The 57671-nt window shown below is 56.1% G+C and carries 53 protein-coding genes and 1 pseudogene (1 of these 54 running past the window's edge); 19 read left to right on the top strand and 35 right to left on the bottom strand.

The genetic code is table 11. The features are described from left to right. From ACIQ5B_RS00270 to ACIQ5B_RS00260, 3 genes are all read right to left on the bottom strand, one after another. Positions 1-358, bottom strand: partial view of an efflux RND transporter permease subunit gene (locus ACIQ5B_RS00270; RefSeq protein ID WP_397597251.1) — the start only. The gene continues 2705 nt to the left of window position 1, outside the view; the window shows 358 of its 3063 coding nt (coding positions 1-358); its start codon is at positions 356-358; the stop codon falls past the left edge of the window. A gap of 3 nt (positions 359-361) precedes the next feature. Then, positions 362-1444 carry an efflux RND transporter periplasmic adaptor subunit gene (locus ACIQ5B_RS00265; protein ID WP_397597258.1) on the bottom strand — a complete coding sequence of 361 codons (1083 nt, stop codon included), beginning with the start codon at positions 1442-1444 and terminating at the stop codon, positions 362-364. A gap of 97 nt (positions 1445-1541) precedes the next feature. Next, complete coding sequence (locus ACIQ5B_RS00260) at positions 1542-2501, bottom strand: L-threonylcarbamoyladenylate synthase (RefSeq protein WP_397597250.1); 960 nt, start codon at positions 2499-2501, stop codon at positions 1542-1544. A 51-nt stretch (positions 2502-2552) separates the two neighbouring features. Between ACIQ5B_RS00260 and ACIQ5B_RS00255 the strand changes: the two genes are divergently transcribed. Both ACIQ5B_RS00255 and ACIQ5B_RS00250 read left to right on the top strand, forming a co-directional pair. Beyond that, positions 2553-4289 carry an acyl-CoA dehydrogenase gene (locus ACIQ5B_RS00255; protein ID WP_397597249.1) on the top strand — a complete coding sequence of 579 codons (1737 nt, stop codon included), beginning with the start codon at positions 2553-2555 and terminating at the stop codon, positions 4287-4289. Then, the gene (locus tag ACIQ5B_RS00250; protein ID WP_397597248.1) at positions 4286-5098 is read left to right on the top strand and encodes an ATP-binding protein; all 813 of its coding nucleotides are present in this window, start codon (positions 4286-4288) and stop codon (positions 5096-5098) included. Before ACIQ5B_RS00255 ends, ACIQ5B_RS00250 begins: the two co-directional genes overlap by 4 nt. 9 nt (positions 5099-5107) lie before the next feature. On the opposite strand, the gene ACIQ5B_RS00245 is transcribed toward ACIQ5B_RS00250, so the two are convergent. Then, complete coding sequence (locus tag ACIQ5B_RS00245; RefSeq protein WP_397597247.1) at positions 5108-6430, bottom strand: PQQ-dependent sugar dehydrogenase; 1323 nt, start codon at positions 6428-6430, stop codon at positions 5108-5110. A gap of 11 nt (positions 6431-6441) precedes the next feature. Then, a complete protein-coding gene (locus ACIQ5B_RS00240) occupies positions 6442-6627 on the bottom strand; it encodes a hypothetical protein (RefSeq protein ID WP_333568775.1) in 186 nt (61 codons plus the stop codon). Positions 6628-6804: 177 nt separating this feature from the next. On the opposite strand from ACIQ5B_RS00240, the gene ACIQ5B_RS00235 reads away from it, so the two are divergent. Continuing rightward, positions 6805-7014: a hypothetical protein gene (locus tag ACIQ5B_RS00235; protein ID WP_397597246.1), complete on the top strand. Its 210-nt coding sequence runs from the start codon at positions 6805-6807 to the stop codon at positions 7012-7014. A gap of 9 nt (positions 7015-7023) precedes the next feature. On the opposite strand, the gene ACIQ5B_RS00230 is transcribed toward ACIQ5B_RS00235, so the two are convergent. The 3 genes and pseudogenes from ACIQ5B_RS00230 to rpmB all read right to left on the bottom strand — a co-directional run bounded on the left by ACIQ5B_RS00230 (position 7024) and on the right by rpmB (position 11181). Then, complete coding sequence (locus tag ACIQ5B_RS00230) at positions 7024-9993, bottom strand: L-glutamate gamma-semialdehyde dehydrogenase (protein ID WP_397597245.1); 2970 nt, start codon at positions 9991-9993, stop codon at positions 7024-7026. Between the two features lie 167 nt (positions 9994-10160). Further along, positions 10161-10571: pseudogene (locus ACIQ5B_RS00225) on the bottom strand (glycine zipper 2TM domain-containing protein). A gap of 319 nt (positions 10572-10890) precedes the next feature. Further along, positions 10891-11181, bottom strand: coding sequence for a 50S ribosomal protein L28 (gene rpmB, locus ACIQ5B_RS00220; RefSeq protein WP_125230549.1), 291 nt, complete (start codon positions 11179-11181; stop codon positions 10891-10893). 155 nt (positions 11182-11336) lie between these two features. Between rpmB and tadA the strand changes: the two genes are divergently transcribed. Then, a complete protein-coding gene (gene tadA, locus ACIQ5B_RS00215; protein ID WP_397597244.1) occupies positions 11337-11768 on the top strand; it encodes a tRNA adenosine(34) deaminase TadA in 432 nt (143 codons plus the stop codon). On the opposite strand, the gene yghX is transcribed toward tadA, so the two are convergent. Genes yghX through ACIQ5B_RS00200 form a run of 3 tightly spaced genes read right to left on the bottom strand, consistent with a single transcriptional unit; the run spans position 11765 to position 14615 of the window. Next, entirely contained in the window at positions 11765-12670 is a 906-nt protein-coding gene (yghX, locus tag ACIQ5B_RS00210) for a YghX family hydrolase (RefSeq protein ID WP_397597243.1), read from the bottom strand. The genes tadA and yghX overlap by 4 nt on opposite strands. Positions 12671-12681: 11 nt before the next feature. After that, the gene (locus ACIQ5B_RS00205; RefSeq protein ID WP_306062240.1) at positions 12682-13482 is read right to left on the bottom strand and encodes a LytTR family DNA-binding domain-containing protein; all 801 of its coding nucleotides are present in this window, start codon (positions 13480-13482) and stop codon (positions 12682-12684) included. Beyond that, entirely contained in the window at positions 13479-14615 is a 1137-nt protein-coding gene (locus tag ACIQ5B_RS00200) for a sensor histidine kinase (RefSeq protein ID WP_397597242.1), read from the bottom strand. Before ACIQ5B_RS00200 ends, ACIQ5B_RS00205 begins: the two co-directional genes overlap by 4 nt. An 88-nt stretch (positions 14616-14703) precedes the next feature. Here ACIQ5B_RS00200 and ACIQ5B_RS00195 point away from each other — a divergent pair, with 88 nt between their 5' ends. Together ACIQ5B_RS00195 and ACIQ5B_RS00190 are read left to right on the top strand one after the other, a co-directional pair. After that, complete coding sequence (locus ACIQ5B_RS00195) at positions 14704-15297, top strand: HD domain-containing protein (RefSeq protein WP_397597241.1); 594 nt, start codon at positions 14704-14706, stop codon at positions 15295-15297. A gap of 128 nt (positions 15298-15425) precedes the next feature. Then, the gene (locus ACIQ5B_RS00190; protein ID WP_281370176.1) at positions 15426-15554 is read left to right on the top strand and encodes a hypothetical protein; all 129 of its coding nucleotides are present in this window, start codon (positions 15426-15428) and stop codon (positions 15552-15554) included. A gap of 4 nt (positions 15555-15558) precedes the next feature. Here the strand turns inward: ACIQ5B_RS00190 and ACIQ5B_RS00185 are convergent, their stop codons facing one another. Continuing rightward, entirely contained in the window at positions 15559-20208 is a 4650-nt protein-coding gene (locus ACIQ5B_RS00185; RefSeq protein ID WP_397597257.1) for an NAD-glutamate dehydrogenase, read from the bottom strand. Positions 20209-20393: 185 nt separating this feature from the next. Between ACIQ5B_RS00185 and ACIQ5B_RS00180 the strand changes: the two genes are divergently transcribed. Continuing rightward, entirely contained in the window at positions 20394-21737 is a 1344-nt protein-coding gene (locus ACIQ5B_RS00180) for a dicarboxylate/amino acid:cation symporter (protein WP_397597240.1), read from the top strand. Here ACIQ5B_RS00180 and ACIQ5B_RS00175 read toward each other — a convergent pair. Continuing rightward, the gene (locus ACIQ5B_RS00175) at positions 21734-22471 is read right to left on the bottom strand and encodes a class I SAM-dependent methyltransferase (RefSeq protein WP_397597239.1); all 738 of its coding nucleotides are present in this window, start codon (positions 22469-22471) and stop codon (positions 21734-21736) included. The two genes, ACIQ5B_RS00180 and ACIQ5B_RS00175, sit on opposite strands and share 4 nt — an antisense overlap. A gap of 174 nt (positions 22472-22645) precedes the next feature. On the opposite strand from ACIQ5B_RS00175, the gene ACIQ5B_RS00170 reads away from it, so the two are divergent. Further along, positions 22646-23950 (top strand): spinster family MFS transporter, encoded by a 1305-nt coding sequence (locus ACIQ5B_RS00170; RefSeq protein WP_397597238.1) that lies wholly within the window; start codon positions 22646-22648, stop codon positions 23948-23950. Here the strand turns inward: ACIQ5B_RS00170 and ACIQ5B_RS00165 are convergent. The 6 genes from ACIQ5B_RS00165 to ACIQ5B_RS00140 form a co-directional block, all read right to left on the bottom strand. Next, positions 23947-25236, bottom strand: coding sequence for an adenylosuccinate synthase (locus tag ACIQ5B_RS00165; protein WP_324478157.1), 1290 nt, complete (start codon positions 25234-25236; stop codon positions 23947-23949). The genes ACIQ5B_RS00170 and ACIQ5B_RS00165 overlap by 4 nt on opposite strands. A 138-nt stretch (positions 25237-25374) precedes the next feature. Continuing rightward, positions 25375-26487 carry an ATP phosphoribosyltransferase regulatory subunit gene (locus ACIQ5B_RS00160; protein ID WP_397597237.1) on the bottom strand — a complete coding sequence of 371 codons (1113 nt, stop codon included), beginning with the start codon at positions 26485-26487 and terminating at the stop codon, positions 25375-25377. Positions 26488-26528: 41 nt separating this feature from the next. Then, positions 26529-28112 carry a phosphoglycerate dehydrogenase gene (gene serA, locus ACIQ5B_RS00155; RefSeq protein WP_333568764.1) on the bottom strand — a complete coding sequence of 528 codons (1584 nt, stop codon included), beginning with the start codon at positions 28110-28112 and terminating at the stop codon, positions 26529-26531. Between the two features lie 128 nt (positions 28113-28240). Beyond that, entirely contained in the window at positions 28241-29365 is a 1125-nt protein-coding gene (locus tag ACIQ5B_RS00150; RefSeq protein ID WP_397597236.1) for a phosphoserine transaminase, read from the bottom strand. Positions 29366-29468: 103 nt separating this feature from the next. Further along, positions 29469-29783, bottom strand: coding sequence for a PepSY domain-containing protein (locus ACIQ5B_RS00145; protein ID WP_395629023.1), 315 nt, complete (start codon positions 29781-29783; stop codon positions 29469-29471). A gap of 2 nt (positions 29784-29785) precedes the next feature. Then, positions 29786-30373 carry a ferric reductase-like transmembrane domain-containing protein gene (locus ACIQ5B_RS00140; protein WP_397597235.1) on the bottom strand — a complete coding sequence of 196 codons (588 nt, stop codon included), beginning with the start codon at positions 30371-30373 and terminating at the stop codon, positions 29786-29788. Between the two features lie 134 nt (positions 30374-30507). Here ACIQ5B_RS00140 and ACIQ5B_RS00135 point away from each other — a divergent pair, with 134 nt between their 5' ends. Next, positions 30508-31167, top strand: a complete 660-nt coding sequence (locus ACIQ5B_RS00135; RefSeq protein WP_397597234.1) for an extensin family protein — start codon at positions 30508-30510, stop codon at positions 31165-31167. Between the two features lie 57 nt (positions 31168-31224). Further along, positions 31225-32091 (top strand): LOG family protein, encoded by an 867-nt coding sequence (locus tag ACIQ5B_RS00130; protein WP_395635418.1) that lies wholly within the window; start codon positions 31225-31227, stop codon positions 32089-32091. Positions 32092-32101: 10 nt separating this feature from the next. Here the strand turns inward: ACIQ5B_RS00130 and ACIQ5B_RS00125 are convergent, their stop codons facing one another. Further along, positions 32102-32737, bottom strand: a complete 636-nt coding sequence (locus tag ACIQ5B_RS00125) for a c-type cytochrome (RefSeq protein WP_395628116.1) — start codon at positions 32735-32737, stop codon at positions 32102-32104. A 146-nt stretch (positions 32738-32883) separates the two neighbouring features. Between ACIQ5B_RS00125 and ACIQ5B_RS00120 the strand changes: the two genes are divergently transcribed. Then, positions 32884-33777, top strand: coding sequence for a prephenate dehydratase (locus ACIQ5B_RS00120; protein WP_395628115.1), 894 nt, complete (start codon positions 32884-32886; stop codon positions 33775-33777). Positions 33778-33807: 30 nt separating this feature from the next. Here the strand turns inward: ACIQ5B_RS00120 and polA are convergent, their stop codons facing one another. After that, a complete protein-coding gene (gene polA / locus ACIQ5B_RS00115; RefSeq protein WP_397597233.1) occupies positions 33808-36624 on the bottom strand; it encodes a DNA polymerase I in 2817 nt (938 codons plus the stop codon). Between the two features lie 90 nt (positions 36625-36714). Further along, on the bottom strand, positions 36715-37596 hold the full coding sequence (locus ACIQ5B_RS00110) for a DMT family transporter (protein ID WP_397597232.1): 882 nt from the start codon (positions 37594-37596) through the stop codon (positions 36715-36717). 165 nt (positions 37597-37761) lie between these two features. Between ACIQ5B_RS00110 and ACIQ5B_RS00105 the strand changes: the two genes are divergently transcribed. After that, positions 37762-39294, top strand: a complete 1533-nt coding sequence (locus ACIQ5B_RS00105; protein ID WP_397597231.1) for a CpaF family protein — start codon at positions 37762-37764, stop codon at positions 39292-39294. 9 nt (positions 39295-39303) lie between these two features. Here ACIQ5B_RS00105 and ACIQ5B_RS00100 read toward each other — a convergent pair whose 3' ends face one another. Beyond that, the gene (locus ACIQ5B_RS00100; RefSeq protein ID WP_397597230.1) at positions 39304-39519 is read right to left on the bottom strand and encodes a hypothetical protein; all 216 of its coding nucleotides are present in this window, start codon (positions 39517-39519) and stop codon (positions 39304-39306) included. A gap of 21 nt (positions 39520-39540) precedes the next feature. Next, positions 39541-40356 carry a carbon-nitrogen hydrolase family protein gene (locus tag ACIQ5B_RS00095; protein WP_397597229.1) on the bottom strand — a complete coding sequence of 272 codons (816 nt, stop codon included), beginning with the start codon at positions 40354-40356 and terminating at the stop codon, positions 39541-39543. A 183-nt stretch (positions 40357-40539) separates the two neighbouring features. Here ACIQ5B_RS00095 and galE point away from each other — a divergent pair, with 183 nt between their 5' ends. From galE to hslU, 3 genes are read left to right on the top strand one after another with little or no spacing between them, the layout of a single operon-like run. Further along, positions 40540-41544, top strand: coding sequence for a UDP-glucose 4-epimerase GalE (gene galE, locus ACIQ5B_RS00090; protein ID WP_397597256.1), 1005 nt, complete (start codon positions 40540-40542; stop codon positions 41542-41544). 43 nt (positions 41545-41587) lie between these two features. Further along, the gene (gene hslV, locus ACIQ5B_RS00085; protein WP_397597228.1) at positions 41588-42154 is read left to right on the top strand and encodes an ATP-dependent protease subunit HslV; all 567 of its coding nucleotides are present in this window, start codon (positions 41588-41590) and stop codon (positions 42152-42154) included. Positions 42155-42201: 47 nt separating this feature from the next. Further along, complete coding sequence (gene hslU / locus ACIQ5B_RS00080) at positions 42202-43503, top strand: ATP-dependent protease ATPase subunit HslU (RefSeq protein WP_397597227.1); 1302 nt, start codon at positions 42202-42204, stop codon at positions 43501-43503. 39 nt (positions 43504-43542) lie between these two features. Here hslU and ACIQ5B_RS00075 read toward each other — a convergent pair whose 3' ends face one another. Together ACIQ5B_RS00075 and ACIQ5B_RS00070 are read right to left on the bottom strand one after the other, a co-directional pair. Then, on the bottom strand, positions 43543-46419 hold the full coding sequence (locus ACIQ5B_RS00075; RefSeq protein ID WP_397597226.1) for a M16 family metallopeptidase: 2877 nt from the start codon (positions 46417-46419) through the stop codon (positions 43543-43545). Positions 46420-46479: 60 nt separating this feature from the next. After that, a complete protein-coding gene (locus ACIQ5B_RS00070; RefSeq protein WP_397597225.1) occupies positions 46480-47238 on the bottom strand; it encodes a competence/damage-inducible protein A in 759 nt (252 codons plus the stop codon). 62 nt (positions 47239-47300) lie between these two features. Between ACIQ5B_RS00070 and map the strand changes: the two genes are divergently transcribed. Next, positions 47301-48128, top strand: a complete 828-nt coding sequence (map, locus tag ACIQ5B_RS00065; protein ID WP_397597224.1) for a type I methionyl aminopeptidase — start codon at positions 47301-47303, stop codon at positions 48126-48128. 114 nt (positions 48129-48242) lie between these two features. Here the strand turns inward: map and argC are convergent, their stop codons facing one another. Genes argC through ACIQ5B_RS00050 form a run of 3 tightly spaced genes read right to left on the bottom strand, consistent with a single transcriptional unit; the run spans position 48243 to position 51504 of the window. After that, positions 48243-49181: an N-acetyl-gamma-glutamyl-phosphate reductase gene (gene argC, locus ACIQ5B_RS00060; protein ID WP_397597223.1), complete on the bottom strand. Its 939-nt coding sequence runs from the start codon at positions 49179-49181 to the stop codon at positions 48243-48245. After that, complete coding sequence (locus ACIQ5B_RS00055) at positions 49178-50077, bottom strand: NlpC/P60 family protein (protein ID WP_397597222.1); 900 nt, start codon at positions 50075-50077, stop codon at positions 49178-49180. The genes argC and ACIQ5B_RS00055 overlap by 4 nt, the downstream gene beginning before the upstream one ends. 38 nt (positions 50078-50115) lie before the next feature. Next, positions 50116-51504, bottom strand: a complete 1389-nt coding sequence (locus ACIQ5B_RS00050) for a leucyl aminopeptidase family protein (RefSeq protein WP_395628103.1) — start codon at positions 51502-51504, stop codon at positions 50116-50118. Positions 51505-51579: 75 nt separating this feature from the next. Here ACIQ5B_RS00050 and ACIQ5B_RS00045 point away from each other — a divergent pair, with 75 nt between their 5' ends. Then, positions 51580-52143, top strand: a complete 564-nt coding sequence (locus ACIQ5B_RS00045; protein WP_397597221.1) for a hypothetical protein — start codon at positions 51580-51582, stop codon at positions 52141-52143. 22 nt (positions 52144-52165) lie between these two features. On the opposite strand, the gene ACIQ5B_RS00040 is transcribed toward ACIQ5B_RS00045, so the two are convergent. Next, a complete protein-coding gene (locus ACIQ5B_RS00040) occupies positions 52166-53683 on the bottom strand; it encodes a flavin-containing monooxygenase (protein ID WP_397597220.1) in 1518 nt (505 codons plus the stop codon). Between the two features lie 114 nt (positions 53684-53797). On the opposite strand from ACIQ5B_RS00040, the gene ACIQ5B_RS00035 reads away from it, so the two are divergent. Together ACIQ5B_RS00035 and ACIQ5B_RS00030 are read left to right on the top strand one after the other, a co-directional pair. Further along, a complete protein-coding gene (locus ACIQ5B_RS00035) occupies positions 53798-54109 on the top strand; it encodes an alkylphosphonate utilization protein (protein ID WP_397597255.1) in 312 nt (103 codons plus the stop codon). Positions 54110-54362: 253 nt separating this feature from the next. Next, on the top strand, positions 54363-54623 hold the full coding sequence (locus ACIQ5B_RS00030; protein WP_397597219.1) for a zf-TFIIB domain-containing protein: 261 nt from the start codon (positions 54363-54365) through the stop codon (positions 54621-54623). Positions 54624-54691: 68 nt separating this feature from the next. Here the strand turns inward: ACIQ5B_RS00030 and ACIQ5B_RS00025 are convergent, their stop codons facing one another. The 5 genes from ACIQ5B_RS00025 to ACIQ5B_RS00005 all read right to left on the bottom strand — a co-directional run. Further along, positions 54692-54901, bottom strand: coding sequence for a cold-shock protein (locus tag ACIQ5B_RS00025; RefSeq protein ID WP_183939847.1), 210 nt, complete (start codon positions 54899-54901; stop codon positions 54692-54694). Between the two features lie 242 nt (positions 54902-55143). Beyond that, the gene (locus ACIQ5B_RS00020) at positions 55144-55434 is read right to left on the bottom strand and encodes a hypothetical protein (protein ID WP_397597218.1); all 291 of its coding nucleotides are present in this window, start codon (positions 55432-55434) and stop codon (positions 55144-55146) included. Positions 55435-55571: 137 nt separating this feature from the next. Further along, positions 55572-56084: a hypothetical protein gene (locus tag ACIQ5B_RS00015; protein ID WP_397597217.1), complete on the bottom strand. Its 513-nt coding sequence runs from the start codon at positions 56082-56084 to the stop codon at positions 55572-55574. Positions 56085-56205: 121 nt separating this feature from the next. Beyond that, on the bottom strand, positions 56206-56721 hold the full coding sequence (locus tag ACIQ5B_RS00010; protein ID WP_397597216.1) for a GNAT family N-acetyltransferase: 516 nt from the start codon (positions 56719-56721) through the stop codon (positions 56206-56208). A gap of 446 nt (positions 56722-57167) precedes the next feature. Further along, the coding region (locus tag ACIQ5B_RS00005) for a DUF5677 domain-containing protein (RefSeq protein ID WP_397597215.1) at positions 57168-57671 on the bottom strand (504 nt) is incomplete at its 5' end.

The following is a 57671-nucleotide window of genomic DNA, read 5'->3' as shown; positions in this document are numbered from 1 at the left end:
GAAGTTGGCTGCGGATGGCCGTCACTTCGCGGACGGTGTCATTGAAATATTGGTCAGGGTCGCCCGACCAATCAAATTCCGCCCGAATGACGGCGTTGCCATCGCTGCTTGTCGAATTTACGCTTTGAACGTCTTCTAGGCCCTGAACCAATTCTTCGATTGGCTTGGTAATCGTCTGCTCAATCTCCGCTGCGTCCGCTCCCGGTTGCGCGGCAACGATCGACACGACAGGCATCGAAAAATGCGGATCAACCGCGCGCGGCACCTGTTGGAATGCGGAGAATCCAAGCGCGCACAGCAGCGTAAAAAGGACTAAGGTTAATTGCCACCGGCGGATGGCGATTTCGGCGATATGCATGTGTTAAGGCTGCGTCGCAATAATGCGCACGGGCGACCCCGTTCGCAGTTTTTCCAACCCCGACGTCACAATCTTGTCCCCCGGCTTTATGCCACCTGACACAGTAACGAATGTGTCAGAGACACGTTCAATCGCGACATTGCGCGTTTCGACGCGATTATTTTTTGCGACAACATAGACAAGGCCTTCTCCGGTGCGGACGCCGAACAATGCGGTAGCTGGAATCTGCAGCAGGTCGCCGCTTTCCAATGCAGGTAGCTTAATATTGGCCGTTCCAATTTGCCCCGAACGCAAGTTTGCGCGCGACGGCAGCCGGAATTGGACCGTGAATGCGCCCGTTGCCTCATTCGCGCGTCCATCGATTTCTGAAATCGTGGCCGAAACCGGCGCTTCGCCCGCGGACTCGATCATGATGTCCGCCGTCATGCCAACGCGCAATTTTGAGGCGTCACGGTCGACTATGGGGACGCGAAAGACAAAGCCCTCATCTGCTTCACCCAGAATAAGCGCTGGCATACCCGCGGCGATGACTTGTCCCGGTTGGACATTGCGTTGCAAAACGACGCCGCTTGATGGGGCATAAAGCTGCGCTGTGCTGCGCGCAAAGCCAGCCTGCCGAACGCGGGCGTCAGCGGCTTTGACAGCAGCCTCTGCCGCTTCGAAACGCGCTTTGGTTATCCAACCATCGGCATATAATGAACGCACGCGATCAAACTCGGCGCGCGCACGGTCTCGTTCAGCGACGGACACGCTTACGTCAGCGCCAACAATCGTGGAATCCAACGCCGACAATAATGCGCCACGCTTTACAAAATCACCTTCTTCAAAGCGAACAACGGCCACTTTTCCAGGGGTGGTGAAGCCAAGCGGCGTTTCGCGCCGATACCGCACCGTTCCCACCGCGCTAATTTCACGCTGAAGGCTTTCCTTTTCCACGGTGAACACGCGTACAACCTGTGCTGTTTCGACCGCAGCTTTTTTGCTGTCCGATGCCTCACCACAGCCGGCAAGTGCAACGATCGGCAAAAGCCCAATCAAAAATCTCTTCGATGTAAGCAATTTGCTCTCCCCTGCACTGCTATACATCACTCGATAGGCGAGAGCGCGCTGGGATGAAATAGCATTTTGATATGCAACTTATTTTTCTAGTTCGACGGGCTCAACAGGATGCCTACAGCGCATTTCACCGGATAGATGCCCGTTGCAGCCGGTCGTTAATCGCAACGCCAATCCCTTCGTGCGGTATTGGCGCGACCGATATGGATAATGCGGCGCTCGCATCGGCCCTGTGTAGCGCGTCAAATAGATTGGCGGCGGCCTGCGCTAGGTTGCCTGACGCGGACAAATTATCATTGCCCTCCATTGTCCCAAACCCGATGTGCCATTCGCCCGGCTCTGGTTGGATCGCGTTTAAGCGCACAGCCTTTGACGGTGCATAATGGCTCGCCAATTGCCCGGGCGCTTCAATATTATCGCCGGACGCCGTCAAGGGGCCAATCCCTAGAACCCGCTCAATATCGGCCGCGGTGACTGGCCCCGGTCTCAAAATCTGCCAACCGTTGTCACGCACGGCAACAATCGTGGATTCGAGCCCTGCTGAGCAAGGCCCCCCATCCAAGATCATCGGAACCGCACCGCCAAGCCCCGCAAGCACATGTTCGGCGCGGGTCGGGCTTATGCCCCCGCTTTTATTGGCGGACGGTGCCGCAATATTCAGGCCAGTTTTTTTAAGCAGGGCCTGCATGACGGGATGCGCGGGGCAGCGTAATGCAATCGTCGGCAACCCGGCCGTGACGGCGCCCGCAATGCCGGCGTCAGGCCGCAGAGGCAGCACCAGCGTAAGCGGCCCCGGCCAAAATGCCTGTGCCAGTTGATGTGCCACCGGGCTGAAATCCGCCAAGCTTTCGGCGGTTGATTGGTCGGCAACATGCACAATCAACGGATTAAAGTCCGGACGCCCCTTTGCGGCGTAAATCTTGGCAACCGCATCGGCATTGCTGGCGTCCGCGGCGAGGCCATATACCGTTTCGGTGGGAATCGCGACGATTTGACCGGAACGCAAAAGCTCCATCGCCGCCGTTATTGCAGCGTCATCAGCGGGCAGGACCCAGCCATTCCCCAAGGTATTTGAGCCAAACATCATTCGCGGCTATAGGCCTTGGTCGACACGATTTAACAGGATTTTTTATTGATCATGGCCTTTTCTGCACCCGTTACTGAACAAGCATTTGTCCTGAAGCATATCGTAGATATCGAAGCCTTGTCGCAACATGACCGCTTCGCCGATGCCACCCCCGATATGGTGCAAGCAATTGTTGAAGGCATTGGCGCCTTTGCCGAGGGCGAATTTGCGCCACTCAACCGGATCGGCGACACCGTTGGTGCGCGTTTGAAAGATGGCAAAGTCGTCATGCCCGACGGTTTTGTCGCAGCCTACAAAGCCTATGTCGCCAATGGCTGGGGATCGATAAACGCACCGTCGGCGTTCGGTGGCCAAGGCCTGCCATTTTCGATGGCGACCGTTGCGCTCGATTCCTTGGGCGCGGCGAACATGGCATTTGCCCTGTGCCCGATCTTGTCGGTTGGCGCGATCGAAGCCATCAACCACCATGGGTCAGACCGGCAAAAACAAATGTTCCTGCCCAAACTATCAACCGGCGAATGGTCAGGTACGATGAACTTGACGGAGCCACAGGCAGGTTCCGATGTCGGCGCGCTGAAATCAACCGCGACACCGCGCGGCGATGGCACCTACCAAATCAAAGGCACCAAAATATATATCAGCTTTGGTGACCATGATATGGCCGAAAACATCGTCCATCTCGTGCTGGCCCGCACGCCCGATGGCCCTGCTGGAACCAAGGGTATCTCGCTGTTTCTGGTCCCGAAATATCAGGTGGCCGAAGATGGCAGCTTTACCAAAGCGAATGATATCAAGGTCGTATCGATCGAACATAAGATGGGCATTAATGCCTCCCCAACATGCGTGCTCGCGTTTGGCGAAGAAGGTGAATGCGTTGGCGAACTGATCGGCCCTGAATTCGGCGGCATGCGTGCGATGTTCACGATGATGAATAACGCGCGGCTAAACGTAGGATTGCAAGGCGTTCAAATTGCCGAAGCCGCAACGCAGAAAGCTATCTGGTTTGCCCGTGAACGGGTTCAATCGGCCAAAGCAAGCGGACCGTCGCGCGAGTCCGTCGCGATTGTCGAGCATCCCGATGTCCGCCGCATGCTGCTGCGTATGAAAGCGGGCACGCAAGCGATACGGGCCTTGCTCTATCTGGCCTCGGGCTATGTTGACCGCGCCACGCTCGGAGAAGCAGGAGCGCAGGACATGGTCGATCTGCTGACGCCGCTTGCCAAGACCTACGGCACCGACATGGGCAGCGAGATCGCCTCGCTGGGTATTCAGGTGCATGGCGGAATGGGCTTTGTTGAGGAAACCGGCGCAGCCCAGTTTTATCGCGATATTCGTATTGCCGCGATTTATGAAGGGACCAACGGCATTCAGGCCGCCGATCTTGTGGGGCGTAAACTCGCGATGCAAGGCGGTGATGTCATTCGGAACCATCTCGCGGCCATTTCGCAAGACGCCACCGACCAGCCGGGCCTTTCGGCATTGAGCGCGGCCTGCGCGGAAGTGACCGAATATATGTTGAGCGCAAGCGTGGATGATCGTCTCGCGGGCAGTTACGCCTACACCAACATGATGTCCGTCGTGACCGCAGGTTGGTTGATGCTGAAGCAATTGCGGGCCGCACAAACAGAAATTGACGCCGGAGATACGAGCCCGTTCCTAAAGGCCAAAATCGTCGCCTGCCGTTATTATCTGGACATCATGGTTCCCGAAGCCTTCGCGTTCAAAGGCAGCGCGATGGCCGGTGCCGACTTGCTCTACGCATTGGATGCCGAGGATTTGGCGGCTTGAACGACCACACACTCAAACGCATTGCTGAGGCGCTGGAGCGGCTATCACCGCCGCCAGCGCCACCGACGGACCTATCGTCCCATCCGGCCTATCATTGGAACGGAACGTCATTGGCGCCGGTGCATGATTTTAAGCCACTGCCGCTTGACCTGATCGTTGGTATCGACCGGCAAAAAGCCGACCTGATCGAAAACAGCAGGCGGCATGCTTCGGGCGCTGCAGCGCATGATGTCCTTTTGTGGGGTGCGCGCGGCATGGGGAAATCTGCCCTCGTCAAATCGGTGGTCGCGGCGTTGCAAGAAGAAGGCTTTTTCATTGCGCTTGTCGAGGCGGCGGCGAACCAAATCACCAGCATGCCTGCATTATTCGACGAGCTCGCTGCATCAGGCCGCCGATATCTATTGTTCGTGGACGATATCTCTTTCGAGCCCAATGACCAAAGCGCACGCCTGTTGCGGTCGCTGCTGGAAGGCGGCGTTGAAGCCCGCCCGAACAATGTCCGCTTGTGCGTGACGTCCAACCACCGGAACATCGTCGAAAGAGAAAATGGCGCGGATCCGGATACGGGCGGACGCGATGCCGTGGACGATAGCCTGGCGCTGGCGGACCGGTTCGGCCTTAAGCTCGGCTTTCAATATCCCGATCAGGATGCCTATCTGAAAATGGTTGGCAGTTACGCGGCGCATTTCGACCTCGATTGGGACGAGGCCGATGCCTTAAGTTTCGCGCAAAGCCGTGGCGGCCGGTCGGGCCGCATAGCATGGCATTACACAGTGGAACTTGCCGGCCGCGCGGGCCGACGGATCTAGGTCCTGCCCCTAGCTTTTCGCCCGAACCCGCCAAACAATATTGCCGACATCGTCGCTGACCAAAAGCGAACCGTCCTTTGCGATCACAACCATCGTTGGCCGTCCCTGCGCTTTGCCGTCTTTGTCCAGGAACCCAGTCAAAATGTTGACCGGCTTTCCTACGGGCTCGCCTTTTGGAAAGGGCACGAAGATGACATCATAACCCGACACAGGCTTGCGGTTCCAAGAGCCATGACGCGCAACAAACGCGCCATCGGTCAGTCCAGCGCCCAATTTACCCTTATAGCCAAAAGCAAGGCCCAAGGGGGCCGTGTGCGCACCCAAGGCGTAGTCAGGGCGGCGTTCATATTCCCGCTTTTCCGGTTTCGGTGGTGAAACGCGGTGATCGGTAAAGCCGCCCCAATAATGCTGCGGCCAACCATAATCGGCACCAAATTCCACAAGGGCAAGATAATCGGGCACCATATCCGAACCAAGCATGTCGCGTTCGTTGACCACCGTCCACAGGCGTCCGCGGTTATCCCAATCGAGGCCAACAGGGTTACGCAAACCGATCGCATATGGAATTTTCTTGTCCTTCGCGATGTCATATTCGAACACCATCGCGCGGCCATTTTCGGATTCTATCCCATGTTCAGCAATGTTGCTGTTTGACCCGACCGAAATGTAAATCTTCTTTCCATCGGGCGATGCAGCAAGGTTGCGCGTCCAATGGTTGTTTGGCGCCTTTGCATTCAACTTTGTAAGCTCTTTGCCCTTCGCAGTAATCTTGGTGTCGCCTGTCTTGTATGGAAAGGCCATCAATCCATCGGTGTTCGCAACATACAAAGTGTCGCCGATCAGCACCATGCCAAATGGCGAGTTCAGGCCAGTCAGGAACGGTGTTTTCAACTCCGCCTTGCCATCTCCATCGGCGTCACGCAGCAATGTGATGCGGTTGGCAGACGGCACACCCGCGCCAGCCTTGTCCATAAGCCATTTCATGACGAACCCCTCAATACCGCCAACGTCTCGCGGCGGCGAATTTGCTTCAGCGACGAGAACATCACCATTGGGCAAGACATACATGTTGCGGGGATGGTCGAGACCCTCTGCAAAGCGCTCGACAACCAGACCCGGCGCAGCAATTGGTGCTTCGCCGGCTTTCCAGCGGTCAACCTCGGCAACTTTAATGGTCGGGAAAATCTGTTCGCGGCCCTCAGTGATATTGGGCTTAGGCCCAGTCACTGCATCCAACGGCAATTGCGCAACGTCAGGGCGCGTAATGTACCACACGCCAGCAAGCGCCAACGCGATGAATATCAACATAATGTTGCGAACATGCTTCCACATTTTTCTGACCCTTATGTGCTTCGTTTACGATCGAACAACCATATCACCACCGCGATCAGGCTACCGATCGCCATACCGATAACCAATCCGGCGGAGGGTTGGTCGAATGCTACGCCGAGGATAGCGCCGATCAATAAACCGAGAGCGACGAAAATGCCGCCGGCAAGGCGGGGCTGATTGTTTTGTGTTTCAGACATAATCGCTCTTTGCCACCAACAACGGCAGCCTAGCAAGCCCGATGTTCATGCTTAATTTGTGCTAACCAATTGCTTTGACGGAAACGCGACACGCAAGTTGTAATAAGGCGTTGCAGATGGGCCAATCCCCCCGGGCCTGTCTGCGACCCAAAACAACAATCGAAAGCCGCTGCCTTTATGTATCTGCCGCTCTACGTCGAACCGCGGGACGTTGCTGAAGCCACGACGTTAATGGACACATTCGGTCCCAAAGCCGGCATGGAAGCCGCCGAGCGCGCGGTAAAGAGCCGTAATGTTGGCAATCATCTGCATTATTGCCGCTGGCGCCAGATCGAACGCCTCATCATCATGCTGAGCGCGCGTACAACTTTGGGGACCATTCACTGACGGTGAAAGTCAGCTATCATCCTCAAGCGACAGCAACGATGCGTTGCCGCCCGCGCTTGTTGTATCGACAGATGTCGTCCGTTCGGCGCAAAAGCGGTACAAATAATGCGGTCCACCTGCTTTCGGACCAGTGCCAGACAAGCCTTCACCACCAAATGGCTGACTGCCCACCACCGCGCCAATCATCGACCGGTTAATGTACAGATTGCCAACGCGGGCAAGGTTTTCGACCAATGCACTGCTGCCCGCAATCCGGCTGTGCAGCCCCATCGTCAGCCCAAAGCCTTTGGCATTCACCCGCGCGACTGTCGCCTCAAGCTCGCCAGCCTTCCATGTTGCAACATGCACCAATGGGCCAAACCATTCACGGTTCAAATCGTCGAGATTGTCCAGACGGATAACCGTCGGGGGCACAAACAGGCCTTGTGCCGGAACGTCTATCTCGTGGACTATTCTATCCTTCACCTCGGCACGATAGCCCATCAGCTTGTCATAGGAATCCTGATCAATGACAGGTCCAATGTCGGTCGAGGGATCAGCCGGATCGCCAACGTTCAACATGTCCATGGCGCCGCGCAGCATCTCAAGCGTATGTTCTGCGATATCCTCCTGCAGAAGCAACAACCGCAACGCCGAACAACGCTGCCCCGCCGATTGAAAGCCAGAGATGATGATATCGCGAACGACTTGTTCGGACAAAGCCGTGGAGTCGACGATCATCGCGTTCAAGCCACCCGTTTCGGCAATCAGCGGCACCAATGGCCGCGCATCATCAGCGAGCAAGTTGCGCGCGATGGCCTTTGCGGTGGGAACGGACCCGGTAAACACCACGCCAGAAATGCGGACATCGGCGGTCAGGGCCGCGCCGACGTCGCCACCGCCGGTAACAATCTGTAGCACATCTTCGGGGACACCGGCTTCATGTGCCAGCGCCACTGCGAATTGCCCAATGGCGGGTGTTTGCGGGGCAGGCTTCACGACCACAGTGTTGCCAGTGACCAATGCTGCGGCCACTTGTCCCAAAAATATCGCGAGCGGGAAATTCCATGGCGCAATCGCAACCCAAACGCCCCTGCCTTCATGCCGCAGAACATTGCGCTCGCCCGTTGGGCCCGGCAATTCCACAGCGCACAAATCGGTACGTGCGCGCGCGGCATAATAACGGCAAAAATCAATCGCCTCGCGCACTTCGGAGAGCGCGTCGGGGATCGTTTTGCGCGCCTCTTGCACCAAAATAGCCATTAAACGGCCGCGGTTCGTCTCAAGCAGGTCGGCCAATCGCTCCAAACAGTCCGCGCGTTCGTCCAATGGGGTATTTGACCATGCCGGATAGGCGGCAAGCGCCGTGGTTACCGCACCTTCGGGGGCAACTGTTGCTTGCTTGTCCAATTGAACCGGGCGCGCGATCTCGACTGCCGTTTCTTTCAAAATCACCGCATCATCCAGATCAATGCCAAGGCTATTCGTCCGCTCTGGCTGAAACAGATCAGCGGGCGCGGCAATCGCGGGGTGCCCTGTGCCGCCAACCGCCATGATTTTCTCTACCGGATCGGCGAGCAGTTCATCCTCACTGATGGATTGATCCGCCAGTTGGTGGACGAAACTGCTGTTTGCGCCATTTTCCAGCAGTCTGCGGACCAGATAGGCGAGCAAGTCGCGATGTCCGCCTACCGGCGCGTAGGTGCGGCATTGATAGCCCTCTTCGCGCACAAGACGCTCAAACAGTCCCTCGCCCATTCCATGCAGGCGTTGAAATTCGAAATCGCGATTGTTCCCCGCCCATTGCAAAATCGTCGCGACGGTAAGCGCGTTATGCGTTGCAAATGCCGGGCGAATTTTGGCGGCTTCAAACATATCTTTGGCGCACGCAAGGTAGGACACATCGGTTGCGGGCTTGCGGGTAAACAATGGGAAGTCGGTTAGTCCGCGTTCCTGCGCATGTTTGATCTCGCTATCCCAATAGGCACCTTTGACGAGGCGCACTTGCATGATGCGTGACGTGTCATGGCCCAGCGCATTGGCCCATGCGATGACGGGACGGGCGCGTTTGGAGTAAGCTTGCACCGCCATGCCTAAGCCATCCCATCCACGTAGTTCACGATGACGTGCGACACGCTCAATGATGTCGAAGCTCATTTCCAGTCGTGCAGCTTCTTCGGCATCAATGGTAAGTTGTACGCCAAGCGAGGCAGCGGAACGCGCCAATTGCGTGATCATATCGGCCAATTCTGGAACGCATGTTGCACTCTGCGCGGTTTCGTATCGCGGGTGCAGCGCCGACAATTTTACAGAAACGCTATGACCGCGCGCCGCGTTGCGACCGACGGCTGCGATGGCCGCAGCGTAGGATTCGAAATATCGTTCTGCGTCATTTTTGGTGCGCGCAGCTTCGCCAAGCATATCGAAACTGGCGGTGAAGCCACGGTTGTCTTTTGATTCCATCCGCTTGATGGCTTCGTCAATATCGCGGCCCATTACGAAAACTTGGCCCATAAGCCGCATCGCCGCGCCAACGGCCTGACGCACAAATGGCTCGCCTGCCTTTGCAATCAGGCGCTTCAACGTGCTTGTGCTGTCACCCAGAACGGCTTTGCCGAGGACAAGCCCCCAAGTTGCGCTGTTCACCAGCAAGCTCGATGACTGCCCCTTATGATTGCCCCATTCCGCTTCGGTCAGCTTGTCGGCAATCAACAGATCAGCCGTCTGGGGATCGGGCACGCGCAAAAACGCCTCCGCAAGCGAGAGCAGCGCCGTGCCCTCCTCCGTTCCTAGACGATATTCCTGCAGAAACTGGTTCACCCAACCGTCGGCTTGCACCTGGCGCAAATCGGCCAGCAGGGTCCGCGCGGTGCGCACAACTTCGGCGCGCGCTGTGCCATCGACAGCAGCGGCGACCACCAATGGGGCAAGCACTTCTGGTTCAGACTTGCGATGAAAGGGCCGGATGGCAGTTCGTGCGGATTCGAGTGATGAAGTCATTGCGGCGCTTTGCCGGATAAAGCGCAGGCAGACAAGTTTCAGTTGAAACGAAAAAGCCAGCCCTCAGGTGAAGGCTGGCGCATTGGATTCAGGCTCATAGCTGACATTGGGTTCCGCCCGGATGTGAATGAGGTTCAGGGATCACATCCGGACGAAAGGCTGATATTCTAACGATAGCGGCGGCAATTGCTGTCCGACTTGTCGATTGCACGGCCAGCCAAGGCCCCGACGGCTGCACCAATGATGCTGCCTTCGGTTTTGTTACCACGACGGGAGACTTCGTTCCCAAGCAGACCGCCTGCAACTGCACCAATGAGGGTGCCGCCCGTACCCTTGTCGCAACGCGCATCGCCGCGGTAGGCATTGTTGCGATACTAGCGGTCACCACGACGATATTCGCGACGGTCATCGCGGTCATAACGGTCACCGCGGCTGTAATAACCATCATCACCATTATGGGCAAAAACTGGTGTAGCGGAAAATCCGGTTACGGCCGTTGCTGCAAGTACCAGTGCACCGATGCTTTTTTTCAAATTTCTCACGTTCGATACTCCGTTGTTTTCAGATTGGGCCCGCATTGGGCAATCCGGCGATTTGCTTTGCCAATAATTGCCTTATGAACATGCGTGATTGACCGAATGCTGAATGTGCCTGTTATCGTTTGTTCATATTCAGCCAGCAAATGATGAACGCGATTGGGATTTGAACTTGCAAATCATGCCAGCACAGATCGACCGATTATCGTGCCCCTGCCTAACTTAAACGGACCAGAGACCAGCTATAAAGGTCGGGACAGCGAGGGCATTGCCTCTGTCCCGGACAAGAAAAAACCGGAGGCAGTGACTGCCCCCGGCTTTGATTCGTTTTAGCTAAAGGCTGCAAAAGCAGCCGTCAGGCTTACGCCGCAGCTTTTTGCTTCTTGGCGATTTCTTTTTTCACCTTGCGCGCATTTGTCGAGAGCTTCTCGTCCGAAGTCTTCAACAACCAGTTGTCGAGACCGCCGACATGCTCAACCGAACGCAGACCGTGGGTCGAAACGCGGAACTTGTAGCCCTGCTCAAGGGCATCCGACAACAAAGTGACATTCTGCAGGTTAGGCAGGAATGTACGCTTGGTTTTGTTGTTGGCGTGGCTCACATTGTTGCCGACCAGACGGCCTTTACCGGTGAGTTCGCAGATGCGCGCCATGATGTATGTCCTGTATAAAAAAAGTGTATGCGGAATCACTGTCCCGCGAAAGTCGCTGCCCCTAACGCTCCACACCGAAAAGGTCAAGCCGATGTGTGGTCAAAAGCAGTAATCTACGCTAGCAAAATAACATGCCCTTGTCCAAAGCCCGCGAAATGATGAACGAAGCGCTCAACTTGGCGCAGGCAGCCGCCGCGCAAGGCGAAGTGCCCGTTGGCGCGATTGTCGTCAAGGATGGGGTCATTATTGGCCGTGGCGCGAACAGTCCGCTTGAGCATCATGACCCCACTGCCCACGCTGAAATCCTCGCCATTCGCGCCGCTGCGGCGCATCTTGGCAATGACCGCCTTGCGGGATGCGACCTGTGGGTGACGCTGGAGCCCTGTGCGATGTGTGCCGGCGCAATCGCCCATTCGCGCATCGCCCGCCTCTATTTTGGCGCCGAGGACCCCAAGGGCGGCGCTGTGGCGCATGGTCCACGCTTATTTGAACAGCCCACGGTGCATCATCGCCCCGAAATATATTCGGGCATATCCGCCGACGAATCGGCGGAACTGCTACAGGCGTTTTTCAAAGACCGGCGCTAACGCAGATTTTTCCCGAAAAACGCAATCGTGCGGGCCCATGACAAGTCTGCCGCTGCTTTGTCAAAGCGGGGCGTGCTGTCATTGTGAAAGCCATGCTGCGTGCCCGGATAGAAATGCACCTGAAACGCCTTCTGGTTCGCAATGAGCGCCGCCTGATAGGGGAGCCAACCTGCATTGATCCGCTCGTCGGCCTCGGCATAATGGATCAACAACGGCGCCTTAATGGCAGGAACTTCGGCCGCAGTTGGCTGGCGACCATAATATGGCACGGACGCAGCCATTTCCGGATAGGCAACGGCCAACGCATTGCAGACACCGCCCCCATAACAGAAACCCACCGCGCCAACCTTGCTTGTGCTGTCGGCATGATCGCGCAAGAATTCAAAGCTGGCGAAAAAGTCTTCCAATAATTTGCCGGGGTTCAGCTTTGCCTGAAGCTCACGGCCTTTTTCGTCATTGCCCGGATAACCGCCAAGTGACGACAGGCCATCGGGGCCAAACGCCATATAACCGGCCTTAGCGAGACGGCGCACGACATCTTCGATATAGGGGTTCAGCCCGCGATTTTCGTGAACCACCAATACCGCCGGAAGCTTACCGCTTGCTTTGGCTGGCCGCGCCAGCAACCCGCTGATGCTGCCATGCCCATCGGGGCTTTGTACCGTCACCCGCGACGTGACAATCGCCGGATCGTCGGCTTTCACTTGCTGCGCCAAAGCATAATCCGGCTGCAACTGGTTGAGTATCATGAGGCCGGTGACGCCCGCAGCCGCGAATTTGCCGGCTTCGCGGATGAATTCACGTTTGGTCAGCTTGCCGTGGACATAGCCATCGAAAATTTCCAGAATATAGGGATGGAAGTCACTGGCCTTCATGCGCGGTGAAGTATCGGCTTCTGCCATCCTCATTCTCCTTAATGGACAAACCTGGCTACGACGTCACGATAGGAACGGCTGACTTTTACCTGCGCGCCGGATTCGAGCACAAGGAAGCATTCGCCGTTCGTATGCGGCTTCACCTGCCGCACCTGATCCAAATTGACGATTGTCGAACGATGGACGCGCTGGAACGTCCTTGGATCGAGCCGTTTTTCCAGATCCTTCATCGTCTCGCGCAGAATGAGCGAGTTATCGGCGGTGTAGATGCACATATAGTCGCCCGCCGCATCGATCCGTTCGATGCTTTCTACATCGACGCGGAAAATCTGGCCGCGATCTTTGATATTGATAAGCTTCTCAAACCGCGTTGACGCCAGGTCATCGTCAATCGAACTCAGATTGTCAGCCGCATCCGGCGCGACTTCGTTAATGACGGTACGAAGCCTGTCCAGCTCATCCGATGTGCGCTTGTCGGCAAGCCTGCTGCGCACACGGTCCATAGTGTCTGCAAGACGTTCTGGTTCGACCGGCTTCATGAGATAATCGATCGCCTGCGCTTCGAACGCCTTAATCGCATGTTCCGAATAGGCCGTCACAAAGACGAACAGCGGCGGATCAATATCCATCACGCCCTGAACAACCGAAAAGCCATCAAATCCCGGCATCTGAATGTCGAGGAACACCAGATCGGGTTTCAGCGTTTTAATCTTGCGAATGGCCTCACGACCGTTGTGGCAGGTGGCGACGATTTCAATGTCGTCAAACGGCTGCAGCCTTAATTCAAGGCCTTGGATCGCCAGCTTTTCATCGTCGACCAATATTGTACGAATGCTCATGCGGATATTTGTCCTTGCTGCTTAGCCCCCGTTTGATTGTCTTCCCCTGCTATAATCCGGCTTTGATATGGTAGTTCCAACAAAACCTCAAATCCTCCGCCCGCTTTTACATAATGTTCAAAGCGTTGATCGTCGCCATAAGCTTGTGAAAGTCGCTCGCGGGTGTTCGCCATACCAACACCGGTGGAAAGGCTGTGATCTTGCTGCCCCGGCTGCAAGCCCGGTCCCGTGTCCGATACGGTAATCCGCACCCTTTGACCGACGAGTTGAGCGGTCACGGAAATGTCGGCGCCCTCTTCTTTCGGCGTCACCGCATATTTGATGGCATTTTCCACCAATGGCTGCAGCAGAAGTGACGGCACCAGAGCGTCCTCGACAGCGGGTTCAATCGTGAAATATGGCCGCAGCCGTTCTTCAAAACGCATCTTTTCGATATCGAGATACAGCTTCAACGTTTCAACCTCTTGCGTCAGCGGCACCTTGGCCGCAGCCTCGTTGATGAGGGTGAAGCGCAAAAATGACGATAGCCGCGACAACATGGCATTTGCCTGCTCGGTCTGCTTCAGCAGCACGAGCGTAGAAATGCTATTCAATGTGTTGAATAGAAAATGCGGGTTCAACTGATACCGCAACATCGTCAGCTGCGCGCTGGTGGCCTGCGCCTCAAGCCGCATCATCTGATCCGCTTGTTCTTCAGCGCGCACAAAATAATTGATCGCGTAATATAGCGCAGACCAGGCCGCCAACAGCACCGAGTTGATATAGATCGCAGCGAGCCATAACTGCGCAAACGGCGTTTCATCCACCCCGTCCCGAATGGTTTGCAGCACCCACACGTCCATATACGCGTAGCCAATGGTGGCCAAGGACACCGCGACGAACGTCAGGCTCCACGTAATAAATGGTCGCTGACCAATCAGAAACCTGTAAATAACCGATAGCAGAAGCGTGATCGAATAACCCGTGACCGCTGATATCAGGATGGGCACAAGGAAGCTGACGGGCTGCCCCTGGGCAATACCCGACGCGGCGCGCAAAATGACTGCGCCTGCCCATCCGGCTGAATGGAGATTCCAAAACGCACGATTTTTATCGGCAAAGAAGGGTTTATCTGTAAGCTCAAGTACCGCCATAAAATCGGTCTAGCCGCATTTTGCGCGCGCATGAAGCACTTGTTTCATCACACGGACATGATAGGGTTTTGGGGAGAGGATATCGACCATGGACAACCAAGAAGACCGCGCAACTTTCCACGACATGTCACAGAGCACGCAAGAAGATTGGCAAATCATCATGCGGCACAATATCCCGTTTTCGCAAAATGGCGGACAACGGATATTGGACCATCTTCGACTGCTCGATGGCGATTTTGGTGGATTCGCGGTGGACCGGTTGACCCATTCCTTGCAAACCGCAACGCGCGCCTATCGTGATGGACGCGACGAAGATTATGTCGTCATGGCGCTGCTGCACGACATTGGCGATACACTTGGCGCGGCAAACCACCCGGACATTGCTGCTGCTATATTAAAGCCGTTCGTTTCGGAAAAACTGCACTGGATTGTTCAAAACCACGGCATTTTCCAAGGTCACAACTTCTTCCACTATCTTGGGCTTGATCGGGACATGCGCGAAAAGTTCCGCGGTCATGAATGGTTTGCTGACACCGAAGAATTCATCGACAAATATGACTGCCCATCGTTCGACCCAGAATATGACACGCTGCCATTGGAGTTTTTCGAACCCATGGTGACGAAGCTGTTCCGCCATCCGCTCAACAGCATTTATAAGCGTGAAGCAGAGGCAGTCGCTTAATCACCTCATTTCGGCGGGTGCCCTTATAACGGGGGCCATTCGTGCATATAGATAAGGATCACCGGACGTTCGCGTGAACGATCCGGCGCTTTGCACGTTGTCCCCTCCACCCCCGAAAGGAAAACATCATGGCAAAGAGCCAGAAGAAATCGAACCGCGAAGTCCGCAAACCAAAGGCAGAGGGACCCAAAAAGCAAAACGCTTCGAACCCCTCAACCAAGGGCAACCCCGCCGGGTTGGCGCCATCCAAGAGCTAGGGGCTTAGCGCCCCAATAGCACCCGTGCCTGACCGGCAACCTGTGCCAGCATCGCGGGCGTGGGTATGCCGGCCATGCGGGCCCGGTCGACCATCGCCTTGAATGCACGCACGCGGACGACGTTGGTTTGCAGCCAATCCTGTGCATCCTCGAGCGGTTTCTTGGCGGCACGGCGGCTTAGGAAATCCAAACGCATCGTTTGGAAATCGCGCGCCAGACCCGCAACCAGCAATCGCTCCCACGGGTCATGCGGATCAATCTGCATAGCCGCCCCTTGCGCCCAGCTGAGGCCAAGCGCATCGCCAAGCGTCGTGAAAGCACGCGTAAGCGCAGTCACATCACCCTTTTGCGTCGACGACAGCGCCGCAAGGCCAATCGCGCCATCCAACTGCGCCAATTCAACCAGCCTGTCGGCAATTTTGCGTGGCGCGCCATTTTCCATAAGCCGGGCGCCAAAACGTTCCGTCTGAAGCCGGACATCATTGGGCAACAACCCGTCCAGCGCGGCGGACAATTTCTGCACAACGGGCGCATATACGGCGGTGGCAGCACTGACATCGCGCCCTTCATGCGCGTTGCGAATGATGTCTGCCATCTGTGCACGAATTTCAACGGCCGCTTGATTGAATAGCATCAGCCGCGTTGCTTCCGGCATCGGTGTCGTATCGATGGCCTGCCACAGCGATGGCAGATCATAGATGCGTTCGGCAATGGCGAAGGCCGCGGCGACATCACCAAGGCCGCAGCCCTCTTCCTCAGCCAATTCAAACGGGTGCAGCATGCCCAGCCGGTTGATCATGCGGTTTGCCAATTTGGTCGCGATGATTTCCTTGCGCAAACGGTGCGACAGAATCGCGCTTTTGTGCGCCTTGACCATCGCCCCTGGAAACGCCGCCAGCAGTTCGCTGTCCATTGAGGCATCTTGTGCCAAAGGCGCGTCCTCAACGCCGTCCTGCGCGGCCAGCTTTGCCGTCGACAGCAACACGGCCAATTCAGGCCGGGTCAGACCGCGCCCTTCACTTGCGCGCCGGAACAGTTCTTCATTCGGCGCAAGCCCCTCAACCGCACGGTCAAGCCTGCCAGAGCCTTCGAAGATTTCAATAAGCCGGACATAGGCCGGCAAATCCCCTGCCCCGCCGGTTTCCGCAATTGAAAGGGCGAGCGTTTGCAGGCGATTGTCCTCAAGCACCAAATGCGCAACGGCGTCGGTCATATCGGCGAGCAGCACGTTGCGCGCAGGCTCTTTCAACTTGCCGGCACGCATTTGCGCATTGAGCGCAATTTTGATGTTCACCTCATTATCCGAACAATCCACGCCGGCGCTGTTATCGATGAAGTCGGTATTAATCCGGCCACCGCGCAATGCGTAGCCAATACGCCCCGCCTGTGTGACGCCAAGGTTGGCACCTTCGCCGATGACCTTTGCCTGAACGTCCGCACCATTGACGCGGATCGCGTCATTGCCCGGGTCGCCGACATCCAAATGGCCTTCGCTTCGGTCCTTAATATAGGTTCCAATTCCGCCAAACCACATCAGCTGCACCGGCGCTTTCAATATCGCAATCATCAGTGCAGATGGTTCAATCTCTTTCGCATCAATGCCCAATAATGCCCTGATTTCAGGTGAAATTTTGATGGATTTTTCGGTTCGGGAAAAGACGCCACCACCCTTGGAAATCAGCTTGCTGTCATAATCGAGCCAGCTTGAACGCGGCAGATTGAACAAACGCTGACGTTCTTTCCAGCTGACCGCTGGATCGGGATCGGGATCAAAAAAGATATGGCGGTGGTCGAATGCGGCTACCAACTTCAATGTTTTCGAAAGCAGCATGCCGTTACCAAAAACGTCGCCGGACATGTCACCGACGCCCGCGACCGTGACAGGTTCCTTTTGCACGTCGATACCCATTTCGGCGAAATGGCGCTGGACCGAAAGCCAGCCCCCCTTGGCGGTGATGCCCATCGCCTTATGGTCATATCCAACTGAACCGCCACTGGCGAAAGCATCGCCCAACCAGAAATTGCGCTCAAGCGCGATGGCATTTGCGGTGTCGGAAAATGTTGCTGTGCCCTTGTCAGCGGCAACAACGAAATAAGGATCATCCCCGTCATGGATGACGACATTGTCTGGATGCACGATACGGTCGTTGACGATGTTGTCGGTAATCGACAGCAAGGTGCGGATGAATATCTTGTAGGCCTCTGTCCCTTCGGCGAACCAGGCATCGCGGTCGACGCGCATATCGGGCAGCCGCTTGGGGTAAAATCCGCCCTTCGCACCTGTCGGCACGATCACGGCGTTTTTCACGCGCTGCGCCTTCATGAGGCCTAAAACTTCCGTGCGGAAATCGTCACGCCGGTCTGACCAGCGCAGACCGCCACGCGCCACTGGGCCAGCGCGCAAGTGAATGCCTTCGACACGCGGCGAATACACAAACACTTCGCGCCAAGGCAGCGGTGCAGGCAGGCCGGGGACTTTCGCGCAATCGAGCTTAAACGCCAGCGCTTCTGCCGCAGCAGCGGAAAAGGCGTTGGTGCGGACGGTCGCCAAAACGATCGCCAAGAATCGGCGCAATATGCGGTCTTCGTCGATGGCTGATACTGCGGCCAAGTCCGTGTTGATCGATTTCACATATTTGGTGATCTCTTTTTCGCGGTCACCGGAATGCGCGGGGTTATGCCGAGCATCGAACAGGGCAATGATCGAACGTGTGACATTGGCGTTTTTGACCAGTGCCGACACCACAGTCGGCATGCCGTAAGTCACACCCGTTTGACGCAAATAGCGATACCATGCCCGCAGCCAGATGACCGATTGCGGATCGAGACCGCCGACCGTCACCAGCTGGTTAAAGACATCATTTTCAAAACTGCCATCCAAAACCTGGCTCAACGCGCCTTCGATAATGTGCGGACGTTTCATCACCGTTGCAACATCGCCGCCGCGCAGCGACAGACGGAAATCATGGATATAATTGCCGTCGCCCAATGCGGTTGGTGATTCTTCCAACACATCGAAACCGAAATTCTCGAGCGCCGGGACAACATCGCTGAGCGGAAGCGCGCCGCCACCGCTGTAGATTTTGAGGCGCAGCTTATCGCCGTCGACGAACAGCCGGGTGACTTTACTGTGGTCGCGCTCCATATTGAGCAGGCCGACCATATCACGCGCGGCTTCTTCGGTCGAATAGGTGCTGCGATAATTGGCGGGGAAACCGGCGCCGTAACGCACGAGCATCGCGGCCGCGCGCTTTTCATCGGTCAGCGACGCGAGAGCCGCTTCGACTGCGGGCTCCCATCCGCGCACCATGAGCTCGACTTTGCCATCAAGCACGGCCTCGTCGACCTTTTGGTCGCGATCTGGCAGGTCGAGCGTGTAGCGCAGCAAGGCGACGCCGCCGTCCTCCAGACCAATCGTCCAGCCGAGCAAGCTACCGCCTGTGGCGTCTATCAGCATATTTTGGATCTGCTTGCGAATGCCTGTCGAAACATCATCGCGTGGCAACCAGACGAAAATATAGAGATGGCGGCCAAGTGGCGACCGCAGCGCAATCAGCTTCGGCCGTGGGCGATCCGTTAACGACATTGCAGTGAGCGTAACGCGCTCCAAATCATCCAATTTTAGCGCAACCAAAAGATCGTGGGGTAGCGCCGTCAGTGCATGCGCCATCGCCTTGCCCGCATGCCCCGACGGGTCAAAGCCAAACCGGTCCATAAGCGCCGCCAGATGCGTTCTCAGCACGGGTATTGCGTCTGGGGTGGTTGCGAGTGCCGCGCTCGTCCAAAGCCCTGCAGTGACCGCTACGCCCGAAACACGACCGCCGGTTGTAACTGGAATTACGATCAGATCCAATTGGACGTTGCGGTGCACCGTCGAGACCCGGTTGGACTTGAGCACCAGCGGTGCGACGCCGCCGTCTTCAAACCATTTGATCGCAAGGCCAACGCTGTCTTCTGCAAGGACCAGTGCATCGGTCACCCGCGATAGACCAAGGCGGTCGAACCGCGTGCCATCGCGGCTGATGCGTTCGTGCGCCAGAACCGTCATATTATTTTTGGAGAACCAACGAAGGAGCGCAGCGCCCTCGCTTTCGGGCAGACTGTCCGCATCAGCCGACAACGCCGCGAGCATATCGCGCCAGTCAGTCACCGCGCCGCGCACATCGGCCAAAACGGCGGCGAGGTGCATTTCAAGCTGCCGGCGTTCCCGCGCGTCGACCCGCTCTGTCTCGAGATAGATGAATGATTCCCGGGCCTGACCGTCCACACGCTTCCGGCTGATGTCGGTGAGCGTTAGGGCATCATCGCGGGCAACACTCAACACGGGGTGAATGATGCGCTTCACCGATATACCATTTGCGGCAACGGCGGCGGAGACCGAATCCACCAAAAATGGCATATCGTCATTGTTGAGCGCAATCCGCATCATCAAACGGCCCTGCGCATCGGTAAAACTATCGAGCGCAATGGCCGCAGTGCCAGCTTTGCGATGAAGACCCGTTTCAATAGTGAACCGGGCGGCCTCTTCCGTTGCCTTGGCATCAAAGCCTTCATTTTCGCCGGGCAGCGCGGTTTCAGCAAACGCCGAAACCATTGCCTTCAGCAGGCTTTTGTCCAGTTTTCCGCTAGTTTTAGCAATTTTGGCGGCCGCCATGAAATCATCTCCTGAGCCCGCAAGCATTTGGTTAAGTGCCATGTCCAACGACAAAATACGTTGTAATTTTATTACAAAGCTTATGACGCCCTTCGAGCGCTTAAACAAGTCACGTTTGTAACTTGTTGCGACAGCCATTACTCCTGTGTAGCGTGCGCAAAAGTTAAAAATAGGAGAGGCTCCGCGTGGATAAACGGCTTACATTATGGATTTTGGTGGGGATGATCCTCGGCGTAGCCGTGGGTTACGCAGTCCATGTCAGTTTTGCGCAGGACAGTACGCAGTTCGAATATATCACCAAGACGTTCAAACTGCTTTCGGATATTTTCCTTAATCTCATCAAGCTTTTGGTCGCGCCGCTGATCCTGTCGACCATCGTCGTCGGTATTGCCCATATGGGTGATAGCAGTGCGCTGGGCAGAATTGGTTTCCGGGCAATCACGTGGTTTATCATCGCCAGCTTCATTTCGATTGGCCTTGGACTGTTGATGGTCAACCTGCTCCAGCCTGGCATTGGCGCGCCGGTAGATACCATCACCAATGCCGCAGCCACGATTGGCGAGGTCAAGAAACTCGACTTCTGGGATTTCATCCTGTCGATTTTCCCCAAAAATGCGTTCGAAGCGATGGCGACGAACAATATATTGCAGATTTTGGTGTTCGCATTGTTCGCTGGTGTCGCATTGTCCGCTGTGGGCGAAAAAGGTGCGCCGCTCGTTCGGGGTGCGGAAGCCCTTGCCGAAATGATGCTGCAAATCACACATTATGTGATGCGTTATGCACCTGTTGCGGTGTTTGGCGCGCTTGCCGCCGTGGTTTCCAAAAGCGGCCTAGCGATTTTGCTGACCTATCTTGAGCTCGTCGGTGAATTCTATTTGTCGCTCGCATTGTTGTGGACGATCCTTTTGTCGATTGGAGCGATCTTCTTGGGCCGACGCATTTGGACGCTCATTCGTTACATCCGCGAACCGATGCTCATCGCATTTTCGACCGCGTCTAGCGAAGCGGCGTTGCCGAAATTGTTTGAACAGCTTGATCGTTTCGGCGTCCCGCGCCGGATCTCGGGTTTCATGCTGCCATTGGGATACAGCTTCAACCTTGATGGTTCGATGATGTATATGAGCTTCGCGACCATCTTCATCGCGCAAGCTTATGGAATTGATTTGTCCATCGGAACGCAGATCCTGATCCTGCTGACACTGATGATTTCTTCGAAGGGCGTAGCCGCCGTGCCTCGCGCATCGTTGGTGGTGATTACCGGCACGCTGGCGATGTTTGACTTGCCTGTTGAAGGTGTCGCGCTGATCCTCGCGATCGACCAGTTCCTCGACATGGGCCGGACCGCAACCAACGTCGTTGGTAACGCCGTGGCAACGTCCGTCATCACCAAATGGGAAGGCATGCTTGAGGTGGAAGAGCCCGAGTTCGTTGAACCATTGCATGCGCCTGCGCACACTGCAGCGCACGGCAAAGCCGGTCTGGACCTTGCCAGCGACATGGTAACTGACGAGCGAAAAACGAAGCTTTAAGCAGGGTGCTTGTATCCCAGCAAGGTGCCTTTGGCGCCTTGGCTGTCGAGCTTAAAGTCCATATTATGATGCTCTTTGCGCCACCGGCGGGCAACCACACGCTCGCCGGGACGCGCGGCATCATCGAGCAGCACGCGGCCACCGGGACGCAAATGCGGAAATAGGCTCGCCGCCGCACCGCGCACATGCGGATGAAGGGCCCATGGTGGCCCGTCGACGATCAGCAGATCAATTTCAGCCGGTATATCGCTCAATTGATACCAATGGCCCGGCCAGCCAGCCGGTGGCGGCCCTAATGGCGCATGGCGGATGTCGACATCCATATTGTTGTCACGGATCCAATCCTGCGTCGTCGACACAAAATCCCCGTGCTGGTCAAAGCTGACGATTTTTCCGCCACCAAATAGTTGCAGTGCCCGCGCCGCAACAAAAGTCGATGCCCCGCAACCCAACTCAACCACCTGTTGCGGGCGCATTTCTTCGATTGCAGAAACGATGTGCCACAAAAAATGCGTATCTGCTTTCCAGCTGCCCAAATTGGGCAACGCATCCTGCGGCAAATCAAGATAAGCGAGCAGTTCCGCCTTATCCTTTTTACGGCCACCATCGAGGCTGCGCAGCAACCATGGCCATTGGATGGCGCCATAAGCCATGACCATGAACCGGTCGCTCAACGACAATGTGAGATCAATGTCGTCGAGTGGCAAAAAAGCCGTGGTTTCACGCGTGGTCATATGGTCCTCCAATGACCCTGTGCCGCCAACAGTCAATGCCGCATTTTTCAGACTGTCCGATTTTCCATACGCTTTGCGATGTTAGAACCATCAATTGTCGACATCATTATGTCGCTGATGCTTTACAATCGCGAAAATAGTTGAATAACTGCGCATTGGAGAAGGAGAAAAGGAATGCATGATCGAGCGTCTGTGCGCAGCGGTGGATTGGCTATAACCAACCCCAAGATAATGCTGTTCGCGCTTCTGCTGGTGTACATTCTGAACTTTCTGGACCGCCAGATTATCAATATTCTGGCCGAACCTATAAAGGGCGAGCTTGGGCTGAGTGATACGCAGCTCGGTTTGCTCGCCGGCCCTGCTTTCGCGGTTTTTTATGCTGTGCTGGGCATACCAATCGCTCGCTATGCGGATAATGCAAAGACCAACCGGGTTTGGCTCATCTCTGTTTGCCTCGCAGTGTGGTCCGCTATGACCGCATTATGCGGTGTTGCGCAAAACTTCGTTCAACTCGCGCTTGCGCGGATTGGCGTTGGCGTCGGTGAAGCTGGTTGCACCCCTGCTGCGCACTCGCTGATCGCAGATAGCGTACCACCCGAAAAACGGTCTTCGGCCATTGCCTTTTTCGGACTTGGTATCCCAATTGGTGGATTGCTTGGCCTCATCATTGGCGGGGTCGTCAACGACCAATATGGCTGGCGCATGGCGCTCATGCTGGTTGGTATGCCGGGGATATTGCTGGCGTTCGTGCTCCCATTGCTCATCCGCGATCCACGGCGATGCGCAGATAGCATGCATTTCAACACCGCAGACTCGCCCGTGAAGGCAAAACTGTCGATTAAAGATGCTGTGCGTGAAGTCTTTGCGTCCAAGGCCTATTTGTATGTCTTCATCGCCGCATCGTTCACCGCCTTCCTAAGCTATGGCAAGGGTCTGTGGACGATCAGCTTCTTCATCCGGTCCCACGGCCTATCAACGACCGAGGCGGGGCTTGCTATGGCGGTCGCGCTTGGCATTTCCGGCATCATCGGCACATGGCTTGGCGGGAAAATGGCCGATGTTTTTGGCAAGCGTGACAAGCGGCATATCTTGACCATGCCTGCCATCGGCATGGCGATTGCCGCTCCGATTTTATTTGCCGGTTATTGGGCCGAAGATTGGCGGATTGCCGTCGCCCTGCTCATTCTGCCGACCATATTGAATTCGGCTTATTATGGCCCTGCCTATGGATGTGTCCAAGGCCTTGTCCGGCCAGAGGCGCGCGCCATTGCGGCATCGCTTGTTGTCTTTGGACAAAATCTCATCGGGCTTGGCATGGGCCCATTGCTGTTCGGCGTGCTATCCGATTGGCTGCAACCGATGGCTGGCGATGAAAGCGTCCGCTGGGTGCTTTATGGCGCAGCCTGGCTTGGGCTCATCCCCGCCTTCTTCTTCTGGCGCGCTAGCTTGCGGCTAAACGCAGAGCTGAAAAGCGGTTAATCCGCAAACGGATCGCGGACCAAGATCGTGTCTTCACGCTGTGGAGACGTCGACACCAAGGCAACGGGCGTTTCGATTAGTTCCTGAACGCGGGTGATATATTTAATCGCCTGTGCAGGAAGGTCGGCCCAGCTGCGCGCGCCGGCAGTGGTTTCCTGCCAACCGGGCATTTCTTCGTAAATCGGTTCGACTGCGGCCTGTTCTGCTGCATGCGCGGGCAGATAATCATATACCTTGCCGTTCAGGCGGTAGCCCGTGCAGATTTTGATCGTGTCGAAACCGTCCAAGACATCCAACTTCGTCAGCGCAATTCCTGTGACACCGGACACCGCACAGCTTTGACGCACGATTACGGCATCGAACCAGCCGCAACGGCGTTTTCTGCCGGTCACGGTTCCAAATTCATGCCCACGTTCGCCCAGCCGCTGGCCCGTTTCATCTTCCAACTCGGTGGGGAAAGGCCCCGAACCAACCCGCGTGGTATATGCCTTCACAATACCAAGGACAAAACCGGCGGCACTTGGCCCAAGACCTGAGCCAGCCGCGGCAGTGCCCGAAACCGTGTTTGATGATGTCACAAATGGATAAGTGCCATGGTCGACGTCCAGCAAAACGCCCTGCGCGCCTTCAAACAATATCCGCGCGCCTGCCTTGCGTACTTGGTTCAACCGTTTCCACACAGGCTGCGCATATTCGAGAACGAACGGCGCAATTTCCTTAAGGTCAGCAATCAGGCGGGCACGGTCTACGGGCGGTTCGCCAAAACCGGCACGCAGCGCATCATGGTGCGCGCACAGACGGTCCAATTGCGCATCAAGCGCGTCCAAATGCGCAAGATCGCAAACGCGAATGGCGCGGCGGCCGACCTTATCTTCATAAGCAGGGCCAATTCCGCGGCCCGTCGTGCCAATCTTGCCCGAACCGGCGGCGGCTTCACGCAAGCCATCCAAGTCACGATGGATGGGCAAAATCAGCGCGCAATTGTCGGCGAGTGCGAAGTTTTCGGTTGTAATCGAAACGCCCTGCCCACGCAGCTTCGTCATTTCGTCGCGCAACGCCCATGGGTCCAGAACAACACCATTGCCGATGATCGACAGAGTGCCCGTCACGATACCCGACGGCAGCAGCGACAATTTATATACATTTTCGCCGACCACCAATGTGTGGCCTGCATTATGTCCGCCCTGAAACCGGACCACTGCATCGGCGCGTTCCGCCAACCAGTCGACAATCTTACCTTTTCCCTCGTCGCCCCACTGAGCGCCAATTACGGTTACATTTGCCATCAGATATTCCCTGTCAAAGCCAGATAGCTCTGGGGCCTTTTTCTGCGCAGGAGCTTTTTCCTGCGAAGGGATTCGCCATGTGCTCCGTTATGATTATGATGGCGCTGCGTCCACCCTAAAGCAACGTGATGGACGATTTCAGACGATAACCGCCTGCCCGTTGCCCCATATATGGGTGCAGCCCAGCACGGCAGCACTGTCATTCTCGTCCAACGCAGCAACGGTAACCCAACCTTCGCCACGCAATTTTGCACCGGTGGCTGCATCGGTGCCGAGCGGCAAGAAAAGGCGCTGCACATTGCTTTCTTCGGCCAAGTCAATCAACGGGTCTGGATACAAGGAGAAGCCAGTTGCGGCTTCAGACGGGCCATCCGCGCGGTCGATATAATATGTACCGCCACGACCGAGCGCGGCGCTATAGCCTTTGGCGAAGATCGTGAAGCCGAACCAGCTTTGATATTCAAAGCCATGCCGTTCGGTGGGATCAAGCGTCACATTGGCGCGCCCCGCGACCGTCGCGGCGATGCTTTCAAGTGCTTGAATTCGCGACGCAAGTGCACCGCCAGCGTCAATGGCACGCAATTTTTCAACGGCCGCATCAAATGGACCAGTCGCCGCGAGCAATGGCAGATAGGCATCCGCGCCCAACACGCTCAAGCCGCCAGCATCCTTCATGTCCAGTTCGGAACGCACGGCATCGATTTTATCGGAGGCCAAAGGTAACGCCTTTTCCGCAAGCCGTTCGACCAAGTCCGGGAGCGTAAAATCGATGGTGATGTCTTTAACGCCCGCTGCCTCCAGCGCATCGATGGCGACGCCGACAATTTCGCACGCCGCAGCAACGCTGTCATTGCCGATCAATTCGGCGCCAAGCTGCGTCAATTCACGCTCTGGTCGCAGTTGCTTTGCCTTCAGGCGCAGCACCTGACCATGATAGCACAAGCGCAGCGGCCGGGGTGATTCCTGCATCCGCGTTGTCGCAATACGCCCGACCTGAACGGTTATATCGCCACGTAATGCCAGCGTGTGTCCGGAAACAGGGTCGGTAAAACGCAAATGCTGATTACGCGCCGCGCTGCCACTGCGTTCGGCAAGTGCGCTTTCAAATTCAGCGATGGCTGGCGCTACTCTGGCATAGCCATAGCTTGTCAACACATCGATCATGGCACGCGACACCCGCGCCGCAACCTCCGCTTGGGGAGGAAGTCGGTCGCGGAAGCCTTCAGGCAGCAAGTCGGGCGGAATCTTCATGCGCGTTCTTTACGCGAAAAGTTCTCGCGGGGAAGCCCCGCTTAGAACTTAAGCGCCTTTACTGTCTTTACGCCGGGAAGCGAAGCCAACTGCTTAAGAACAGCCTCTGGAATAGCGGCATCCATCGACAACAGTAAAACCGCCTCGCCACCTGCACTGCGGCGACCCAAATGGAAGGTGCCGATATTCAAGCCAGCTTCGCCCAATGCCGTACCGACACGGCCAATGAAACCCGGTGCATCTTCGTTGACGATATACAGCATGCTGCCTTCAAGCTCAGCTTCAAGGCTGATGCCGAAAATCTCGACAAGCCGCGCTTCGCTATTGGCAAACAATGTGCCTGCAACCGAACGCGGGCCTTGGGCGGTGTTCACCGTGACACGCACCAATGTGTGATAGGCACCTGCCTTGTCATGGCGGACTTCACGGATATCAAATCCGCGCTCTTTTGCCAAAAACGGTGCGTTGACCATGTTTACCGCGTCCGAGAACCGCCGCATGAAACCGGAAAGCACAGCTGCGGTAATGGGCTTGATGTTCAATTCGGCTGCAGCGCCCTCAACCTCAATCGCGATATTATCGAGATTGTCATGCGCAAGCTGGCCAACCAACGAACCCAGCTTTTGCGCCAAGGTCATATATGGCTTTAACTTGGGTGCTTCTTCGGCTGACAGGCTAGGCATGTTAAGCGCATTGGTCACGCCGCCATTGACGAGATAATCCGCCATCTGTTCGGCAACTTGCAGTGCAACATTGACCTGCGCTTCGTTGGTTGATGCACCCAAATGCGGGGTGCAGATGAAGTTTGGCGTGCCAAATAACGGCGATTCCTTGGCTGGCTCTGTTGCGAACACGTCTAATGCAGCGCCGCCAACTTGGCCGCTGTCCAACGCTTCTTTCAACGCGGCTTCATCGACCAGGCCGCCGCGCGCGCAGTTGATGATGCGCACACCCTTTTTGGTTTTCGCCAGATTTTCTTTGGACAAGATATTGCGCGTCTGATCGGTCAACGGCGTGTGCAAGGTGATGAAATCAGCCTTGGCCAGCAGCGTGTCCAAATCCGCCTTTTCCACGCCCATTTCAATGGCGCGTTCCGCCGTCAGGAACGGGTCAAACGCAACGACCTTCATACGCAGGCCAAGCGCGCGGCTTGCGACGATGGAACCGATATTCCCTGCGCCGATCAGGCCAAGCGTCTTGCCGGTGACTTCAACGCCCATGAAGCCGTTTTTCGGCCAGAGGCCAGCTTGCGTCTGCGCGTTTGCTTCCGGCAATTGGCGTGCCAGTGCGAACATCAATGCGATCGCATGTTCGGCGGTGGTGATCGAATTGCCGAACGGCGTGTTCATAACGACAACGCCCTTTGCCGAGGCGTTCGGGATATCCACATTGTCGACGCCGATGCCTGCGCGGCCAATCACCTTCAAATTGGTGGCGGCGTCGAGGATGGCCTTCGTGACCTTGGTCGAGCTGCGAATGGCAAGGCCATCATAATCACCGATGATGGCGGCGAGCTCTTCAGGGCTTTTGTCGGTAATGACATCAACGTCACAGCCGCGTTCAGCGAAAATCTTCGCAGCATTGGGATCCATTTTGTCGGAAATAAGTACGCGTGGTTTGGTCATGTTGAAATTCCTATATGTCTTTTGTCGTCATCCCCGACTTGATCGGGGATGCATATTCTGAACTGTCGGCTTGCGCGGGAATCTGCGTTCACGAATTCCCATATGCGCGGGAATCGCCCGGGTGGGATTTAAGCTTGGGCTTTCTTATAAGCCCAATCGAGCCAAGGGCCGAGCGCTTCAATATCTGCCGTGTCGACAGTGGCGCCGCACCAAATACGAAGGCCCGCAGGGGCATCGCGATATCCGGCGATGTCATAAGCCGCATCTTCCGCCTCAAGCAGTGACGCCATTTTCTTTATCATGGCTTCGTCAGCACCCTCAACGGTGAGGCACACCGACGTCGTTGACCGAATAGCAGAGTCAGCGGCAAGAAAACCGAGATAGTCGCGTGCCTCGACGATTTTTGCGAGCGCAGCCGCATTGGCGTTGCTGCGGGCCATAAGCCCCTGCAAACCACCAACGGTTTTCGCCCACTCAAGCGCAAAGATCACATCTTCCACCGCAAGCATCGATGGCGTGTTAATCGTCTCGCCCTTGAAAATGCCTTCGGCGAGTGCGCCTTTCGACATCAAGCGGAAAACTTTTGGAAGCGGCCATGCCGGGGTGTAATTTTCAAGCCGTTCAACAGCGCGCGGTCCGAGAATGAGCACGCCATGCGCACCTTCGCCGCCCAGCACTTTTTGCCAGCTGAACGTTGTGACGTCCAGCTTGTCCCAAGGCATATCATAGGCAAACACCGCCGACGTCGCATCGTTGAAGGTCAAGCCTTCACGGTCGTCGGCAATCCAGTCACCATTTGGAACGCGCGCACCTGAAGTCGTGCCGTTCCATGTGAAAACCACGTCATTGGAAAAATCTACCGCGCTCAGATCAGGAATTTCGCCATAGGGCGCATTCATGACGGTCGCATTCAGCTTGAGCTGCTTGTTGACGTCTGTGACCCAGCCCTCGCCAAAGCTTTCCCACGCCATCATCGTGACCGGTCGTGCACCAAGCATGGTCCACATCGCCATTTCGATTGCGCCGGTATCCGAACCGGGGACAATGCCAATGCGGTGCGTGTCAGGCACCTGAAGCACTTCGCGCATCAGATCGATCGCCAGTTGAAGGCGCGATTTGCCAATTTTCGCACGATGCGAACGGCCAAGCGATTCGGTTTGAAGTTTTTCGGGGCTCCAGCCTGGCGGTTTCGCACAGGGACCGGATGAAAAATATGGACGCGCCGGTTTAACGGCGGGGGGTACTATAGTCATGTAAGCTTCTCCTTGCAGAGAGCAGCGCGGCGTTGGGGCCGCGTGGCCCGGAGCCGCGTTTAAGCGCAGCCCCGGCTTTGTCAATGACTATCGCAAAATGTGATCAGTAACCGGCCTTACGAAACAAAACTTCGCCGCGGCGACCAACATATAATTTCTCAAGCGTCACAGGGTGGAAATAGGCTTCAACACGGTCGCCTTCTGGCGTTGTGCCGTACACTTCATAACAACCACCATCGACCTTGGTTTTGCGGACGGTCCAGCCTTCTTTGGTGAGTTTATCGGTAAGTGCCTGTTGGCTTTTCCAACCCGAAACCGGTCCTGCCTTGCAGGTGATAACGCCGGTTGCCGATGCCGGTACCGATGCGAAAGCAATTGCCGTCGCTGCGGCGAGTGAAAGTGAAGTCAATAAACGCATATTCATGCTCCTTTAAATGCAAATTTACGGGGAAGAAAAAAGCGTGCCGCCACGAGCAAGGCCAATGGGGCGAAATGAACGAGCGCTGGGCCTAGATTGTTATGGATGAATATCCAGTGTACCAGAACAAGCACGGCAGCGGGATACACAAGGCGTTGCAGCCGCTTCCATCCCGCTTTCAGCGCGCGCATCGATGCATCATTACTGGTCAGCGCGAGCGGAACAAACAGCAGCATGGCCGCCCAGCCCGTCCAGATGCCCAGCGCCAGAAATTCGGCAATGATGTCGTCGATATTGCCCATATCGATGAGGTAAAAAGCCAAATGGGGCACCGCATAAGCGAACGCAGCGACACCCAGCGCACGGCGGCGCTGGATCAACCAGCTAAGCCATGGGCGTGGCCCCAGCAATGACAACAACGGACTTAAAACCATCGCGACAATCATAAAACGCGCGGACCATTCACCTGTCGGATGCAGCATATCCATCGCGATGCGGTCACCCGCATAGAAGCTGCGCATCATCAATATCGCTGGCAAAGACAGCAATATCCAAAACACCCACTTCTTATTAAGAATGATTCGCAACATGCATCCGCGATAATCGCGCCAGCCACTGTGCGCAACGCGGAAATTGTATCAATATTCACGCCTTTGCCGCGATACCGCGTTCATCGGGTCGATTTGGTGCTGCACACCGCTAAGATTTTGCTATGACATCTTACATGGCCGCCGTCACTGCTCCAAGAATTCTGCTTGTCGCGAGCGCGCTGCTATTGGCGTCCTGCAGCGCGCGTGAGGCCCCGAAAACGACACGCACGGGTGCAAACGCAACAACGGAAAATGTGCGGCAGTGCTTGGCAAGTTTGAAAGAAAAGTCAGTCCGCTTTGCCGGCTTGCCCAACAAAAGTTTTGACGGCGGGTGCCGCACGATCGACACGGTCAAGCTTATGGATTTTGGCACGCCGGCCACCAATTTGGGTGCGATGACGTGCCCGCTGGCCGCCAACTTTACCGATTGGGCACGCTATGCCGTGCGTCCCGCCGCCAAGCAGTATTTAGGCGCTGAGGTCGTCCGCATCGAGACAATGGGCACGTTCAACTGCCGGAACATCTATGGGGGACGTTCGGGCAAATTATCCGAACATGCCTTTGCCAATGCCGTCGATGTCTCCGCGTTCGTTTTGCGCGATGGCCGCCGCGTATCCGTGCTCACAGGCTGGAACGGATCAAGCGAAGAGCGCGCGTTCCTGCGTCGCCTGCACCAGTCCGCCTGCAAACGGTTCGGCACCGTGCTTGGCCCCGATTATAACGCTGCGCATGCAAACCATTTCCATTTCGACATGGCCCGATCGATGCGCAACGGCACATCCTTTTGCCGATGAGGGGCTTTTGCCGATGAGGGGTGGCAGAACACGCCCTTGCACCCTATATGCAGGGTAATGACAGACACAAAAATTAACGATCGCCGCTTCTACAAAGCACAACAAGAAGCGGACTTTGCTGAACAGCAACTCTCCACCCCGCAAACGCAAAGCAAGTCTTACCGGCTCGCATTTCAGGACACCGACTTCCTGTTGCGTGAGGATTTACGGCCAGTTCGTTTCCAGCTGGAACTGCTCAAAACCGAAATGTTGCTGGACGAGGCTAACATCGGATCGATGTTGGTGATCTACGGCTCTGCGCGCATTCCCGAAGCCGATGGTGCAGATGCCTTGATCGCGGCCGCAACCGACGAGCGGTCCAAAATCATCGCCGAACGCATGAAGGAAAAGGCGCGTTTCTACGACGAATCCCGTCATCTTGCGCAGCTGGCGGGACAAGCCAATGTAACGGACGAAGAAGGTCGACGCCACTTCGTCGTTTGTTCGGGCGGGGGCCCATCCATCATGGAAGCCGCCAACCGCGGCGCGCACGACGTTGGCGCGGAATCCGTTGGCCTCAATATCGTGCTTCCGCATGAGCAGGCGCCAAATCTGTTTGTGACGCCGCGATTGAGTTTCCAGTTCCACTATTTCGCGTTGCGCAAAATGCACTTCTTGCTGCGTGCACGTGCCGTCGCGGTGTTCCCCGGTGGCTTTGGAACGTTCGACGAATTTTTCGAACTGCTCACGCTTGTCCAAACCGGCAAGATCAAAAAGATGCCGATCCTGCTCTTTGGTCGCGAATTCTGGAACCGTGTTGTGAACTTTGAGGAGCTTATGCTCGAGGGCGTCATCAGCCCACGTGATCTGGAACTTTTCCAGTTTGTAGAAACCGCAGAAGAAGCATGGAATGCTATCTGCGATTTCTACGAAGTCTCAAACTGACTTAAACTGATTACTTTGCTGCAGGTGCAGGTGCAGGCGCTGCAGGCGCTGCGGCATCAGCCGCTGGCGCAGCAGCAGCTTCACCAGTTGCGGCATCAGCAGCAGGTGCTGCGGCGTCGGCTGCTGGTGGCGGTGGCAACGGCAGGTTTGAGCCCTGCGCATTGAGATACGCGATCAAATTTGCGCGTTCTTCGGGGTTACCCAAGCCAGCAAAAGTCATCTTCGTGCCGGGCGCATATTTCTTAGGGTTGGCAAGCCATTTGTCCATGCCTTCGAAGTCCCAGTTGCCGGGAATGCTTTTCAGCGCATCCGAATAGGAAAAGCCCGCAACATGGCCGTGCGGTTTACCCATCGAGGCCCAAAGATTTGGACCAATTCCATTGGCGCCACCTTGCGCAATGGTGTGGCAAGCTGCGCATTTTTTGAAAACCGCTTCGCCCTTTGCAACATCAGCAGTGGCAAGCAATGTTGCAATCGGCACAGCAGCGGCACCACCGGATTCGCCGCCAGCTTCCGCTACAACCGCGAAACCTTCTTTTTCAGGCGCTTTACCATGGAAGTACATGCCCGAGACGATGCTTAGTCCGAGCGCGACGATGCCGCCTGCCAAAACCCAGCCTGCAATTGTGTTACTACGATCATCCATTGGTTATCAGCCCTGAAATGCGGTTTTAAGCCGGCGTCGGTCTGACGTCCGGATTCTCAGGCCCCTCTAATAGTGTCAGTAAGGCCGTGCAAGTGTCCAATTCCAGACTTGCCGGATAAGTTTGGCTATCCTATCGCGATGGCCATATGAACAGTTACCCCGCACCCGCACTCGCTCTTGTCAGAACCATGACTTTAGCTGCGCATGAACAGCCTGCAAAAGCGATTGCCTTTCAAGGTGCGCCCGGCGCAAATTCCCATCTTGCCGCGTTGGAATATGATGCGGATTGCTTGCCCCTGCCCTGTTTCTCGTTCGAAGATGCCATTGACGCCGTCAAAGAAGGATCGGCAGCGCGGGCGATTATTCCGATTGAGAATTCACTGCACGGCCGCGTGGCGGACATCCATTTTCTTCTGCCGGAATCTGGGCTCAGCATCATCGCCGAACATTTCATGCCGATCCGCCATTGCCTGATGGCGAAATCCGCCGATGCGGAATTGAAAACAGCCATGAGCCACCCGCAGGCACTTGGCCAATGCCGCCATTATCTGCGTTCGCATGGCATTATTCCGGTCGCTTATGCAGACACGGCCGCTGCGGCTGCTTTTGTTGCCGCCAATGATGACACGTCGGCTGCTGCCATAGCGCCGCCAATCGCCGCTGAGCTGTACGGCTTGGTCCCGATCAACGACGGTGTTCAGGATGATGCGAGCAATACGACGCGATTTGTCGTGTTGTCGCGTGAACCCGTTAACAACACCGGGGCGACGGGCACATTAATGACGACGCTCATCTTTGAAGTGAAGAACGTCCCTGCAGCCCTGTACAAAGCGATGGGCGGCTTTGCGACCAATGGCGTCAATATGACGAAGCTGGAAAGCTATCAAAACGGCGCAAGCTTTGCCGCGACCGAATTCTTCGCGGATATTGAAGGCGCGCCGGGTGACCCGGCCGTTGACCGCGCGCTGGATGAGCTGCGCTTTCATTGCAACTCGGTCCGCTTGCTCGGCACATATGTGCAAACGCGCAATCGCGGCTGAGCGGGCTTAAACGCCCAGGGCGGCGACGCCTTAGTGTGCCGCACCCCAGCTTGGTCCCGTCCCGATTTCAATACCGAGCGGGACGGTGAGCTTCACCAAAGGTTCGGCTGCCCCGGCCATAATCGCGCGGATGACGTCGCTTGCGGCGGCGACATCCGTCTCTGGCAGTTCGAACACAAGTTCGTCATGTACCTGAAGCAGCATCTTCACATGGCCTAAGCCAGCAGCTTTCAACGCTGGCCCCATTTGCACCATCGCGCGCTTAATGATGTCAGCGCTTGTCCCCTGAATCGGCGCATTGATTGCAGCGCGTTCACTGCCCTGCCGTTCTGCCTGATTGGGCGACGTGATGCGCGGAAACCATGTTTTCCGGCCGAACAATGTCGTCGAGTGCCCGCATTCGCGGACTGTGGCCATCGTCTCCTGAATATAATTTGAAATGCCCGGGAAGCGTTGAAAATAGGCGTCGATAAGCGCCTGCGCTTCGTCAGGCGTCGATTCCAAACGCTTCGAAAGACCCCAGCGGGAAATGCCATATAGAATCGAAAAGTTGATGGTTTTGGCGCGGCCACGTGTGTCGCGGTTTACTTCGCCGAACAGTTCCAATGCCGTGCGCGCATGAATGTCTTCGCCCTTTTCAAAGGCATCGCGCAAGGGCTCCACATCCGCAAAATGCGCCGCGAGTCGGAGCTCGATTTGGCTATAGTCAGCAGACAGGATCACATTGCCGGGTTCGGCCACAAAAGCGTCGCGGATCTGCCGACCGGTTTCGGTACGAATGGGAATATTCTGCAAGTTCGGATCGGTCGATGACAGCCGCCCGGTTTGTGCGCCGACTAGGCTATAGCTTGTGTGCACACGGCCTGTTTTCGGGTCAATCTGCTGTTGCAGGCTGTCGGTATAGGTTGATTTGAGCTTGGCCAGTTGCCGCCAATCCAGAACCTTGCGTGCAATGTCGATGCCCTGCCCCGCCAGATCTTCCAGCACGGTCACATCGGTCGAATATTGCCCCGATTTACCCCTTTTACCGCCCTTATAGCCCATTTTTCCAAACAGGATTTCGCCCAACTGCTGTGGGCTGCCGATCGTAAACGGTTGTCCGGCGAGGGCGTGAATTTCCTTTTCGAGCAGCTCCATTTGCGCCGCGAATTCAGACGACAATCGCGCCAACACCGCTCGGTCGACTTTAATGCCTAAGCATTCCATCTGCGACAGGACGGGCACAAGCGGGCGGTCCACCAGTTCATAGACGCTGGTCGCCTTTTCAGGGCTCAGCCGTAACTTTAGGTGGTGCCACAGCCGCAAGGTCACATCGGCATCTTCCGCCGCATAACAGGTCGCATCGGACAGCGGGACGGCGGCAAACCCAATCTGGCTTTTACCGGTTCCGGTGACGCTTTTATAAGAGATGCATTCATGCCCCAAATGCGTTTTGGCGAGTTCATCCATGCCATGCAGTTGACGACCCGCATCCAAGGCGAAGCTCATGACCATCGTGTCATCATAGGGCGTTATGTGCACATCATGCCGCGCCAACACCGACATGTCATATTTCAGATTCTGGCCAATTTTCAGCACGCTTGGGTCGCTGAGCAGTGGGCGCAACCGTTCCAAAGCTATGTTCAGTGCGATCTGAACCGGTTTTTCCGCGAACATATCGGTGCCGCCATGTGCCAGCGGGACATAACATGCCTCCCCCGGTGCGACCGCCAGGCTGAAGCCCACAAGATTGGCGCTCGCGGCTTGCAAGCTGTCTGTTTCGGTGTCGAAACCCAAAGTCCCTGTTTCACGGGCGCGGGAAATCCAATGGTCCAGACGACCAACATCCGTGACGCATTCATAGGTCGACACATCAATTTTGGGCATGACCGGCGGCAACGCTGCGGCCCCCGCTGTGGGCGCGGACACGGGGCCATCGACCTTGCTTGCAGCCTTCGGGTTGCCGGCAATCGCTTTATTGGCGGCAGCGGTATTTGCGACATGGCCGATGCGTTTCAAAAGCGAGTTGAACCCATGATGCTCCAAAAACGCAACGAGCGGCTCTTCCGGAATTGCCCCCAAAATCATGTCTTCAATCGCGATGGGCAGCGGGCAGTCGTCTTTCAAAGTCACCAGCACTTTCGACAGACGCGCCTTTTCCGCATGCTCAATCAAATTATCGCGCATTTTGGAGGGCTTCATCGAAGGCGCGGCGGCCAAGACGCTTTCGAGGTCACCAAATTCCTGAATAAGCTTCGTCGCGGTCTTTGGCCCGACGCCGGGGACACCGGGCACATTGTCGACGCTATCGCCCATCAGCGCCAGCACATCGCCAACTCTGTCGGGTTCAACACCAAATTTTTCGTATACTTCCTCGGCGCGAATGCGTTCGTTTTTCATCGTGTCGAACATGTCGATAGATGGTTCCACCAACTGCATTAGGTCCTTGTCGCTGCTGACGATGGTGACATGCCAGCCGGCGGCGCAAGCGGCGCGCGCATAGCTTGCGATCATATCGTCGGCCTCGACATCATCCTCTTCCACCAGCGGTAAAGAAAACGCACGTGTCGCATCCCGGATCATCGGGAATTGCGGCCTTAAATCCTCCGGTGGATCGGGCCTATGCGCCTTATATTGGTCATAGATACGGTTGCGAAATGACTGGCTCGATTTATCGAGGACAACGGCCATATGCGTTGGACCATCCGCTTGATTAAGGTCGTCCGCCAACTTCCACAGCATGGTCGTATAGCCATATACCGCGCCAACTGGCTCGCCATGTTTATTGGTGAGCGGGGGCAGCCGGTGATAGGCACGGAAAATATAGGCGGAGCCATCGACGAGATAGAGATGCTTTTGGTCTGACATGGCGGATCGATAGCAGCCCGTTTTGGCCAAGTCTTTTCCTAATTTGCAGCGGCCGTGTCGCTAACCATATTGCAGGCAATTGCCGTGGAACTATGCGCGCGACGTGCGCCACAAAAGAAGCCCGCTGGCGATAATGATCGCCGACCCGGCAAGCGATGTCATGTCTGGCCAATCGCCAAAAACCAATATGCCGAGCGCGAGTGCCATCAACAATTGGACATATGTCATCGGCGCGATGTCCGCAGCCGAAGCGCGGGTCGTTGCCATAAAAATCAACCAATGCGCAAAGCTTGCACTGACCGCAACGACGGCACAGCGCGCCACGATGGTCCAGTCCGGCATGCCTATATGCAATGTCGCAACGCCCGAAAAATGCCCTAAAACCGCCGCTGTCAGGATGAATGGCACCGCAAGCGACGCGACCAGAAATTGCATCAAAATCGGTGTCCCTGCCCCAGCGACGGCGCGATTACCAATCATCAAAAGCGCCATCGACATGGCAGCTGCGAGCGGCAACAAGGCAACCCAACCCAATTCGGCAACATTGGGCCGCATGATGAGAAGAACGCCGCCAAACGCAATAAATGTGGCCGTCCATTTGGTCACATTCGTCCGTTCGTGCAGGAAAATGGCGCTCAAGACCGCCGTGATCATCGGGCTTGTAAAACCAATTGCCGTAGCCTCAGCCAAGGGCATGACGAAGATCGACAAAAAGAAACAGATGGTTGCCATCGCCACGGCAAATCCGCGCAGGATCTGAACTTTGGGCATGGGCAAAGCAAATCCCTGCCTGCCTTCCTTGAGGTACAACAACGTCCCCAAGCCCAGCGCACCGATCGAATAGCGCAGCGCCGCCACGGCAGTACCGGGCCAGGCACCGGCAATCGATTTGATGACCGCATCGCCCAAAGACAACAGAGCAAAGCCGCAAACGGCATATAAAAGACCCGATCGGGCCGACGATGCATGCACTGGATTTCCCTCGATTACCGTGCCCCCCTTAAAAGTGTTTGCCGGGAATGCAAAGCGGCAGAAATCTTTGTCGGGCAACCCAATAAAAGCAAACTGTTACCGATTTATTCACCATTTGTCGGTAGCCAGAAATCCTTAGTCCATAGAATATCGGAGCGGGATGACGTGAGCGCATTTGGGAAAAAACCGGGTTTGTCTTTAGGGCGCTCATCATTTGGCGTGGCGCGCCCCATGACCGGCGGTGGGCCCTCGATTGCGCAACAGCCAGATGACGCGCCAACGACGGGCGGTGGCGAACAATTTCCACCCATTGAATCGGCAAATTTAACCGGCGGCAATAACGGCGGGCCACAAACCGCCATGCAGGAAGCTATGTCGCGCTTGTCAGACCGTGCAAACAACGCGGCACCAGTCGATGAAGGCCCCCAAGGTTTTGAAGCGTCGGTTCACAAAATCAAAGAACAGGTTCTCCCGCGCCTTTTGGAGCGTGTGGACCCCGAAGCGGCGGCATCGCTGAATAAAGAAGAGCTGACCGAAGAGTTTCGCCCGATCATTTTGGAAGTGCTGGCCGAACTCAAACTGACGCTTAACCGCCGCGAACAATTTGCTTTGGAAAAAGTGCTCGTCGACGAACTGCTCGGCTTCGGTCCGCTTGAAGAGCTGCTCAGCGATCCGGACATTACCGATATCATGGTCAATGGCCCGTTGCAGACCTATATCGAAAAAAAGGGAAAGCTGCAGATTGCGCCGATCCAGTTTCGTGACGAAGAGCATTTGTTCCAGATCGCGCAGCGCATCGTGAACCAAGTCGGTCGCCGCGTTGACCAAACGACGCCTTTGGCCGATGCCCGATTGAAAGACGGTAGCCGTGTGAACGTCATTGTTCCCCCGCTGTCCCTGCGCGGCACTGCCATTTCAATTCGTAAATTTTCTGAAAAGCCCATCACCATCGACATGTTGAAGGGCTATGGTTCGATGAGCGAACCTATGGCCACGGCATTAAAGATCGCTGGGGCAAGCCGGATGAATATCGTCATTTCGGGCGGTACGGGTTCGGGTAAAACGACAATGCTGAACGCTTTGTCGAAAATGATTGACCCCGGCGAGCGCGTTTTGACGATCGAAGATGCCGCCGAGCTTCGGCTTCAGCAGCCGCATTGGCTCCCACTTGAAACGCGCCCTCCGAACTTGGAAGGCGATGGCGCGATCACCATCGGCGATCTTGTGAAGAACGCACTGCGTATGCGCCCTGACCGGATCATCTTGGGCGAAATTCGTGGCGCGGAATGTTTCGACCTCCTCGCCGCAATGAATACCGGCCATGATGGGTCCATGTGTACGCTCCACGCCAACAACCCGCGCGAATGCTTGGGTCGTATGGAAAATATGATCATGATGGGCGACATCAAAATACCCAAAGAAGCCATTTCGCGCCAAATTGCGGAATCTGTCGACCTTATCGTTCAGGTGAAGCGTCTGCGCGATGGTTCACGTCGCACCACCCAGATTACGGAAGTCATCGGAATGGAAGGCGACGTCATTGTCACACAGGATCTGTTCAAATTTGAATATCGCGATGAAGATTCTGACGGCAAAATCCACGGAGAGTGGGTCGCAGGTGGCGTTCGTCCCTATACGCTGGAAAAGGCGCGGCAGTTCGGATTTGACCAGCCGTTCCTTGAGGCGTGCCTCGGCTAGGGTCAGGACCTAAAGCCCTTTAATCGCCAACGCGGCGGCCAATACCGTAATCAGCACGGAAAATACTGTAATGCCGGTCCAGGGCATTATACCGACCTGGTCGAGTTTTGTCCGTTTATGGCGCCGCCGGTCCGCAACACTGCTAATCAGCACCAGTAATGCCGACACCGCGGACAAAGCTGTCCAAAAATGGTCTTGCCAATTCATCAGGGTAAAGCTGCTCATTCCGAAATGCTCGCGGTCATTCTATTCACAAAATCTGGGTTCGGCGATTGCACGGCGGTTTTGATGCACGGGAATTTGCTGCCGAACTTCCGCGATCTTATCGAGATTCAAATCAACAAAAGCGAGCCCGGGCGTGCTTCCCATATCAAGGACGACCTCTCCCCAAGGATCGACCACAAGTGAATGGCCGTACGTCTCACGGCCATCTTCATGTGCCCCGCATTGTGCTGCTGCAATCACGAAACATTCGCTTTCAATCGCGCGTGCCCGCAGCAATGTGTGCCAGTGCGCCGCGCCTGTGGGCACTGTAAATGCCGACGGCAGTGTGATGATATCGACGCCCGCTTTCGCGTAAGCGCTGAACAAGTCTGGAAAACGCATATCGTAGCAAACCGCTAACCCCATTCGCCCCAATGGCGTGTCCACGATTACGGGGGTTTCACCGCCGACATAGGCCGAAGACTCGCGCCAACTTTCGCCGGATTTCAAATCCACATCAAACAAATGAATTTTGTCATAGCGCGCAATAATTTCGCCATTAGCAGAAATAACGATGCTGCGGTTTGCGAGTTGTGGTCCGGCACCATGCACCACCGGAAGAGAACCCAAGTGAACCCATATATTATTGCGATATGCAGCTTCAGCGATGAGTTCAATCGATTCTGTCTGCGCCTCTTCACATATGTGCAAGCGCGCTTCGTCGCGCCTTCGGTTGATCATTATCGACATTTCGGGCGCGAAATACATGACGGCCCCGCCGAGCGCAGCCGCTTCGATCGCCCCGATCATCTCCGAAACGTTCGTCGCTGGCAAAACACCGCTCGTCATCTGGTGCACAGCTACGCGCAAGGAATACCGCCGTTACCACAACCAACCGCAGCATGATTTTGAAGAAACATGGCCATCCAAAATGGTTCGCAGTATTGAATGAAAAATGCAACAGTCCGGAAAATAGAGACACATGAGGGAATGGCACGAAATCCGCGCGTGTCGGCAATCATAATAACGGGAAATGCGACCATGGTACAAAAACTCAACGTCTTGGTGACTGGAGGCGCTGGATATATTGGCAGCCACGCCGTGCTCGCTTTAATCGACGCTGGTCATCGCCCTATTGTTATCGATAATCTGGTAACTGGCTTCCGTTGGGCCGTGGCTGAAGACGCCGGATTCTTCCATGGAGACATCAGCGATTCAGAGCTGGTCGAAAGCATCATTCGCGATGAACATATCGACGCCATCATGCACTTTGCGGGATCAGTGGTTGTACCGGAATCTGTTGAGAACCCGCTAAAATATTACAACAATAACACCGCAAAAAGCCGCAGTTTGCTTGAGACGGCCGTTTCATCCGGCGTCAAACACATGATTTTTTCGTCGACCGCGGCGACATATGGCATCCCCGAAACCAGCCCGGTGCGCGAAGATATGGCGACACAGCCCATCAATCCGTACGGAACATCGAAATTGATGACTGAAATGATGTTGCGCGATGTCGCGGCGGCACATGATTTCAACTATTGCGCGCTGCGTTACTTCAATGTCGCAGGCGCAGATCCACTTGCGCGCACAGGCCAGTCCACCGTCGGGGCGACACATTTGCTAAAAATCGCGGTTGAGGCTGCCCTCGGTAAGCGGGAAAGCGTGAGCGTTTTCGGCACCGACTATGCGACCGAAGATGGGACTGGCGTTCGCGATTACATCCATGTCAGCGATCTCGCTGCGGCGCACGTCATCGCGCTTGAGGCACTTATCGCGGATCCCGCGCGCAGCCACACGCTCAATTGCGGATACGGCCATGGCTATTCGGTGATGCAGGTCCTTGATGCTGTCGACCGCGTGACCAACAAGAAATTGGACCGCAAAATGGAAGGTCGACGCGCTGGAGATCCTGACTCGCTGATTTCTGACAATAAAGCGATCAAGGATCGCTTTGGATGGGAACCGCGCTATGACAATCTGGACCAAATCGTTCAACACGCGCTCGCATGGGAACGCCGCCTGACAGATATTCAAAGCGCCTAAGCCCTCTCTTGCGCTTTGGCGTCAATCGACCCATATCCAAAAAATGGAAAATCACTCTCACGGAAATCCGTCCACTTGGTACGGCACCACCATATTGTCTGTGCGCAAAAACGGCAAAGTCGTCATCGCTGGTGATGGCCAAGTCTCCATGGGTCAAACGGTCATGAAGCCCAATGCCAAGAAGGTCCGTCAGCTGCATGACGGATCCGTCATTGGTGGCTTTGCCGGCGCGACCGCCGATGCGTTCACACTGTTTGAACGACTTGAGCGCAAGCTGGAGCAGCATCGTGGTCAATTGATGCGCGCTGCGGTGGAATTGGCCAAAGATTGGCGCACCGACAAATATCTGCGCAATTTGGAAGCGATGATGATTGTCGCTGACAAAGACGTGACATTGATCCTCACTGGCAATGGCGATGTGCTTGAACCCAATGATGGCATCGCGGCGATTGGGTCTGGCGGCAATTACGCATTGTCAGCAGCACGGGCGCTGGCGGATTATGAGGCAGATGCCGATAAAATGGCACGTCATGCCATGAAAATCGCCTCTGAAATCTGTGTATACACCAACAATCAACTGACCGTTGAGACCTTGGACAGCGCGGCATAACCTGCGCGTCACTTGAACAGCACCGGCAACTTCCCATCTAGGCAGTAATGAAAAACGCTCTGACACCTAAAGCCATTGTGGCTGCTCTTGACGAACATATTATTGGCCAGGCCGACGCGAAACGTGCGGTCGCTGTGGCGCTGCGCAATCGCTGGCGCCGCCAGCGCCTCGGTGCAGATTTGCGCGATGAAGTGACGCCCAAAAACATCCTGATGATTGGCCCCACGGGTTGCGGCAAGACCGAGATATCGCGTCGTCTCGCCAAGCTTGCGGATGCGCCGTTTATCAAGGTCGAAGCGACCAAGTTCACCGAAGTTGGCTATGTCGGTCGGGACGTTGAGCAGATCGCCCGTGACCTAGCTGAAGAGGCCGTCCGTCTTGAGAAAGAACGCCGCCGCGAACATGTGCGTGAGGCCGCCGAAGCCGCAGCGATGGAGCGGATTCTGAAGCCATTGGCGGGCGATACCGCCAGCGAAGCCACGCGCGAGGCATTTCGCCAGCGCATTCGTGATCGCCACATGGACGATGTCGAAATCGAGATTGAAGTGTCGGACAGCCCAACCACGCCGATGGAAATTCCCGGCCTGGGCGGCAATGTCGGCATGATCAACCTTGGCGAAATGATGGGCAAAGCCTTTGGCAAAGACAATCTGAAACGCCGCAAAATGAAGGTCCCCGACGCTTGGAACAAGCTGGTCGAGGAAGAGTCTGAAAAGCGTCTTGACCAAGACGACGTCAACCGCGCAGCTTTGGCGGACGCGGAAGCCAATGGGATCGTCTTTCTGGACGAGATCGACAAGATTGCCGTGTCGGATGTGCGCGGAGGATCCGTTAGCCGTGAAGGCGTCCAGCGCGACCTGCTGCCATTGATCGAAGGCACGACAGTGGCGACCAAATATGGCCCCATGAAAACCGACCATGTGCTGTTTATCGCATCAGGCGCGTTCCACATTTCAAAGCCTAGCGACATGCTGCCTGAATTGCAGGGTCGTCTGCCCATCCGTGTTGAATTTCGCGCATTGGAGCATGCCGATTTCGTTCGTATCCTCTCGGAAACCCGCGCCAATTTGCCGCAGCAATATACAGCGTTACTGGCAACTGAAGAGGTCACGCTCGAATTTAGCGACGATGCGATTGATGCCATCGCGCGCATTGCGGTGGATGTGAACTCGACGGTTGAAAATATCGGCGCACGGCGGCTGCAAACGGTTATGGAAAAGCTGCTGGAAGATATCAGCTTCGATGCCGAAGACCGCAAGGGTGACGTAATCGTGATCGACGCGGACTATGTGCACAAGCAGCTATCGGGCATCGCAAAAGACACCGACCTATCCAAATATGTGCTTTGACGCTGTCCGCCTAAGCGGATTGTAAGGACAAAAGGAGCGTCAGCGCGAATTTGGGGCGTCTGCATTCGCAGACTGCGGTGCAACCACAAGCTTCCACGCCTTGTCCTTGACGAAATAGCGCTTTGCCAGTGCTTGTAATATCTCGGGCGTCACGCTGTTATAATCACTGTAAAGCGTCCCCAATGCAGCGAAGCGTTCAGGATCATATGTCGACCCCTTGAGCTGGTTGAGCCAAAATGTGTTGCCTGACGCGGCGCGCTCAATGGCTTGCTTGGTCGGCTCGACCGCACGCTGCAGTTCATCGGCGCTCACAGGATTAGCGATCAAATCCGCCGCAACCGAATCCGCGAATGCAAAAAAACGGTCCACGTCGGTTGGTTTGACCTGCGTATAGGCCATCAAATATCCACCGCTGTTGAAATTGATGGGCCAATTGGCCGTCATGTCGGGACTGTAGCTTGCGGCCTGCTCCGCACGGAATTTCTCAAACAGGCGGTCACGGAAAATTGCTGCTAATGTTTCCAGCTGCCGTCCTTCGCTGATGCCGGCAATCCCGCCGCCGGTGGGCCATGCCATCACCGCCGCCGCCTGATCACCAGCGCCGCGATGCGTCAGCTTTATGGGGGTCGCGGTCGGCGCTGGGAAACGGACATCGCGCGCCGCTGCCGCGACGGGCATAGGCACGCGCGGCGACAAAGCACCAAAGCTTTTTTCCAACGCCGCAACCGCCGCGGCCTTGTCGAAGTCCCCAAAGAGAAGAACCTCAACGGGTCCCTGCGCCATCAGTGGCTTCCAATATGCTTCGAACTTGGCTGCATCGACTTTCGCAACATCCGCCGGTGCCGCGGCTTTCCAGCGTGGGTCATTGTTGCGTAGCAGATATTCCAAATCACGCTGCAACACCGAGGTCGCCGACATTTCGAAACTCGCATAACCCGACGTCGCGAGCGCCTTTGCCCGTTCAACGGGCGCCGGGTCCCAACCGGGATGCTCGATCTTTGTGGCGATTAACGTCAACTGATCCGCAAGGTCATCAGGCCGCGTATTTGCGCCAAACTGGAATGCATCATCATCAATGGAGAAGTTGAGTTCAATGCGCCGACCATTGACCATCTGGTCAATTTCCGTGCGCTTGAGGTTGCCAATGCCATTTTCCGGCAAGACGATCGGCCCTGCCCACAGCAAGCTGCCATTGTCAGGGGTAACGGCTTGGTAGCCGCGGCCAAAACGGACGAGCACGCGAATCTGGTCGCTTTCGGCCTTGTTCGGATACAGCAACGCCCGCACGCCGTTGGACAGTTCAAGCCGGGTCATCTCCAACCGTGATATTGTCTCCTCGCTCACCATCTTGCCGGGTGCGCCCAACTTCGGCAGCGCCGCAAAGCCAAGGGTATTTTCGGATAAACGCGCCGTCGTATTCGCCGACACGGCTGCATTTAAGGCGGCAAGCGCACGATTGTCTGCGTCCGCTATCGGCACGGGTGAAGACAGCATCAACCGTGTTGCATCGGCCGTGAACAACTTTTGGGTCGATGCCAGCAGCCGCTGCGGCGTAAACTTGTCCTTCATGCCCTCAAACACCTGAACGACCGTTTTGGGCGCGGCCACCGTTTCCCGAATATCCACGGCATTGACGATATCATCCGCTTGCTTCGCGGCGGCTTCAAACGGATAGCTGTCGAGCATTGTGCGCAACGCATTTCCGAAAAGCGTTGTCTCACGCTCGATATCCGCAACCGATGGTGGCGTGGCAATAGCGTCGGCGATGACGGCGCGGACATCCCGCGTAGCCGCTTCCCATTTGTCGCCAACGGGGGTGATCGACACCAAAGTCGCGTCCGCGGTGCGCGAAATATCTTCCTGTGCGATTTCAGCGAACAGATAATTGCCGCCGCTGCGCGCCTGCACCTCAAGCCTGCGATTGATGATCTGAAGCGCAAGGGCGTCAATCAACAACTGCTCATTATACGCAATCGTATCGTTAACTTTCCGCCAAGGGCGCAGATACGCAATGCTGACGGTGGTGGGCAATGTTGGTTCAATCAGCACGCGCGTCGGGGTGCCTTGGGGTGTTGGGTCGCCAAAGGCAGGCTCAGGCGCGCGGGCGCCCTTCCCTTTCCAGTCGTTGAAATATTTCTGCACCAAATTGGCCAGTTGCGCGGGTTCCATATCGCCAGCCATGACGACGACTGCATTTTCGGGCCGATACCAACGGTCATGAAATGCACTCAAACGTAAGGCGTCGGCCGCCTGCAATGTTTCAGGCGTACCGATCGTCGACCGGTTTGCCAACCTCTGTCCCTGAAATGCGTGCTGGCGCAGGGCATCGCTATAGACCATTTGCGCGCCGCTATTTTCGCGCATCTCGGCCAGGACGATAGCACGTTCGGCATATAAGGCACTGGGCGAGATACGCGGATTGCGGATCATGCCCGAAATGATTTTGACCGACTCGTCCAGCTTTTTGGGCGTCGCATTGGGCAGGTCGAGCTTGTAGACCGTCTGCGTCGGGGTCGTCTGCGCATTGCTGTCGCTGCCAAAGGTGACGCCGAACCTTTGCCAAATGCGCTTGGCCTCGCCATCGGGCACAAAGGTTGACCCACGGAAGGACAAATGTTCGATCAGATGCGCAAAACCTTGCTCGTCATTATTTTCATGCAGCGCGCCTGCATCGATCCGCACGCGAATGGACACCTGCCCCGCAGGCACATCATTTTTCTTCACCGCATAGCGCAGCCCATTGGGCAGCACACCAAAGGTCCAGCTGTCGTCAACCGGAACGTCGCTGCCTTCGTACAGCCACGGAACTTTGGCCGCCTTTGCCGCGACCGATGCGGCGGGCGCCACATTTTGTGCGTATGCAGCGGTGGAGAGCAAAAGGGCTGCGAAAACGAGCGATTGAGTGAATTTGCGCATTACAATCCCCATAACGGAACGAAGGCTTGACTGCACATGAACGCGCTGACGAACCTGCGCTTAAATTCCACCATCGACGGTATCATAGCCTAAGCCGTGCAAGCCAAACTTGAGCGCGTCGATGCATTTGGCGAGTTGGCCTGCGTCGGTTGTCCGGACAACGAAGTTCGCCCCGACCTTGCCTTCGCGGAAAAACGGGTAGCTGCCGATCTGACAACCTTCATGCTGCTTTTCGGTATCGCCCAACAATTTGGCAACTTCGCTTTCGGCCACCCAGCAGCCGATTTGTTGTGACAACAAGGGCGCGCCACCCTCCAAACTACCGGTCAGGGCATCCAACATACCGGCGGTGATATGTGGCACGCCGGCCATGATGAAGATGTTGCCATGGCGAATGCCGGGCGCGCCTGACATCTTATTGGGGATAAGGTCCGCGCCATCGGGCACACGCGCCATGCGCAGGCGGCCCGGGTTAATGCCGCCACGTGTTTCATAATAAGCATGCAGGACGGCGCTTGCCTCTGGATGAATAACAACATCGACGCCGAGCGCTGCCGCGATCGCGTCAACCGTAATGTCATCATGCGTCGGGCCAATGCCGCCGGTGGTAAACAGATAGTCATTGCGCGCACGCAAGATGTTCACCGCCTCTATAATGGCATCCATATCATCGGCGACCACACGCACTTCGCGCAAGCGAATGCCTTGAATATTGAGCCAAAGCGCAATCTGTGCGACATTTTTGTCCTGTGTTCGGCCAGAGAGGATCTCGTCGCCGATGATTACAAGCGCTGCGGTATATATGCGGGAATCTGTCATACGCACGCGATAGCATAATTCACCCCCTCGCAAAGTGCGGATTATTGCCTTATATCGCCTGCATGGAACAATATGTAAGCGTTACGCCCGAAGAGGCGATGCAGGCCCGCGACGGGGTCATCAAATTACACGGGGCCGAAGGCTTTGAAGGCATGCGCAAGGCCGGCCGCCTTGCCGCCGAAATCCTCGACGCATTGGTGCCGCATGTCGTGCCGGGTGTCAGTACCGAGGAGCTGGACGATATCGTCCGCGAGATGACGATGCGCGGTGGCGCAGTGCCAGCAACCCTTGGCTATCGCGGTTACACGCACAGCTGCTGCATTTCGATCAACCATGTCATTTGCCACGGCATTCCATCGGACAAGAAATTGAAGGACGGGGACATCGTCAACATCGACGTCACGCCGCAGCTGAATGGCTGGCACGGCGACACCAGCCGTATGTTCCTTGTCGGCGACGTGCCGGTAAAGGCAAAGCGCTTGGTCGACGTGACCTATGAATGCCTGATGCTCGGCATCGAAGCCGCCAAGCCCGGCAACCGCGTCGGCGACATTGGCCACGCGATCCAGACCCATGCCGAAAAGCACCGCTATGGCGTCGTCCGCGATTTCTGCGGCCATGGCCTTGGCCAATTATTCCACGACGCCCCCGAAATCGTCCATGTTGGTCGCCCCAGCACTGGGCCAGAGCTGCGCCCCGGCATGATTTTCACCATCGAACCCATGATCAACATCGGCAAGGCAGCCGGCAAAGTCCTCGACGATGGCTGGACGGCCGTCACGCGCGACCGTTCATTGAGCGCGCAGTTCGAACACAGCATCGGCATCACCGAAGACGGCTGCGAGATATTTACGAGCAGCCCGAAGGGGTGGCATCAGCCGCCTTATTGAGGTTTCTACCACGTCATGCTGAACGCGTTTCAGCATCTTACTTTTTGCGCGTTGTTGAAATTAAGACCCTGAAACAAGTTCAGGGTGACGCGGTGTTACATCCGATTGTCGCGCTTACAACCGCAACCCAATCGTCTCGTCCAATCCGGCCATGATGTTCAGGTTCTGCAACGCCGCCCCGCTGGCGCCTTTGCCGAGATTGTCGAGCAATGCCAGCAAGCGGACTTGCGCGCCGTCGGGTGAGCCGAGGACGTAGAGGTCAAGCCTGTCGGACGGTTCTTGGTCGGCGCGGATCAGCAGTTCCGCTGGCGGCGCGTCTTGGTGCACTTTGACGACGAGCGAATTGGCATAATGCTTAGCCAGCGCAGCGTGCATTTCGTCGGGATCATCGCTGCCGGGCATGACCGAGATGGGCAGCGGCACCTCCACCACCATGCCCCGGAACGCGCGCACCACGGCGGGTGAGAATATCGGCGCGAGGCCGAGCCCTGCATGTTGCTGCATTTCGGCGACATGCTTGTGGTTCAGATCAAGGCCATAGGTGCGAAAGCCGATATCTGCGCCCTCGCCGCCTTCGAACCGTTCAATCAATGCTTTCCCGCCGCCCGAATAGCCCGACACCGCGTTGACGCTGTAGGGCCAGTCTGCGGGGATCAATCCGGCCGCGACCAAGGGTGCAACCAGCCCCAAAAAGCCAGTGGGGTAGCAACCGGGATTGCTGACAAGGCGCGCATTGGCAATCCGGTCGTGTTGGCCGGTGCGATATTCGGGGAAGCCATAGGCCCAGTTCGGGTTCACACGATGCGCGGTCGATGCGTCGATGATGCGCGTGTGGCTCGACGTCGTCATTGCCACCGCCTCTTTTGCCGCATCGTCGGGCAAGCACAGGATGACAAAGTCAGCATCGTTCAATGCCTCGCGTTTCGCAGCGGGGTCCTTACGTTTGTCATCATCGAGCGTGATGAGCGTGAATTCCGCACGCCCAGCGAGCCGGTCCGCGATTTCAAGGCCGGTTGTGCCCGATGCGCCGTCGATGAAGATCGATTTGGTCATTTTACCCGCTTACGCGCAACAATCGCTTCATCATGCGCGGCAAAGCGTGCCGCCGCATCTGTCAGCGGTTCAACGCTAACCGCCATCGCGGTTCCATTGGCGTGGATGATGTTCTCGGCATCGGCCATGATACCAACATGGCCGGGGAAGAAAACCAGATCGCCGCGCTGCAACGCGTCGCCCTCGGCCAATTCTTCGCCAAATTCTGCCATCTGCATATCGGCATCGCGTGGCGGCATATGGCCCTTCAGTCCGAACACCAATTGAACAAGGCCCGAGCAATCAATGGCGTCCCCGCTGCGCCCACCCCAGCTGTACGGCGTACCGATCAGCTGTTCTGCCAAATCTGCCGGTGATGCTGCAACGCGTCCGATTTCGGACAAATGGGCCAATGGCACAAAGCCATTTTCGCACGCCAGATACTTACCGCATTCGCTTGGGCTGCCGCAAAGCAACTGCGCACCCATGGGGTAACGCGCCAGCACAGGCGCCTTTGTCGATGGTTCAGAAACCAGTAATGTCGCAGGCGCGCTGACGATATGTGTGGCGTCAAAATCATCGCCAAGCTCGGCAAAGCGGACATAACCCAGATAATTGTCGTGCAGGCAATAGCCCCATGCCCATTCGCCCGCGACATCAAGCACGGCGAACTCCTCACCATGCATTAACGCGCTAACGGGCATGGATGTGGCATGCGCCTCGGCATGAATTTCGGTCACGGGCGCAATGCCGGTGCGCAGCATCGGCACGGCATAATGCGGTGCGAACAGCTTTCCGGCCAGACTGATGTCGGCTAGGTCCCCGCGAATAGGCGTTGTGCGCTTGTCCCCGACAAGGCTGTGCCCACTTAAAGTATATATGGGCCGGTCACCCGCCCCCATGTGTCCGTTTGCCAACGATTTACGCCCCCGAAATTGTAACATGTTATGGCACCCTAACGTGCCGGATATTTGTCCGCCAGATAGCCGAAGACGGCGCGTAATCCAAGGGCTTCGCCGCCCTTTGGCCTGCCAGGCTTATTGGTTGGTCGCCATGCAAAGGTGTCCAGATGTACCCAAGGCACATCATCAGGAACGAATTTCTGCATAAAGAGCGCCGCCGTTACTGCGCCTGCGAACGCCCCGCCGCTGTTTGTCATGTCCGCGATATCGCTATCCAAAAGCTCCAGATAGGGTGCCCATAATGGCATCCGCCACAGCGGGTCAGCCTGCGCCTTTGACGCTGCGATTAACGCGTCGGCTGTTTCATCATCATTGCTGAACATTGCCGGCAAATCAGGACCCAAGGCAACGCGCGCTGCGCCGGTCAGCGTCGCGAAATCGATGATAAGTTCGGGCGTATCCTCAACCGCTTTGGTCAACGCGTCGGCGAGCACAAGGCGCCCTTCCGCATCGGTATTGTCGATTTCAACCGTAATGCCCTTGCGGCTTTTAACGATATCGCCCGGCCGCATAGCATTGCCCGATATGCTGTTTTCGGCAGCAGCGACGAGCATATGCAAGCGTACCGGCAAATGCGCAGACATGATAAGCTCCGCCAGCGCAAGCGCATGGGCAGCGCCGCCCATATCCTTCTTCATCAGCCGCATGCCGCTTGCCGGTTTAATATCAAGACCACCGCTGTCGAACGTTATGCCTTTGCCCACAATCGCGATGCGTGGGTGGCGCGGGTCGCCCCATTCCAGCTCAATCAGCCGCGGCGCATGTTCGCGCGCCGCTGCTTTGCCGACCGCGTGGATGAGCGGGAAGCCCGCTTCCAACGCTTCCCCTGCCGTCACTGTCACATCTGCCTTATGCGCCTTGGCGATGCGCTTAGCCTCGGCCTCAAGCGCGTCGGGACCAAGGTCACCCGCCGGACGGTTAACCAGATCGCGCACGAGCGCTGTGGCGCGCGCCTGAAGCACGATGTTTTGGATCTTGCCGGGATCACGCACGAGCAGCACGCGCGCGCCGGTTACTTTCGGTTCGCTGAGATATTCATGATATCGATACTGACCAAGCATCCACCCAAGCATCGCGTCACCAGCATCGGCATCCAACAACCGATAACTTCCCTCGGGCAGAATGTCCGATAGCTTGGCCAGGTTCCAAACCCCAAGCGCCGAAGCATCGGCGACGCCTACGACGACAGCCCATTCCCCGGGCTTGTCGCCAGGAAGTATCGCACTGTCGTTTACGCTACCTTCAAACTTCTGTGCTTTTACGGCCGTGCGGACAGGGTCGGGTTGCGCAGCAAGCCATAACGCAAAGCCATTTTTATCGACTATGTGGATAGGTGTGGCCGGTTGGCCGTTGTCAGGTTGGATCAGATCGTCATAACGCATGAAGGATGCGATAGCGGCATTGGACCGCGAACGGGAGATAATTCAGAAATGTCACGTATTTTTCTTTTGTTCATTATGTCGATCGCAGCATTGGGCTTATCCGCTTGTAACCGCTCAACCGACGCACGTCCGCCGCTGCCCGCGGAAATAACGGCGGTCGTTAAGCCTTTTTATGAGGCTGTGCGTCGCGGAGACCAAAAGGCGGCCGAAAAATATGTCGCTCCGGGCTTCATTGACGATAGCCGCGTGCAGTTTGCCGAAATGTCGCGGATTTTGAAGGATGCGCCACGACTGGCTCCGGCCATTCAACAGCATCAAGGGTCCGGGGCCTATCTGACGTTCGCTGCTCAGCATGGCAAAATATGGGTTATATCCGAAGTGCGCGTGGTCCGGTACCGCAACAAGCCAATGATCGAATATTGGGATGTCACGACCACCGACAAAGCGCCCGAAATTGTCACGCACGCGCAGGATATGAAACGCTACACCAGTTACGCGCTGATGGCGGTTGCGTTTGCTGCACTGGCCGGGCTTGCTTCACTTATTTGGGTGGTCCGCAACCGTACACATATCATCGCGCCAGAGGCCAGCATTGAAACCCGCCGCGTTGCCGCGACGGTTCGCAATAGGGAGGGCTGATATAGGCCCCACCTTCGGGTAGTTACTCGGCTGCGATCAGCGTTTCCGCATTCTCGTTATGGGAGGCTGCGAAATGCGGTGCCGAAAAGACCATGACTCCGTCATCCACAGGATCTTGAGTCAGGATTTTCTTTTCAGCGGCGTAATTTTGCAGCACGCGCCATGGATGGCGGTCCCCGTTCTTGGGCAGCGTGTCAAAACTGCGGGCGAAATAGCCTGAGCTAAAGTCCGTCACAAATGGCAGCTTGGGCATATCCGGATCATCAAGATGCGGCGTTGCCACAAGCGCGTTTTTGTCATCCATTTTCCACAACAAGCGGCAGACATAATCGGCAACGATATCAGTCTTCAGCGTCCATGATGCGTTGATATAGCCAAACACGCTGGCGAAGTTCGGAATGTCGTTGAACATCACGCCCTTATAATTGAAATGCTCACCAAAATTGACCGCTTCACCGTCCACGCTGATGGCTGCCTTGCCCATCGTGACAAGGTTCAGACCGGTCGCAGTGATCACGATATCGGATTCAATATGCTTACCGGACTTCAACTGAATACCCGTCTTGGTGAAATGGTCGATATGGTCCGTCACCACCTCGGCCTTGCCCTCGGTTATGGCGGTAAACATGTCGCTATCTGGAATCAGACACAGGCGCTGTTCCCATGGGCCATATTTGGGGACGAAATGGGTATCGACATCCACTGAGGCCGGCAGCGCTTCACGGGCCATGTTGACCAGCTTTTCGCCCAGCTTCGCTGGATTGCGGCGGGCATACCAATAAGTGAACCGCTGCATGTTAATGTTGCGCCAGCGCGTCAGCGCATAAGCGATCTTTTCCGGCAAGATTTTACGCACAAATTTGGAGAACGGGTCAATCGCAGGACGCGACACCATGTATGTCGGCGAACGCTGCAGCATCGTCACCTGCGCGCCCTGTTGCGCCATCACGGGCACAATCGTCACCGCGGTCGCGCCTGAACCGATAACCGTTACCTTCTTGCCGCTATAGTCCAGTCCTTCGGGCCAATGCTGCGGGTGAACAATCTGGCCGCCAAAGTCGGCTTCGCCCGGGAAATCGGGCTTATAGCCCTGATCATAGTCATAATAACCTGCGCACATGAACAGGAAGCGCGCAGCAAAGCGCCGTTCCTCGCCGCCGTCCACAGCCTTGGCCGTTACATGCCAGCGCGCATCGGGGCTGGACCAATTTGCCGAGACCACCTTGTGGCCAAAGTGGATGTGCGGCGTGATGCCATATTCATCAGCCGTTTCGTGCACATATTCGTGGATGGATGGGCCGTCAGCGATTGTTTTTTCATGCAGCCATGGTTTGAAGCGATAGCCCAAGGTGTGCATGTCCGAGTCAGACCGGATACCCGGGTACCGGAAAAGGTCCCAAGTGCCGCCCATGTCAGCGCGCTGTTCGACGATGGCATAGCTTTTATTGGGGCATTGCATGGTCAGATGCGCCGCCGCACCAATGCCGGATAAACCAGCGCCTACAATCAATACATCTACAACCGTTTCAGCCTGCGCCATATAACTCTCCACTCTATTATAAAAATCTTACTGACATCATTGCAAATTGCAACCGGCTTTCACCCGCACGTAAATGGCGCTAGGGCGTGGCAATATCAAAGCGGGGATTACATGATGACGGACGGGACCGACGACGAATATGTTTATGACGAGGCATCTGGCGAATGGATCAGTGCGGCCGAAGCCAATGCCAAATCCGAACAGGACGGCGCAGTTGAGGTCCGCGACGCGGTCGGCAATATTCTGGCGGACGGCGATCAGGTGACCTTGATCAAGGACCTGACCGTAAAGGGTGCGGGTCAGACATTGAAGCGCGGAACGCTTATCAAATCCATCCGCTTGACGGGCGATGCGCAGGAAATTGACTGCCGGTTTGACGGGATCAAGGGCCTCGTGCTGCGCGCGGAGTTTGTCCGGAAACGCTAACCGCTGGGGTTCGCGATATCGCTGTTTCTGGCCATATTCGTGCTGTCCGCGATGTGGATGACCGGTGCATTGCTGAATTAACAGCCAGGGTTATTGAAATAGTGCCGACCAATGCCCAACTGCGTTTTGCGGGCCGGGCCCCTCTGGTCGTCACATGACGGCGATGTCGGACCGCTTTAAACCATTAAAGAGGAGACCCGATATGAACCCAGCCGTTGGAATGCCATGCCCTGTTTGCAAGGTCGCGCTTGTCATGAGTGATCGCCAGGGTGTCGAAATCGACTATTGCCCACAATGCCGCGGCGTTTGGCTTGATCGTGGTGAGTTGGACAAGATCATCGAACGCAGCGTTGCTGCCGAGATGCCTGCACCGCAAGCTGCCCCGCAACCCATTCCACCGCAAGCGCCCGCCGGATTTGCACCGCCAGGCTATGGCCACCAGCAGCCGGGCTTTGGCCATGGCTATCCGTATCAAAAGCGGAGGAAGTCATTTCTGGAAGAGCTGTTCGATTAATCCGGCAAGCGCCCCGCACAAAAAAAGGGCCGCCTTTCGGCAGCCCTTTTTTTAAACCTAAAAGCTGATTAATCAGCAGCTGAAAGATTTACAGCCGAAGCTTTACCGTTGCGGCCAATTTCGACTTCGAAATTTACGCGCTGCTCTTTGTCGAGCGAGTGCATGCCAGCAGCTTGAACAGCCGAGATGTGCACGAAGCTGTCATCGCCACCACCATCGGGTGCAATAAAGCCATAGCCTTTATCGGCATTGAAGAATTTTACGGTGCCAGTAGGCATAATATGTTCCTTTCACGAAACAGGTGACCACCGGGCAACAGCGCCAAGTGGGTAGCCAAGTCGTGTTGGGAAAAACGTTGCACGCTCCGCTTATTTCATCAGATACGCGCCTCAAATTCCGTCGCGGTCGACGATAGCGTGTTTGGCTTATACGCCTAATTTACGGCATTAGCAAATAACAAGGTCGAATCCCGCTTTTCCCCTGTTTTCCCGCCATTTTCGCAGGCGTTCAGCCGCCCGCTTTAGCCCAACAGCCGCTTGCGGTTCGCCCGCACATGTTTGGCGTAATGGTCAATACTGCCGCTCACCATGCTTTCGGGGGTAAGCCCGTGCTTTCCGGTCATCAGGTCCGCGCCAAGCGTCATGTTCGCCGCGACCTTTTCGCTCACCATCCGCTCCGCCTCACGCACCGCATTTGGCCCGCCGAGCGCCAGACTGCCCAAGCGCGCGGCAATCACCATGTTGGATTCCGCCGCGAGCGCGAAGGCATCCATGGAAATGTCCAACCAGCTGGGATTTTTCGGCTTCGTCATGATGGTTCAACTTTTGTGGGCGATGAACGCGCAGCATAACGCCGCCTGCGCGTTATGCCAGCCATTCCTATGCCGGCCGCGCATCCAAGGGCCTCCGCCCCGGCAAAAGCGACAAAAGCCACCACGCAGCGCATTTTTCATGTCTCCCTTGTCGCTTTAACCGCCAGCGCCTGCGCCGAAAGCGCCGCGGACAGGCGGGTTTTGGACAATAACGCCGCGTTCAGAACTTTACGGTCAGGTGCGTTCACCACCTCAACCATGCCGCCGCGCATCACGCGCACCGTGGTGACGCCGTTAATCGCCTGATCCAGCGCGGTGTGAAATTGCAGGTCCGCGCCACAGGCAATCGCAATGTCCCACGCCTCGGCAAAGCCAGCCGCCCCTGCCCGTTCGCGCAAGCGATAGGCCGAAGCCCGCCCCATGCCCACCGCCCGCGCCGCCGGGCCAACCGCCCCCATGACCGACAAAGCGGTGATAAAACGCCGCTGCCGCTCCGCGCTCCACCCATCGGCACGGCGGCGCTGCATCGGCACAGGGGTAAAGGCCAACAGATCGTCAAAATCCGCATCGGAACCAGCATCGGAACCGGCGTCAGGGTTTGGGGCGGGGTTGGGATTGGCGTTTGGATAGGGCGGCGATGCATCTGTCATGTCCGCAACAGAAACATAAAGCGGACCATGTAGGAAAGTTGTTTTTTCAGGAAGCAAAACGGAGGCATGCCATTGCGTGTCCCCGGCGCGGCGCGGTCAATATTTGGGGTCAAAGCTGGGGCTAGTCGAACGCAGGAGCGTAGCGAAGCCGGCCTTGGGGTTCTGGCCCAAACAAGCTTTGGGCGCGAAAATAAGGCGCATCACTTGGAACCAATGGCTCTAGTCCCGGAATATTGCGGAAGCCGAAACGCTCATAATAAACAGGATTGCCCACCACTGCGACACCGGCAACCCCGTGCGTTATCAACGCGCTAATCCCTGCTTGAATCAATGCCGATCCGACACCTTTGAGTTGATAATCTGGCAAGACAGATACGGGCGCCATTTGAAGCCAGCCGTAATCCAATCCATCAATTGTTGTTGGGCTAAAACCAACATGACCAATAATCTGATTGATGTCCGTGACCGCGACTAAAGAGAGGTACAAATCGCCCGCCGAGCGGAGCTTGTCTACCAACTCTGCCTCCGTGCCATCACTAAACCACATCGGCTTGAACGCTACATCAACCAGTTCACGGATGTCGGCCACATCGCGGGCTTCTTCCTGTCGAATAGATATGTTTAATGAGCCACTCATCCTAACTGTCGCTTTTTTCGTACAAAGGCGAATGCCCGCTCAATGGGGATGATATTGTCCACCGAGACCTCCATTACGTTTTGGCCGCCGTCTTTTTCAGCAGCTCGATTGGATATCTAATTGAATAGCCGTTAGTTTTCTAGACGCCTTCTGCTTTCACAATCTGCTGCCGTTCGAACGCGACGGGTGACAGCATCCCGTTCCCAGCGTGCTTGCGCAACGGATTATAGAACACAACCCCAAAAGCGCGGTTAATATTTGGGGTTTGTCTTAGGTGTCGCGGTAATTTGTGAGGGTCTGAATATACGAACGGTTCGTATACGAGCCGCTCATACTTGGGCCAATCTGTGATGGTTGCTACCTTCACACTAAGTTTCGGTGACCGTGCGCTCAACTCCTATTCAGTGCACTGTCACCGTAATCATGTCGCTGTAATTCTTCGCCAATTATTGCGGCTCCGCTCCGATTTCTCTTAGAATAGCGCCATAGGGAATATTAGGGTCAGCATCTTGCGCAACCTTTCGCATCGCCCGAGCTAAAAAGTCGAGCGTTGATGGCTTTCTATTCATTTCCTCCAAGGTCACAATTTCAGGCCATCGCGGAACCGCGTCAATTATCTTGAGTATCCGATTAACATCTTTCTCACATTTTGGGCTAAAATGACCTTTTCCTAATCTGAAGAAGAAGCCAACAAAAAGAACAGCGCCGTAGAAACTCGCTAGGTCAGCATAGTAGCGGGAAAAGTTGTGCACTGAGAAACGAAACGGTCCTTCCTCGGGGCCCCAACCTGTGCGCATCAAGGTATTAGGGTTAAAGTGCACGAAATTAGAAGACAGGAAATAGATATACTCATACGTCTGCTTCAATCCTGTTCGTTCAGCCATATCCCTAACTGAAGGGCCATTTCTTTTGTCTTCACCTACCCTCCCCCAAAAGTCCCGAAGTTTATT

Source organism: Sphingorhabdus sp. (assembly GCF_044374345.1).
Lineage (GTDB): Bacteria > Pseudomonadota > Alphaproteobacteria > Sphingomonadales > Sphingomonadaceae > Sphingorhabdus_B.
This window is presented reverse-complemented; position numbering and strand designations above follow the sequence as displayed.

Coding starts and splice junctions, on each gene's coding strand:
- ACIQ5B_RS00265 (WP_397597258.1), bottom strand. CDS start 1,444: ATGTATAGCAGTGCAGGGGAGAGCAAATTGCTTACATCGAAGAGATTT.
- ACIQ5B_RS00260 (WP_397597250.1), bottom strand. CDS start 2,501: ATGATGTTTGGCTCAAATACCTTGGGGAATGGCTGGGTCCTGCCCGCT.
- ACIQ5B_RS00255 (WP_397597249.1), top strand. CDS start 2,553: ATGGCCTTTTCTGCACCCGTTACTGAACAAGCATTTGTCCTGAAGCAT.
- ACIQ5B_RS00245 (WP_397597247.1), bottom strand. CDS start 6,430: ATGTGGAAGCATGTTCGCAACATTATGTTGATATTCATCGCGTTGGCG.
- ACIQ5B_RS00240 (WP_333568775.1), bottom strand. CDS start 6,627: ATGTCTGAAACACAAAACAATCAGCCCCGCCTTGCCGGCGGCATTTTC.
- ACIQ5B_RS00235 (WP_397597246.1), top strand. CDS start 6,805: ATGTATCTGCCGCTCTACGTCGAACCGCGGGACGTTGCTGAAGCCACG.
- ACIQ5B_RS00230 (WP_397597245.1), bottom strand. CDS start 9,993: ATGACTTCATCACTCGAATCCGCACGAACTGCCATCCGGCCCTTTCAT.
- rpmB (WP_125230549.1), bottom strand. CDS start 11,181: ATGGCGCGCATCTGCGAACTCACCGGTAAAGGCCGTCTGGTCGGCAAC.
- tadA (WP_397597244.1), top strand. CDS start 11,337: ATGATGAACGAAGCGCTCAACTTGGCGCAGGCAGCCGCCGCGCAAGGC.
- yghX (WP_397597243.1), bottom strand. CDS start 12,670: ATGGCAGAAGCCGATACTTCACCGCGCATGAAGGCCAGTGACTTCCAT.
- ACIQ5B_RS00205 (WP_306062240.1), bottom strand. CDS start 13,482: ATGAGCATTCGTACAATATTGGTCGACGATGAAAAGCTGGCGATCCAA.
- ACIQ5B_RS00200 (WP_397597242.1), bottom strand. CDS start 14,615: ATGGCGGTACTTGAGCTTACAGATAAACCCTTCTTTGCCGATAAAAAT.
- ACIQ5B_RS00195 (WP_397597241.1), top strand. CDS start 14,704: ATGGACAACCAAGAAGACCGCGCAACTTTCCACGACATGTCACAGAGC.
- ACIQ5B_RS00190 (WP_281370176.1), top strand. CDS start 15,426: ATGGCAAAGAGCCAGAAGAAATCGAACCGCGAAGTCCGCAAACCAAAG.
- ACIQ5B_RS00185 (WP_397597257.1), bottom strand. CDS start 20,208: ATGGCGGCCGCCAAAATTGCTAAAACTAGCGGAAAACTGGACAAAAGC.
- ACIQ5B_RS00175 (WP_397597239.1), bottom strand. CDS start 22,471: ATGACCACGCGTGAAACCACGGCTTTTTTGCCACTCGACGACATTGAT.
- ACIQ5B_RS00170 (WP_397597238.1), top strand. CDS start 22,646: ATGCATGATCGAGCGTCTGTGCGCAGCGGTGGATTGGCTATAACCAAC.
- ACIQ5B_RS00165 (WP_324478157.1), bottom strand. CDS start 25,236: ATGGCAAATGTAACCGTAATTGGCGCTCAGTGGGGCGACGAGGGAAAA.
- ACIQ5B_RS00160 (WP_397597237.1), bottom strand. CDS start 26,487: ATGAAGATTCCGCCCGACTTGCTGCCTGAAGGCTTCCGCGACCGACTT.
- serA (WP_333568764.1), bottom strand. CDS start 28,112: ATGACCAAACCACGCGTACTTATTTCCGACAAAATGGATCCCAATGCT.
- ACIQ5B_RS00150 (WP_397597236.1), bottom strand. CDS start 29,365: ATGACTATAGTACCCCCCGCCGTTAAACCGGCGCGTCCATATTTTTCA.
- ACIQ5B_RS00145 (WP_395629023.1), bottom strand. CDS start 29,783: ATGCGTTTATTGACTTCACTTTCACTCGCCGCAGCGACGGCAATTGCT.
- ACIQ5B_RS00140 (WP_397597235.1), bottom strand. CDS start 30,373: ATGTTGCGAATCATTCTTAATAAGAAGTGGGTGTTTTGGATATTGCTG.
- ACIQ5B_RS00135 (WP_397597234.1), top strand. CDS start 30,508: ATGGCCGCCGTCACTGCTCCAAGAATTCTGCTTGTCGCGAGCGCGCTG.
- ACIQ5B_RS00130 (WP_395635418.1), top strand. CDS start 31,225: ATGACAGACACAAAAATTAACGATCGCCGCTTCTACAAAGCACAACAA.
- ACIQ5B_RS00125 (WP_395628116.1), bottom strand. CDS start 32,737: ATGGATGATCGTAGTAACACAATTGCAGGCTGGGTTTTGGCAGGCGGC.
- ACIQ5B_RS00120 (WP_395628115.1), top strand. CDS start 32,884: ATGAACAGTTACCCCGCACCCGCACTCGCTCTTGTCAGAACCATGACT.
- polA (WP_397597233.1), bottom strand. CDS start 36,624: ATGTCAGACCAAAAGCATCTCTATCTCGTCGATGGCTCCGCCTATATT.
- ACIQ5B_RS00100 (WP_397597230.1), bottom strand. CDS start 39,519: ATGAGCAGCTTTACCCTGATGAATTGGCAAGACCATTTTTGGACAGCT.
- galE (WP_397597256.1), top strand. CDS start 40,540: ATGGTACAAAAACTCAACGTCTTGGTGACTGGAGGCGCTGGATATATT.
- hslV (WP_397597228.1), top strand. CDS start 41,588: ATGGAAAATCACTCTCACGGAAATCCGTCCACTTGGTACGGCACCACC.
- hslU (WP_397597227.1), top strand. CDS start 42,202: ATGAAAAACGCTCTGACACCTAAAGCCATTGTGGCTGCTCTTGACGAA.
- ACIQ5B_RS00075 (WP_397597226.1), bottom strand. CDS start 46,419: ATGCGCAAATTCACTCAATCGCTCGTTTTCGCAGCCCTTTTGCTCTCC.
- ACIQ5B_RS00070 (WP_397597225.1), bottom strand. CDS start 47,238: ATGACAGATTCCCGCATATATACCGCAGCGCTTGTAATCATCGGCGAC.
- map (WP_397597224.1), top strand. CDS start 47,301: ATGGAACAATATGTAAGCGTTACGCCCGAAGAGGCGATGCAGGCCCGC.
- argC (WP_397597223.1), bottom strand. CDS start 49,181: ATGACCAAATCGATCTTCATCGACGGCGCATCGGGCACAACCGGCCTT.
- ACIQ5B_RS00050 (WP_395628103.1), bottom strand. CDS start 51,504: ATGCGTTATGACGATCTGATCCAACCTGACAACGGCCAACCGGCCACA.
- ACIQ5B_RS00045 (WP_397597221.1), top strand. CDS start 51,580: ATGTCGATCGCAGCATTGGGCTTATCCGCTTGTAACCGCTCAACCGAC.
- ACIQ5B_RS00040 (WP_397597220.1), bottom strand. CDS start 53,683: ATGGCGCAGGCTGAAACGGTTGTAGATGTATTGATTGTAGGCGCTGGT.
- ACIQ5B_RS00035 (WP_397597255.1), top strand. CDS start 53,798: ATGACGGACGGGACCGACGACGAATATGTTTATGACGAGGCATCTGGC.
- ACIQ5B_RS00030 (WP_397597219.1), top strand. CDS start 54,363: ATGAGTGATCGCCAGGGTGTCGAAATCGACTATTGCCCACAATGCCGC.
- ACIQ5B_RS00025 (WP_183939847.1), bottom strand. CDS start 54,901: ATGCCTACTGGCACCGTAAAATTCTTCAATGCCGATAAAGGCTATGGC.
- ACIQ5B_RS00020 (WP_397597218.1), bottom strand. CDS start 55,434: ATGACGAAGCCGAAAAATCCCAGCTGGTTGGACATTTCCATGGATGCC.
- ACIQ5B_RS00015 (WP_397597217.1), bottom strand. CDS start 56,084: ATGACAGATGCATCGCCGCCCTATCCAAACGCCAATCCCAACCCCGCC.
- ACIQ5B_RS00010 (WP_397597216.1), bottom strand. CDS start 56,721: ATGAGTGGCTCATTAAACATATCTATTCGACAGGAAGAAGCCCGCGAT.